Raw genomic sequence first — 57,671 nt, 5'->3', positions numbered from 1 at the left:
GCTTAAAGTCTTGAACTTAGAACAGGAGAGAGGCTCTACTTAAACTCAAACTTACCCTTCATGATTGCCCAGTGACCAGGGAATGAACATAGGAAAGAGTAATCGCCACCTGCTGTCATTTTCTCTGTACTGAAAGTGATTGAGGTTGATTCGCCACCGCCGATTACACGAGTGAAGGCGTAAACGCGGCTGTCGTCAGGTTTTACGTAGTTGTTGTCGATACCTGCTGACATACCATCGATGCCCACTGCTTGTAGCGACGCAGTGTCTGTAATCACGACGTTGTGACCCATTGATTGTGCTGGCATAGAGCCAGTATGGTTTAGCGTCAGCTTCACTTCTTTACAGCTCGCTGGAACGCTTAATGTGTCAGTTGAAAACTTCATTTGATCACTAGCATCAATCGATACTTCACACTCAGACGCTTGGGCAGTAAAACTCGCACCGATAAGAGCGACGGTGGTTGCGATTAATCGTAAAGACATACGTTGTTCTCCATTATTGTTTTGGGGGAGGTTTTTCCTTAAGAACGATCGATACGTATTATCTTCGAAAGTTGATCATAGAAATGTGCTACAGCCAGAATTATAAGCAACTCATTGCCTTATATTTGTTAGCAAATAAGATTTTTTGAGTATGTATAAGTTTCTGTTGAGTTGAACTCGTTAAATTCCGACTCAACGGCTAAAAATCCGAGCGGTGAGCGCTCGGATCGGTGGTTGCACAATTTCATTAATTATTAGGGTAACCCGGGAATTGAGTCTTGAAGTCGGCTCTAGAAGGGAAGTACTTCTCCAAGAACTTAACCATTTCAGGATCAAGAATCTCTAATTCGCTGTATTTAGAAGCCTTATACTCTTGAGACGTGTGACCTTTCGGATTGATGTCGTAGTAAGCGTAAAGCGCATAAGCAAGGTACTCTTGGTCGTACGACTCCGCATCTAGGTCGGCTTCAACGATGTTTGCGTCTTTAAGATTTGGATAGTAAGTGCCATTGCGAATTGCTGCTGCGTTTAATTCATCCAACTCTTTCTGCATAGTTGCCCAAACTGATGTTGGTTTGCTTACAGCAACTTTCATCACACCATAGTCGTGAACAAAATGAAGGATTTCTTCAAATGCCGCATCGCGACCAGTTAGGTTAGGTTTGGTCTCTTCACTCGTCGACTCAGTTGTTTCGGTCGCAAATAGATCTTGGAAGCGGTAGTTGCCTTCCAACTCATCCATGTGTGCGTCTAAACGTTCATCCCAAGACTCATCATAGAAGAAAGCCATCGACGCTTTGCTTTGATAAACCGCCTCTGCAATCTCTTTATCCATGTTATCTAGGAAGAAGCTCATAACCGCTTTCACATGAGCCACTTTTGATTCGGTGTGCATCTTAGACTTGTCTTCAATGATTAGCGGGATCTGGTAGCCATGAGCGTTAATACAAGTTTTTTGAAGGATGCCAATATCGCTCAATGCTTTAGATGTCGGTTCAATCGCTGTGCAGTTGGTATGTGAGATCTTGGTATAGCCAGTTTCTGTATTCTCCGCAGAGTACGGCAAGAATTGAACACCATTACTTAGAGTTTCGCCCAATCGTACGTATAAGTTCATCGGTCTCATTGAATCGAGGTCAAACATCACACCCATATTGGCTTCAACGAAATCTTGGTTGATCAGAATATTCGATTGCTGCTTCCATAGCGTCACGTTTTTCGCGTCTTGTTCAACAGAGGATAGAGCTAACTTTTCAGGTACTGAGGTGCTGTTAAAGTTCTCGTAATACAGATTGAAATGAGTCAGTTGGTACTCTTCACCTTTATCTGTTTTGACTGTGACATTGAATGACACATCGGCATCACTCATCGTTTTGTAGTTTCGCTCTGGTATGCCATGAACTTGAGCAAATGTGCCTGTGGTGTTGGTTTTCTCGGCATACTGCGTGATATCGATATTGAAGTCTTTATTACTGTTCAATTGGAATGAACTGACAGCCAGTTGTAAGGTGTAATCTTTTCCAAGCTTAGCGATTGCGACTGGGTCACGAGCGTCAATTTGCTTTGAAGGTGCTGGAGTTGGTGTGTTCTTGTTACTTTCTTCGCTGCCACAAGCTGTGAGCAACATCGGGATTAGAAGCGTTGATAAAGCAGAAGCGTATTTCATGATTCATTGTCGTTATTGATAGGGATGAAATTAAACTCTACAAGAATTTATAGTCGCCTTCGGTAAGGGGTTGTAATGACAATGTAATGAAAGGTCAGCAAAGGTGGCTAGGACTAGGAATAGTTGCTTGTTGGTAGGCTGGCTACTAAACAAGCAACGGAGTGGATTATGGATGTTCTTATTCGGATTGACTTTGAACTATGCGAGCATGGCTGAGTATGTGTCTTACGATAGCTTCCAAACCTTGGCTACGACTAGGGCTTAACTGAGATTGCAAATCCAGTTGAGTAAACCATGCTTTGATGTCGAATTTCAGAATACCACCGACGGTTTGGTTGTTGTATGCAATGACAACGAGAGCCAGTAAACTTTTGACTAGTGATGAGTCACTGGTCGCCTGAATTGACATTTTACCTTGTTGATCAACAGTAAGATCCAGCCACACGTTACTTTGGCATCCGGCAATAAGGTATTCATCGTCTAACTTGGCTATGGGGAACGCCTGTAGCCTTTCTCCTAACTCGATAAGGTAGACATAACGCTCTTCCCAGTCGGCGCATCGGTCAAAGTTTCGTTTAAGTTTGTCAGGGGTCATACATTACCTTAATAATTGGCTAATTCGCTTTAATGCTTGGCATAGCATGTCTACATCTTTTGGCCCGGTATACATGCCTACAGACGCTCTACAAACCGAATTCTGGCCAAGGCGCTTAATCAGCGGCATTGCACAGTGATGGCCGGTACGAATCGCAATGCCATATCTATCTAGGAAAGATCCAACATCGAATGAGTGCTGATTTTTCATATTGAACGCCAACAGACCGGTTCGATTTTCATCGTCGCCATAAAGCTCTATCTCAGGGAGCTGCTTAATGCTATCAACCAGATAGTACATAATGCTTTTCTCGTAGGCTGAGATCTCTTTAAAACCAATCGCTTCTAGATAGTCTATTGCGGCCCCTAAACCTAAAATCCCCGCGATATTTGGCGTACCCGCTTCGAACTTCCAAGGTGCTTGACCAAAAGAAGTACCCAGAGGCAGTGTTACTTGATCGATCATCGCACCACCACCTTCCCAAGGGACCATTGTGTCCAGGTGTTCCTTTTTCGCATAAAGGACACCGATTCCCGTAGGGCCATATAGTTTATGGCCAGAGAACGCGTAGAAATCGCAACCTAGATCGGCCACATTGACTTCTTGGTGCATGACAGCCTGCGCACCATCGACCAACACTGGTACTTTTGCTTTGTGCGCCGCTTTAACAATGGTCTTAATCGGATTGACTCGTCCTAAAACATTGGAAACATGGCTGATCGCAAGCAGCTTGGTTTTGTTGTTCATTAAAGAGACAAGGTCATTCAAATTCAGATAACCATTCTCCGCCATCGGCCAAACTCGAATGGTGATATCGTAAATCTCGGAGAGCAGTTGCCAAGGAACAAGGTTGGCGTGGTGCTCCATTTCGGTCACGATAATCTCGTCACCCGGTTTTAACCTTGGTCGTAAATAGCTATTGGCAACTAGATTGATGGCTTCGGTTGTGCCTTTGGTAAAAACAATATTCTCGCGTGATCTTGCTGAAATAAAGTGGCTAACTTTTTCTCTGACCAGCTCCATCTCTTCGGTCGCTTTAGAGCTTAAAAAATGGACACCGCGGTGAACGCTGGCGTAATCATGCTGGTAGAACTGTGTCATGCGATCAATAACGACCTGAGGCGTTTGAGCCGTCGCAGCGCTATCTAAGTAGACGAGGGGTTTGTCGTAAACTTGAGTTTTTAAGGCAGGGAAGTCACTAAACCAAGGACTTGCTGTGACGATAGAGTCAATCATGTTCGCTCCCTTTGTTAAGTGACGCGTTGATTTTGTCTATCGCGTATTGTTTTAGTGCTGGATGTTTAATTCTTTCGGCAACTTCAATCGCAAAGGCTGACGTAATCATATGTTCGGCGCGTTGTTTTGGGATGCCTCTTGCGCGTAAGTAATTGATCTGATTTGGGTCAACCTGTCCGGTGGTAGCACCGTGACTGCACTTTACGTCGTCGGCATAGATCTCTAATTTAGGCTTGGAATTGACTTGAGCATGATCACCTAGAATAAGACTGTGAGTATCCATTTGCCCGTCTGTTTTTTGCGCCACAGGATCAACGTAAATCATTCCATCAAATATCGATTTAGATTGGTCACGAGCGATGATTTTATGATTCTGTTCACTTAAACAGTGTGGCGCATTGTGTTTGAGATAGGTGCGAGTATCGAAAACCTCTTCAGATTGAGGCAGTGATACGCTATCCATAGACACAAAGCCTTGTTCCCCGGCGAGTACACTGCTGACTTGATGGCGGATAAGTTGCCCTGAGTAGAGTAGGCAGCAAGAGTGGGCGCTTGCATGCGCGTTGATCGTTATATCATTGTGTCCAAAGTGGTGTTGTGTGGGGGACTCTTCGATTATCTTTGTGTGGTAGTAATGGGCACCGCAACCAATATGTTGAGTTAATCGAGATAATGTCACTCCACTACCAGCGCCTTCAGAGACGTGGTGTTCGATGACGTTGATTTCCGAATGAGCAGCCACTTCAATGTGGTTTCTGTAGCTCGACACATCTCCTTGCTTACTTGAATTTACATGCAGCAGGTATATCGGCTTTGAAACCTGCGTGTTAGCTTCCACTTCGATTAACACGCCACACGAAGCTGTGGCATCCGTAATGTAAGTAAAAGCATCTGGCTTTATCGAACGTGATAACTCGTCGGTTTCGATGGGTGACAGTGCACTTATTGGCGTCACGCGAACTTTGGGGATCCAGTCTGAGTATCTTGCAGAGAAGTATCCGTCAACGAAAACGAGTCGATAAGCGTCAATATCTAAACTGAATTCATTGTATGGCGTGTTCGCTGCAGGTTGTTCAGGAGCACTAATCATTTCAAGTGCTTTCAGTCGGTCGAGCGGTGTGTATTTCCAGTCTTCATGCTTAGAAGAGGGGAGCTCAACATCAAGCAATTTCAACCACTGCTTATTCTGCCACTCATTTGGTTGAACAAGGGTTTGAAATGAATCAAGCAATGAGAGCTTATTCTTCATCAATGATCCACCCATAACCTTTCTCCTCTAACTCGTGAGCTAACGTATGGTCACCAGATTTTACGATTTTTCCCTTATACAGCACATGGACGAAATCGGGCTTGATGTAGTTAAGGATGCGTTGGTAGTGCGTAACCAGAATAAAGGCACGTTGCTTATTCTGTAATGCGTTCACGCCTTCTGATACCGCCTTGAGCGCATCAATATCTAGACCTGAATCGGTCTCGTCGAGTATGCAAAGATCGGGAGAAAGCACTGCCATTTGCAAGATATCGTTGCGCTTTTTCTCACCACCTGAAAATCCCTCATTAACGGAACGCTGCAAGAGGTGTGGCGGCATCTTCAATAATTGAGCTTTTTCTTCGAGCAGGTCTTCAAAGTCAAATCGGTCGATAGGTTCTAGACCACGATATTCGCGAATCTCGTTGAGGGCAGTATTGAGAAACAGCTTGTTGCTCACACCAGGAATTTCGACGGGGTATTGGAAAGCCAAAAATACGCCTTCACCCGCTCTCTCTTCTGGATCGAGCTCAGTGAGATCTTGCCCTTTGAAAATAATCTCGCCGCTGTCGACTTCGTAATCGTCTTTTCCTGCTAGTGTCGCCGAGAGTGTACTTTTTCCTGAACCATTTGGGCCCATGATGGCATGAACTTCACCGGGTTTAACGGTTAGGTTAATGCCCTTTAGAATAGCGCTTTCTTCAACGATAACGTGCAAGTCTTTGATTTATAACATGTTTATCCCACACTATGCTCGAGGCTGATTGATAAGAGCTTCTGAGCTTCAACAGCGAATTCGAGTGGTAATTCTGAAAATACGTCTTTACAAAAGCCATTCACAATCATTGAAATAGCGTTGTCTTCACTGATGCCTCGTTGGACACAGTAAAAGAGTTGGTCTTCGCCGATTCGAGATGTTGTGGCTTCATGTTCAACATGAGCGGATGGATTTTTGACTTCGATATATGGGAAGGTGTGCGCGCCGCATTGATCGCCAATTAACATCGAATCACACTGGGTAAAGTTTCTCGCACCTTCAGCGTTAGAAGTCACTTTAACTAGTCCTCGGTAGCTGTTTTGGCTTTTGCCTGCAGAGATCCCTTTTGAGATGATCGTAGAGCGCGTATGTTTCCCGATATGGACCATCTTGGTTCCGGTATCTGCCTGTTGAACGCCATTGGTTAAAGCAACAGAGAAAAACTCGCCGACTGAGTAATCGCCCTTTAAAATGACGCTCGGGTATTTCCAAGTGATTGCAGAACCTGTTTCGGACTGAGTCCAAGACATCTTGCTGTGGTCACCTTCACAAACGGCTCGTTTGGTTACAAAGTTAAGAATCCCGCCTTTGGAATCTTCTTCGCCGGAGAACCAGTTTTGGACGGTGGAGTATTTCACTTCGGCGTTTTTATGAATGATCACCTCTACCACGGCTGCGTGAAGTTGGTAGCTGTCTCGCATGGGAGCGGAGCAGCCTTCAATGTAACTCACGTAGGAATCTTCATCGGCGACAAGAATGGTGCGTTCGAATTGGCCTGTTTTGGCTTGATTGATTCTAAAGTAGGTCGAGAGTTCTCGAGGGCACCTGACACCTTTGGGGATGTACACAAAGGTCCCGTCAGAAGCGACCGCGGCGTTTAAGGCTGCAAAGAAATTGTCTTTAGGAGGGACAACGGTGCCCAAATATTGTTGAACAAGGTCTGGGTATTCTTGAATAGCTTCACTGAATGAACAGAAGATAATCCCCAGCTCTTGAAGTTCTTTTCGGTATGTGGTGGTAACAGAAACCGAATCAAAAATAGCGTCTACAGCAACTTCAGATCCTTCTCTTACTGGGACACCAAGCGCTTCAAATGCTGTTTCTACTTCTTCGGTTAAGAACTCATTTGACCCATCGTCACTGTTGTCGTTACTAGCATCATCGCAACTTGAGCAGCTCGGCGCTGAATAGTAACTGTAATCTTGGTAATTGAGCTCAGGGTAGTCGGCTTTGAGCCAATGTGGCTCCTCCATTTCTAACCATTGTTGGAACGCATTCAGGCGAAACTCCAACATCCATTCAGGTTCGTTGCGCTTTGCGGAAATCGCTCTGACAACCTGTTCATTGATCCCTTTTGATAAAGTATCTGAAGACAGCTCTGTGTAGAAACCTTCACGGTAGTGAGTACTTTGCAGCATCTCTTCAACTTCAGGCTGCGTTTCAACTGCACACATGCTTAAACTCCAAAACTCTCACCACATCCACAAAGGTTTTTTACTTTGGGATTGTTGTATACAAAATTGCTATTTAGCCCTTGACGTACAAAGTCAATTTCAGTGCCATCGACCATAGGCATTGCTTGGAGGGCGACAAAAAAAACAACGTTATGAGACTCATATTTAATGTCGCCTTCTGATGGTTGTTCGATAAGGGTTACAACGTAGGCAAACCCCGTACAGCCAGAGGATTTCACTGTCAGGTGGAAGTGCTGTTTCTCACCCGCTAGTTGAGTGATTCTGTTGGCGGCATTTTCACTCAAAGTGACGCCTTGCCACTGCATGTCATGTATTGATATTTCGTTAGAACCAGAACTCGGAATACTCACCTTACTGCCTCATAGTTGATTACTGCGATCAAATGATATTGATTATCATTTTCATATCAACCATGCATTTTTTATGGTTTTTGGTGTGCAGATCAATATATTGACAAAATTAAATCTACAAATACTATATGTGCCACGCTATATTTGATAATGGTTATCATTAAGATTTAAGTGAGGTTGTACTATATGGATATCGTCGTCTACTCGAAACCACAATGTGTTCAATGCACTGCGACAGTGAAGGCATTACAGAGCAAAGGTATAGAGCATACCGTTGTTGATCTAACGCTGGATGAAGTTGCGATGGAGAGGGTTCAATCACTGGGTTATCGACAGGCCCCAGTGGTGGTGGCCAATGGTCGTCACTGGTCGGGTTTTCGACCTGACATGATCAGCGCTTTGGGACAATGATCGTTTACTACTCGAGTGCCTCTGGCAATACCAAAAGATTTGTAGAGCAGCTGGGAATGTCAGCAATTCGGCTTCCTATTGAGGATGGTGACGGGCTACCCGAGATTGAACAGCCATTCGTGCTCATATGCCCAACATATGCTGACGGAGAAGGGCGGGGAGCCGTGCCTAAGTCTGTTATACGCATATTGAATAATCCGAAAAATCGCGCATTGATTAAAGGCGTGATCGCGTCGGGAAATCGAAACTTTGGGGCGTTGTTTGCTAGTGGTGGTGCGATTGTCGCTGAAAAGTGCAATGTACCACTCTTGTACCGTTTCGAACTATCAGGAACCCAGAACGATGTTGAAATCGTTCGTGACGGGTTAAAACAATTTTGGAAACATCATGGATAACCACTTCGAGAATGAGTCTCTTGACTACCATGCTCTAAATGCGATGTTGAATCTGCTCGATGATCAAGGGGCGATTCAATTTGAGGCAGATAAGCAAGCTGCTCGCCAATTTTTCTTACAACATGTGAATCAAAATACGGTCTTTTTCCATAACTTGGATGAGAAAATAGACTATCTCCTGAGAGAAGGTTACTACGAGTCGGAAGTTATCGAACAGTATGACCGCAGTTTTCTTCATCAGATTTGGCAGCAAGCTTATCAAATCAAATTTCGCTTCCGTACCTTCTTAGGTGCCTACAAGTTTTTCACTTCCTACGCACTGAAGACACGAGATGGTAAGAGATACCTTGAGCGGTTCGAAGACCGAGTTGTGATGACGGCACTCTTATTGGCACGAGGTGATTGTCACTTTGCTCTTGCACTAATGGAGGAAATCATCCATCAGCGTTTCCAACCGGCTACGCCAACCTTTATCAACGCTGGCAAGAAGAGTCGTGGTGAATTGATCTCATGCTTTTTGCTCAGAATTGAAGACAACATGGAGAGTATTGGCCGCGCAATAAACTCTTCGTTGCAGTTGTCGCGTCGCGGTGGCGGTGTCGCGCTTCTTCTTAGCAATTTAAGAGAGCAGGGCGCGCCAATTAAGGGAATTCTTAACCAAAGTTCGGGTGTTGTGCCGGTGATGAAGCTACTCGAAGATAGCTTCTCTTACGCAAACCAGTTAGGTGCAAGGCAGGGAGCAGGTGCTGTTTACCTAAATGTTCATCATCCCGATATCATGCAGTTTCTCGATACAAAAAGAGAAAATGCCGATGAGAAAATTCGAATTAAGACATTAAGTCTTGGAGTGGTAATTCCAGATATTACGCTGGAGTTAGCCAAGCAAAACAAGGATATGTACCTGTTTTCCCCTCATGATGTTGAGCGTGTTTACGGTGTGCCTTTCTCTGAGATCAGCGTTACCGAGAAGTATCATGAAATGGTGGATGACCCAAGAATTCGGAAAGGGAAGATCAACGCGCGAGGGCTTTTCCAAACATTGGCAGAGATCCAATTTGAGTCTGGCTACCCATATATCATGTTTGAAGATACGGTGAATCAAGCCAACCCTATTGAGGGTCGCATCAACATGTCCAACTTATGCTCGGAGATTCTTCAAGTGAACGAGGCGTCGAGCTTCGATGATGACTTGAACTACAACCATACTGGGCGAGATATCTCATGCAACCTAGGTTCGATTAATATCGCTAAAGCCTTGGATGGTGGGCAGCTATCGCAAACCGTAGAGACGGCAATTCGAGCCTTGAATGCTGTGTCAGAGATGAGTGCCATCAATAGCGTGCCGTCCATTCGAAAAGGGAATGATGAAGGCCACGCGATTGGTTTAGGCCAAATGAACCTGCACGGATTCTTAGCACGTGAGCGAATTCATTACGACTCCCCTGAGGCGATTGATTTCACTGGCAGCTATTTTGCCTGCATCTTGTACCACTGCCTCGTTGCGTCCAACAAACTCGCTCAAGAGAAAAAGAGCGTGTTTAAGGGGTTTGAAAACTCCACTTACAGTGACGGCTCATTCTTTAGTAAGTATCTAGAACAAGATTTCTCTCCAAAGTCAGAAGTCGTCAAAGCGCTATTTGAACGCTTAGATATACGTATACCGACAGTTTCCGAGTGGGAGGAGCTGAAACAAACGGTGATGAGCTCTGGCCTTTACAACCGAAATCTACAGGCGATTCCACCTACAGGCTCGATCAGTTACATCAATGACTCTACGGCGTCTATACATCCTGTGACCGCCAAAGTTGAGATTCGAAAAGAGGGTAAGATTGGTCGCGTTTACTTCCCTGCGCCTTTTTTGAACAATGAAAATCTGGAGTACTTCCGTGATGCGTATGCCATTGGCCCTGAAACGATTATTGATGTGTATGCCGCAGCGACAGAGCATGTCGACCAAGGCTTGTCACTAACCCTGTTCTTTGATGATGAAGTGACGACACGAGACATCAATAAAGCTCAGATCTACGCATGGAAAAAGAAAATTAAAACGCTTTACTACATCCGTATGCGACAGAAAGCGCTTGAAGGCACGCAAGTCGAAGGTTGTGTGTCTTGCTCACTGTAAATAAGGGATAAACTCAATGAAACAGATGGAATCAGGTCCAGTACGAGCAATTAACTGGAACCGTATGATAGATGACAAAGACCTAGAGATTTGGAATCGTCTAACGGTGAATTTTTGGCTTCCAGAAAAGGTGCCATTGTCGAATGATATTCAGACATGGAAGCAGTTGACCGAAGATGAGCAAACATTAACGATTCGAGTGTTTACCGGGCTGACCTTGCTCGACACAATTCAAAACTCTGTGGGAGCTCCGGCTTTGATGGAGGATGCTCGAACGCCACACGAAGAAGCAGTGTTGACCAATATCGCTTTCATGGAAGCAGTGCATGCTCGTAGTTACTCTTCGGTGTTTTCAACCTTGTGTACCACGCCACAAATTGACGAAGCATTTCGATGGGCGGAAGAAAACCCGTTACTCCAGAAGAAGGCTCAGTTGATTCTAGAAGATTACTTATCAACGGGCGACCCGCTTAAGAAAAAGGTAGCGAGCGTATTTCTTGAAAGCTTCATGTTCTACTCAGGTTTCTACTTGCCGATGCATTGGTCGAGCCGAGCGAAACTGACTAATACGGCGGACTTAATCCGTCTTATTATCCGAGACGAAGCCATCCACGGTTATTACATTGGATACAAATTTCAGCTCGCTTTTCAGGAGCTGGATGAAGTTGAGCAGGCGAGAGTAAAGGATGAAGCGTATTCGCTAATGTTCTCTTTGTATGAAATTGAAACGCAATACACAGAGTCGCTTTATGACCAAGTAGGTCTAACAGAGGATGTTAAACACTTCTTACACTACAACGCCAATAAAGCATTGATGAATTTAGGCTTTGAAGCACTCTTCCCCGATGAATTATGTCAGGTCAATCCGGCAATCATGGCAGCACTTTCGCCAAATGCGGATGAAAACCATGACTTCTTCTCAGGTTCTGGTTCCTCCTATGTGATAGGCAAAGCCGTTGCGACCGAAGATGACGATTGGGACTTCTAATACAAAAAAGCCCGAGCATAATTTGCTCGGGCTTGATGTATTCGTCTCTGTGAAATGAGGCTTAAATGGCCTGACGAAGCTGGAAGTAACGGCCTTCATCAGATAGCAGGCTGCTATGAGAGCCTTGCTCTACAATCTCACCTTGCTCAATCAAGACGATTGAATCCATCTTCTCAAGGCCGATTAGACGGTGAGTAATGAAGATAACCGTCTTGCCTTCGAAGTGCTCTTCAAACAGCGCCATGATGCTTTTCTCTGTCTGTTTGTCTAGGCCTTCAGTTGGCTCATCAAGCAGTAGGATAGGGGCGTCATGAAGAATCGCACGTGCAATACCAATACGGCGCTTCTCACCACCAGAAAGCTGACGACCACCGTCACCTAGCCATGCATCAAGTGCGTTGTCATCCAATAATTTCTCTAGGCCAACCTTAGTCAGAATGCTTTGCAGCTCTTCATCGGTGGCTTGTGGCTTAGCAATCAGCAGGTTGTCACGTAGAGAGCCATTTAGGATATCAACACGTTGGCTAACCACACTGATGGACTCACGAAGCTGACTTTCATTCCACTGAGTTAAATCGATGCCCGCAATAGAAATAACACCCTGTTTTGGATCCCAGTAACGAGTCAGCAATTGGATAAGCGTGGATTTACCAGAACCTGTTTGACCAACAATCGCGACCTTGTTGTTCGCTGGAATCGATAGGTCGACTGAGTTCAATACAGAGCGCTCAGAGTCAGGGTAGTGGAAAGAGACAGCATTGAACTGAATATCAAGAGGTTGGTCGATATCAAGTTTGTTCTCGTTAAACTGTACCTCTGGCTCAGATAGGATGACCTCATTCAAGCGACGTGCCGATGTGAGAGTTTGTCCTAAATGCTGGAACGCACCTGCGATAGGCATAAGCAGTTCAAAGCTCGCCATTGTTGCGAACGCCATCAATGCGATCAGTGGATCTGGTGCGTTGCCACCAACACCATCAGCCGCTAGCCAAAGCATCAACACTAAAGTTAAACCGTTGAACAGCATCAATGCTGCCGATGCCATGCCTGTTAGGTTTGCATTGACGAACTGGTTCGCCATCAGCTTTTGTTGCGTGTTTAGAATCGCGTTGCGGTAGCGCTCTTCAGCACCAAACAGTGTTAGTTCGCTGTAGCCTTCAATCCAATCCAGTGTAGTAACACGTAGCTCTGCTTTATTCTGGGTTAGCTCGCCACCGTTGCGTTGACCCAGCTTGTAGAACAATACCGGCCAGATGATCAACATGATCAATAGGATAGAGCCTAAGATTAAGCCTAGAGAGCTATCAAACCACATCAAAAATGCTGTTAGGAAGAAGATACCCAACACACCCACAGTGACCGGGCTTACCAGTCGTAGGTAGACATGGTCCATCGCATCCACATCAGCAACCAAGCGGTTAAGCAGGTCAGCATCACGCAGGTTTGAAATACGACCTGGGATAAGCGGTGCCAGCTTTTTGAAGAAGAAGATACGTAGGTCAGTTAACAGCTTGAAGGTCGCGTTGTGGCTCACTACACGCTCACCCCAACGGCCAGCGGTACGGCTCATTGCAAGACCGCGCACGCCACCACCTGGCAACATGTAGTTAAAGGTTTCACGAGCGATCGTTAGGCCAGCAACCGCAGAAGCAGAAATGAACCAACCAGACAGGGTCAACAAACCGATAGAGGCAGCTAAGGTTAAGAAGGCTAGTAGCATGCCCAAAGACAGCCCAAACCAATGTTTCTTATACAGTTTCAGGTAAGGCAGTAAATCACGCATCTAAATTACCCTCATTATCTTGTTGAGCCAAATTCGCGTTTAGCATCTCTTCAAATAGACCGCCAGACTGAGACAGCTCATTGAAGTTGCCTTGTTCGACGAGCGTACCGTCGCGCAAAACTAGGATGTTGTCTACCGATTGCAGCGGCGCAAGTTGGTGCGTCACGAGTAGGGCAGTGTTGTTTTGGATGCGGTTGTTGATGCATTGCATGACTAGCTTTTCACTGCGCGTATCTAGGCTGGCAGTTGGTTCATCCAGCAACCAGAATTGACCATTTTGAATCATCGCTCGAGCAAGCGCCAAACGTTGCGATTGACCGACAGACAGGCCGCCTGAGCGATCTGAGATCATGTAATCCAGTCCGTGCTCTTGAACAAACTCATCTGCGAAAGATTGCTCTAGGGCTTGTTGAACAGTTTGATCACTGATGTCTTGCTTACCTAGCGTGACATTGTCACGGATTGTGCCGTGCAGTAGCAGTGGGTTTTGACCAACCCAGCTGATCGCTTTACGCCAAGACGCAAGATCAAGCTCCCTTAACTCAACACCATTGATTTTCAAGCTTCCTTCATATGGCATGAAACCAAGAATGGCATTGATCAAACTCGTTTTACCCGCACCACTTGGGCCGACAAGGGCAGTAGATTGCTGAGTATTAAGCGCAAAGCTGATAGGGCCAACTAACTGAACACCCTCTGGGCTCAACACTTTAAGGTCTTGAGCTTCAATGGATATTCCAGCGTCGCTGTTTAGCTGTGTATCACCCGATTTTACTTTATTGATGTCTGTTTCTAGGAACTCAACAATGCTCTCTGCAGCACCTACCGCTTGTTGCTTCGCGTGGTAGAAGGTACCCAGATCGCGCAGAGGTTGGTAAAACTCAGGCGCAAGAATCAAAATAAATAGACCGGCGAACAGAGTCACCCCAGCACCGTAGTGACCGAAGTTCAGCTCACCGATGTAAGTGAAACCGAAGTAAACCGCGGTCATCGCGATAGAAAGCGACGTGAAGAATTCTAGAACCGCAGAAGATAGGAAAGCGATCTTTAAGACATCCATAGTGCGAGTACGGAAGACTTCCGATGCACCGTGCAGCACTTCGGTTTCCGCAGACGTGCGGTCAAACAAGCGAATCGTCGTCATTGATTGTAGACGGTCGTAGAAGTGACCAGACAGTCGTTGCAGCGCCTTAAAGTTCTTGCGGTTGGCATCGGCTGCCTTCATACCCACCAACGCCATAAAGATTGGAACCAGCGGCGCAGTGATAAGGAAGATAAGACCGGCTGCCCAGTTCACTGGGAAAACCACCACCAAGATAACAAACGGAATCATCACCGAAAGAGACATCTGAGGCAGGTAACGCGAGAAGAAGTCTTGCATGTCTTCGACTTGCTCTAGAAGCAGCGTTGCCCATGTTCCTGCTGGTTTGCCCTTGATGTAGGCTGGGCCAAGCTCTCGAAGCTTATCTATAATCAGCTGACGGATATAAACACGAACTTGCTCACCACAACGGTAACCGGCGATCTCTCGCCCCCAAGTACAACCAGCTCGACCAACCACCGACAGAGCCAGACCAACAAAATGGCCGACTAGCTCAGATTTATCGACATGTTCGATAATCAGTTGATGAAGAATAGAGGCGAGAAGGGCAGCTTGAGCCACCAAGAACACGCTTGAAAGTACGCCAAGGCCAATAGCAATCATGAGCCAGCGCTTTGCGAGGCCGCTTTGTTGCTTAAGCCATTTATTCAAGCTGCGTTGTTTTTTCTTATCCATTATGAAGGCTTAATGATAATTATTATTCGGTTGAGGGCGGCTAGTATACAAAAGAAAACCCCGTGGATATACCACGGGGTTCTAGGGAATTATAACAAAGTGTATTTAAACTCAGTATTTAGCGTGCCAAGAGGCAAAACTGGAAACTGAGGTTTTACTTATCGGTCAGTCCGTCTAGGAAACGTTCCGCATCAAGTGCCGCCATACAACCTGTACCTGCTGATGTGATCGCTTGACGGTAGTTGTGGTCCATTACGTCGCCCGCAGCAAATACACCTTCGATACTGGTTTGCGTTGCGTTACCTTCTAGGCCAGATTGTACGATGATGTAATCGTCCTTCATTTCTAGTTGGCCTTTGAAGATGCCCGTATTTGGCTGGTGGCCGATAGCGATAAACGCGCCCATTACATCGATATCTTCTGTCTTATCAGACTGAGTATCTTTAATGCGAACGCCTGTAACGCCCATATCGTCACCAAGAACTTCGTCTAGCGTGCGGTCTGTGTGAAGTACGATGTTACCGTTCTCAACTTTGTCCATTAAACGCTTAACCAAGATCTTCTCAGCGCGGAATGTGTCACGACGGTGAATTAGGTGAACTTCAGACGCGATGTTTGAAAGGTAAAGTGCTTCTTCAACGGCTGTGTTACCGCCACCAACTACGGCAACTTTCTGGTTGCGGTAGAAGAAACCATCACATGTAGCACACGCTGATACACCACGGCCTTTGAATGCTTCTTCAGATTCAAGACCTAGGTACTTCGCTGAAGCACCCGTCGAGATGATCAATGCATCACAGGTGTACTCACCTGAATCACCTTTGAGTGTGAAAGGACGCTTCGATAGATCAACTTCGTTAATGTGGTCGAATAGGATTTCAGTTTCAAATCGCTCGGCGTGCTCTTTCATACGCTCCATAAGACCCGGACCTGTTAGGCCTTCTGCATCGCCAGGCCAGTTTTCAACTTCAGTGGTTGTTGTTAATTGACCACCTTGCTGCATACCGGTAACAAGAACTGGGTTTAGGTTAGCACGAGCTGCGTAAACAGCAGCAGTGTAGCCGGCAGGGCCAGAACCAAGAATCAATAAATTACAATGCTTTACGTCGCTCATGAGGACTCCGAGGTTGAATTCGTTTTTATTTATAATCGCTGATGATTGTATGGAAAATATGAGGGCAATTAAAGTTTTAACAAGGGCGCAAATGTAATTAATCGTTATAGGTTAGAACTTAACCGAGACAAACGTTCTCGTGGCTGAGAGAACAGCGGTCGGTGTGCTAGGCGGGCTGACATTATGTGAGCCAAACCAAGGCTTGTTACAGTGCTTCAAAAACGATTGGGGAGTCCGCATGTTTGAGTGCTCAGAAAACTAGAAAGAGTATTTTACGTTTGTTATGCCTAAATCTCACTCAACTCGTTACGCATTTGTTTTAAGAGTAAATCAGTTTTTTCCTGAATACATTTTCCTAACCTATTAGCTTCTACTTGATACTCTTTGGCTTTATCGTTTTCTTCGTTGATAACTATACTAATAAACCCTTTCATGAACGTATTAGCGTGTTCCATGGCTTCAGTTGTAAGTTGTTCTATTGATTCAAAGGTCACAAGCATTTCATCTGTTGCTATCAACTTTAGACGGTTTGATTCAAATTTTAATTTCAGTAGGTCCGCTTGCCCCTCGCGCATGAAAGCTGCAATCTGTAGAGTGAACCAAGCAACAACTTCTCTTTGGTCGTCCTCATTATTTGATGCAATGGCAGTCATGTACCTTTTTAAGTATTCATCAAATATTGGCTGCATTCGTTCTGGTAATTCAACCTTTGCCTTTCTTCCGAAAGCATCTAACTCAGTAACATAATTACTATACTCTCTCGCTTTGAGGTCAAACACTTTTAGCCGTCTATCTGCCTGATACCTCAAGTCTTGTTCTACTTTCTTAAGATTTTTGTCATGAGTTTGTTTATTGAAGTACATGAATACGCCCCAAAGCGCATTCACAACTCCGAAAAGCCATGCAAAATACTCTGGATTCTCTTGGATGACGTTATAGATTGATTCCATAATTCCTCTTTAGGTATGGCGCAGCGTTACGCCGCTTTTTTGATTACTTTAGCCAAAGTTTCACAGGAAAACCCTACTATAAAACCTAATAAAATAGCTTCAGATAATTGGTAAAACGCTATAGCTCTTTGAAGATTTAAGTCAAGCTCTTCACTTTGGGAAAAAGCAATATGTAATACTAAATGACAGGAAAAAAAGGATACGAGTATTGCAATCGCTAAAAAGATTTCTTGCAATATGAACATGGTTTTCTGATAAATTTTTATACATGAAGACCACTCTCTTTTTCTTTGAATCGACCAAACTAAGAATAAAATAGCACCAAAAAAAACTGAGCAGCTCAGTATTACGGGATGCCTAAAAACAGAATAAAAATATGATAAAAGTACTATGAGCAACAGGCTAATCACAGATAATAGAGTTTCCGACTTCAGTTGCAGTTCACTGACGCTGTCATATTTATGTTTATTTATACGATAGATTAAAGATTTTAAGTACCGGTGAAATAGATCTGAGATTATACGAGTGGAGGGATACGCCAAAATTGACGAAATAGACAAAAAAAACACCAACTTCATAACGTATTCAAAGTCAGAACCGGTAAGTAGACTAATGCCAAGTATACTTGACATCAAACTTGAATAAATAACAGTTAGACCAACAAAAACACAAAGTAACACGCATTGCATTTGAAATGTAAACTTCTTGTCCATTCGTCCTAATCCTGTACTGTGAATTACAGCTTACTAAAAATATTAGATGTCAACGATACGTTTTTTTATCAAAAATAACAGCAACTTAATCGGTAAAGGTTACTGTCCCTCCCAAAATATAAAATTCTTATGTAAAGCATAAATTGATGTGCCAATCGGTGACTCAGGTATGCATAATTAGTTGAGGGTTAATAGAAAAACACTTCTATAGTAGATACATGAATATATTTTTGTATGGCTCTATGCCTTTAGTACAGAGAGGTATAGCCAATTAGTAAATTTGGTCACAGAGTAGGATTTGAAAAAGTGAGTCAGATTAAGCTTTGTTGGAGTACGTGTTGAATCAGTCGCAATAAGGAAAGAGGCACAAACGTGTTTAGAAGTAACCCCCGGCGTTCGTGAACCCATTCTACTCGTCTTGAAATTGCGCTTATTGTTGTGGTCAGAATTCAAAAATGCTTGAGATTGAGAAAGCGAACAATCCCCAAAGCAAGTAAATGTGACCTTGGGGTGGCCGAGTTCCCCCCGAACTCGACCTGTTCCAGACGCGCAAGCAAAGGCGTTTGGATACTTTACAGTTGATAAATTAACCAATGTGCTATCACTGTGTAAATGGTTAATAGCTGTTGCTTCATTAGGTGTGTCGCATTTCAGTCTGTAACCGTTTTTGTTGGCAATCATTATCATGTTTGTCTATTTCTGCTCATCCAAATTCCTCATCCATTCCCTTCAAAACACAACGCTGCGCAGAAAATTAGAGAATAGCGTGCCAAATTAAACATTGCCTTTTTAATTAAAAATAGTGAATAAAACTAGCCAGTGAAGTGTGCTGAATTTTAAAGGTGCCCAACTTTTGAACTGGTTTTAATCACTGGTTTTCGAATTCAAGTTGGAATTAAGTTTTAAATTTATCTCTACAGCAGAATAAATGGTTGTTTAAAGTTGATTTAACCAGATCTTCACGTATCATTTATGTAAACAAAAGGTTAAATAAAATAAGTAAAGTGGACATTCATTAAGGAGTCGATGATGTTACATGCTCACGAAAACACCCTACATATAACGCATCTCAGCAACCATGCGGTTGAAGAGCTGTCACCTTCATTTGAAAAGCTACCAAGTACTGAACACGCGGATGGTAAGTTCCGATTGAGAAGATACTCAGTGATTCGTTTTTGCGGTGGTCAGGTTGTGGAGCAGGACAAGCACAATTTTGTTCAATCAGAAGACATCAATCACTTTCAAGGCGATGTGGTACGTCAATTTGAACCAGTAGAAGCGAATACTCTCCAAAGCGAAGGTATGCAGGAGATGTGTGAGCTGTTCATTGAGACAAACGGCTTAGCAGACGGACAAGAGATCGAGATTCACCAAATTCGTATCTCAGCAATCTACGACGAGACGCAAGTTGCTCCAGAAGGCGTGCACCAAGATGGTTTTGATCATATTGCCTTGATTGGTATGAATCGCCATAACATTGTCGGCGGTGAGATCATGCTTTACCAAGACTTTCATGAAGCGCCATTCTTCAGAAAAGTGCTGGAAGATGGTGAAGTTGCAATGCTTGCAGACAGCAAACTTTGGCACAACGCCCAGCCAATCCGAACGATTGACCACGGCGAAGTGGGTCATATGGATGTATTTGTACTGACAGCAAAGGATGAGCGCAATGTCCTTCACTCTTAATGATGTTCGCCAGCAGTTTAGCGCGTTAAGCCAATATCATAATGGCAAGCCTGTTACTTTTTTTGATGGGCCCGGTGGTTCGCAAGTCCCTGAAAATGTCCTTGCCTCAATGACTGAGTATCTTGGCCATTTTAATTCAAATCTAGGTGGACACTACTTTTCGAGCCAGAAAACGACAGGGCTAATGCAGCAGGCGAGAGAGTCAGTTCAAGCATTACTGAATGCAGAGTCTTCTGGCAACATCGTGTTTGGCGCCAATATGACCTCGCTGACTTTCCAATTAAGCCGAGCAATTAGCCGAGATTGGAATGAGGGCGATGAAATCATTGTCACAGCACTCGATCACTACTCAAATGTATCAAGCTGGCAGCAAGCAGCAGAAGACAAAGGCGTTGTTGTTCATCAAGTTCGAGTAGATGAAGCAGACTGCAGCCTAGACATGGCACATTTCGAATCTCTATTGAGTGATAAGACTCGATTGGTCGCGGTGACATTTGCATCAAACACGACAGGTTCGATTGTTGATGTAGAGAAAGTTGTAGAGCTAGCACACAGTAAAGGTGCGCAGGTTTACGTTGATGCGGTTCACTATGCACCTCATCACTTGATTGACGTACAGAAGCTTAACTGTGACTTTTTGGCTTGTTCTGCCTACAAGTTTTTTGGCCCTCACGTTGGTATTGCTTATGTTGCTCCGCAGTGGCTTCACACATTAAAGCCTTACAAGGTTGAGCCTGCGACGAATATTGGCCCGGGACGTTTTGAAACGGGTACTCAGAGCTTTGAAGGTTTGGCTGGTGTGATTGCGGCGGTTGACTACCTTGCGCAGTGCGGCGATCCGGCTGAGGGATTAAGAACGCGTTTGGAGCAGAGCTATCAGTTATACAACCGACATGAAAGCCAACTGAGCGAGTATTTCTTGCAGAGATTAAACGAGCTGAGTGGTGTTCGCCTTTACGGTAGAACAACCCATGACTCGAACTTGCGTACGCCGACGTTTGCCATCACGTTCGATGACCACTCAACAGAGTCGATAGCTAAAGCGCTAGGCGAGCACAATATCTGTGTTTGGAATGGCCACTTTTACGCACTTGGCTTAGTGAAGCAGCTAGGTATTGAAGAGACAGGCGTGGTTCGCATCGGCTGTATGCACTACAACTCAACTGAAGAGATCGACTTACTGTTCAATGTGTTGGAAGGCATTCTTCGCAAAGACTAATCCCGAATCACAATCAAACGAAAAGAGCGCACTCAAAATAGTGCGCTCTTTGTTTTTTATCCTTTCGAATTGAGATTTTGAGCCATCGCTTTAGCTACTCGCTCAAAGGTTGCGAGCTCATCACTATCAATGCCTATCTTCATCTTCTCAAACATCTCGCTATCAACCTCACTTAGCTGATCGACAATGGCTTTACCGCGCTCGGTGATAGCCAAACATTGACTGCGCTTGTCTTCGGGGTTGGGTTCTTTAACGATCAATTCTTGTTTAATTAGGGCACTGAGAAGGCGAGTCACTTGCGCCTTATCTCGGTCCAAAAAGTTCGCGATATCAACAGCAGTACACTGCGGCTTCTTGGTGATGATCTTTAATACACGCACGTGCATAGGTGCAATATCGAGATCCAACGCCTCTATCTTTTCATGCACATTTCTTTTTACGGCATGTACCAATTTAAACAGGCTATCCAGTGATTTACCTTCAGACATAAAAACGCCTTAGTCAAACTAGTTGACATTATCAATCAAATTAAACTATGGTTGACATTATCAACTTAATTCAAAGCTAATTCAAGACTGGAGAAGAGAATGACTGTACAAGCTGTGATGAATGAATCAGTAATCGAGCCACAGAAAACGCCGCTTATCCAAAAAGTCTTGGTTATGTTGGGCATGGTTAGCCTGATGGGTGGCACGATCACCGGAACAATGACGTACCTTAACCTAGGTTTTACGGAGACTTTCTTTGCCGATTGGGCAACTAACTTTTTTACAGCGCTGTTTACCGTGATTCCGTTAGGTTTCACCATGATGGCGTTGTTAACGAAAGGTGCACAGAAGCTGCTGCCGAATATGGCCGCTAAAGCGAGAGATGCACTTGTTGGCATCATTATGGCGTTAGTGATGGAGTCAGGGATGGCGTTAACCAGCGCCTATCACAGTGTTGGTTTAGACAACCGCGCTGATTTTGTAGATGCATGGATGAGTGGCGTACTTGGGGCACTTCCTGTTGCACTGGTACTGATGATTACCGTGTCGATGACGATTAAGCCAAAGGTAGAGAAGTTCCTAAAGAGCTAATCAACATCATCGTGATTTCTAACTTTATTAACGACCAACTTAAATGCATTAGAGGCCAAAAAATGATTCCTACAATTCGCAAAGACAAACAGTACCGTATCACTATTGAAGAAGTCGGTACTGAACAAGCAAGAACCCTAGAGTTTGATTATCAAGATCGCGAAGACCTGTTCAACGTCGTTGATAACTTGAAGAAGGGCAGTGGCCTAGAACCAGAAACCGCGACGAAAGTGGCCGTGGCTCTGCGTTTATTGGGACCTGTGATGATGAAAGACCGCAAACATCCTCTGTTTGTTGATTTCATGCCTCACTTTAAGAATTTCATGCAAAACCTGAAAAGCACGGTTAAACAAGCCGTGAAGGGATAATTATTTTGCTTGTTTGAAGGTGAGTCTGCTCTCAGAGTCTATAGTAAGAAGCATTAGGCACAGTCTTAATAGTTCAGATGAGATTTAAACAGACTTACCTCGTTCAGGGAGCGATTTATGAGCCAATACCTTCAAACGAATAAACAAAATGCAATCAACTTCTATGAGATGGCGTATCGAGGAAAGCCTCGTGAAGCAGTAGATCTCTATGTTGGCGATGAATACATCCAACATAACCCGCTGGTGGGGGATGGACCACAGCCCTTCATCGATTACTTTGAGCGCATGCAGTTAGAGTACCCAGATAAAGATATCACCTTTGTTCGTGCGGTGGCAGAAGGTAATTTGGTTGCGCTGCATACTCATCAAACATGGCCGGATAATGTCGAGTATGTGACGATGGACTTCTTCCGTTTTGATGACAACGGCAAGATTGTTGAACATTGGGATGCGCTTCAGGAGATCCCGGAAGGGACGGCGAATGGCAACACCATGTATTAGTGACCTGAAAACAGAAAACGCCCAGTGATTGTTGTCACTGGGCGTTTATTTTTATTTGGAATATTACTCAGCAGACACTTCTACTTCGTAAGAGCCAAATTTACGAATGTTGATAACGCCTGTATCAAGAATCAGATATTGGCCTTTAATGCCTTGCAGTACGCCAGTCACCTCAGGATTCTTATCGAAGTTGTGAGAAGTGATTTTCACGGGGTGCTGTTCAACTGGATAGCTCAGTGGTGTGATGTTCTCGCTTAGGATCTCAATCGCATCATCACCATATTTTGCTTTGATCTCTTGGATTTTATCTTCCACAAGAGGCAGTAACTCTTTCGCGCGTTCAACCAATTCGATGTCATCGCCATCGCCTTTAAGCAGCGTACGCCAGTTGGTTTTATCTGCGATGTGCTTCGCTAGCTCAACTTCAATCAGACCTGAGATCTGACGGGTTTTCACTTTCAAGATTGGTAGGCCTTGAGTCGCACCTTGGTCAATCCAACGAGTTGGGATCTGAGTATGACGCGTAATACCTACCTTCAGGCTTGATGTATTCGACAGATACACGAAGTGATCAACCATGCAGTTCTCTTCACCCCATTGCGGCTCACGACAGGTTCCTTCATCGTAGTGACAAGTCTCTGGCTTCATGATGCACATGTCGCAGCTTGCTAGCTTCTTCATACAAACAAAGCAGTGGCCTTGAGAGTAACTCTTCTTGGTTTTCTTACCGCAAGAGCAGCAAAAGATATTGCCTGTGTGAGTGAGGTTAATGGTTTTGCCAATCAGAGGGTTCAGTTCTACGAACTCTTCGCCGACGGGCAGACGATACGTAACCGTACCATCAAGAGAAGCACTCATTTTTTTGAGTGTTCCTTTCGCTAATAAAGACATGACATTACTCGTGCATTTTTGATTATATTTTGCGATCTAGCCGTAGCCATTGCCGCATTGATTATCCAGTCAGTATACCAAATAGAGGTGGGCTAGGTACGTAATATTGATGATTGATAAGGCGTTCGAACTTTTATTAAGCAGACTCTAAATTAGAGTATGACATTTTGAAAACCCATGTTATAACGTCGAAAGTTGAGAAATGCCTAACTGGCATGGTTCTCAGAGTGTGGTTTGTCTAGAGCGCCTTAGTGCGTCAGAAATTGGAAACAAAAGCAGTGAAGTGGATACATAAGGTCGTCATATTCTTGATTGTGGCGACTTTGGCGATTGTTCAGTTATATCAAGTCAGCGGTAACCGCGTTGTCACGGCCATAACGCCGGACAAGTTTGAATTTATCGCGACCAGCGACCGTGTCGATAATGGCATTAGCACCTCCATTTTGAGTGTTAAAGACGACCAATACGTGCTGGATTGTGAACTCATTAAGTCTGACTACCCTTGGCCTTATTGTGGGCTGTCTATCAAAGTGAATCCTGATCCAAGTGTTGGGGTTGATTTATCTCAGTATCACACCTTCCAAGTCAATATCGACTATCACACCAGTGAAGCATCGAGTGGTCGACTCAGAACATACCTTCGCAATTACAACCCAGCGTATTCGACGCCTGATGATGAATATTCCTATAAATACAATGGGATGGAATTTCAACCTGGTGTTGATGGCGGCGTGATTGAAATCCCAATCGCGAACCTTCAAGTGATGACGTGGTGGTTAGCAGACAACGACATTGCCATGGAGCACTCAGCGCCAGAGTTTTCGAACGTTAACTTAGTCGAGTTCGCAACCGGATCGGGTGCTAAGTTAGGTAGGCACCAGATCGTTATCAAGAGCATCGAATTTGAAGGCTCTTATATCAGTGCAGAAAGTCTGTTTCTTATCTTGCTGTTTATCTGGGTGGGCACTGGCATCATTTTCTTGCTCTCGGAACTGCACAGCTCTCGCAAGCGAATGGTGATTGCAGAAAAACGCCACGCCCATTTAAAAAACGTCAATAAATCGCTGCGTGAGCAGAACTTTGAATTCTCAGAGTTGGCCAATCGCGATGAGCTCACTGGAACCCTCAATCGCCACGCGGTTCGTGACTGGCTTAAAGTTCAATCTCAAGATGTGAAGCAGGGGCATGGTCTGTTCAGCATGCTCTATTTTGATATCGACCATTTCAAAATGGTGAATGATGAGTATGGTCACCAGATGGGGGATCATATCCTGCGTGAGTTCTCTATGGTGGTGGGTAGCTTAATCAGCCCGTCGGATAAACTGGTACGCTGGGGTGGGGAAGAGTTCATTGTATTTTGCCCTGAAACTCCCCTTAGTGAAGCGCAAATCAAGGCTGAGAAAATTCGTACTATCGTTGCTCAGCACCTGTGGATTCATGGTGACCCATTAACTTGTAGTATTGGCGTTGCTCAAATGAAGCAAGAGCGAGTCACTGAAACTATCGCCAGAGCGGATGAGGCGTTATATCAAGCTAAGCATTCTGGGCGTAACCAAGTGGTGGTAAGTCAGTAAGAAAAAAAAAGGTGGCGCATTTGGCCACCGAAGGGAAAAGTATGCCTGTGTATTGTTGTTAGTAGGTGCCAGGCCATGATTACACTCTTGATTGTTTAAACGGGTTGCTAGGGGGAATCGCAACCCGCTGTGTGGAGCAATGAGTGTTGATTACCAGAAAATCCAAGCGAACAGTGTCAGTGCCATAATACATACGATGTTTAGCACCATACCGATACGCATCATCTCGTTCTGCTTGATGTGACCAGAGCCAAATACGATAGCGTTTGGTGGTGTCGCAACAGGCAGCATGAAGGCACATGATGCCGCTACCGCGATAAGTGCAGACAAGATAACCGGAGACATGCCCAGAGCTTCGGCAATGGTTGCGAATACAGGAACCAGTAGCGCAGCACTTGCGGTATTACTTGCAAACTCAGTTAGGAATACCACGAAAGCAACCACAGCTAGAATCGTCAGTAGCACGCCAGCCTGCTCTAGGAAACCGCTTAGTGAGTGAGCTAGGAAAACACTGGTGCCAGTCGCTTTCAGAATGTTACTTAGACAGATACCGCCACCGAATAGAATCAATACGCCCCAGTCTGTTGTTTTCTCAACGTCTTTCCACTCTACAGCGCGAGATGCACCAAGTAGGACGATAGCGCCAATCGCAACCAAGCTATCGAACTTCGAGAAGCCACCGATCATTGCGTTGATTGGTTTGCCGAAAATCCACAGAGTTACTGTTAGCAAGAAGATCGACAGTGTGATTTTTTTGCTGTTGGTCCATTCAACCGGCTTATGGTCTAGCTCGAAGGTATGGTTCAGCTTAGGCTTAGTCATCGCATATAAGATAACCATCGCAATTGGTAGAAGAATAAGAGAGATAGGAAGACCTAGCGCCATCCATTCTGTAAAGCTCAGGCCAACTTCTGCTGCTGCGATTGCGTTCGGTGGGCTACCTACTAGCGTTGCGATACCACCAATTGAAGCACAGTAAGCGATACCAAGTAGAACGAATACATAAGTATTGCGGTCTTCACGTTGGTCGACTTTGTTCATCACACCCAAAACCAGAGGCAGCATCATAGCTGTGGTTGCGGTGTTAGAGATCCACATTGATAGACCAGCACTCACACCGAATAGCATGAATATCGCCACCGACATCTTACCTTTAGCAATCAAAAGCACCTTATCGGCGATCGCCTTGTCGAGCTCCTGCTTGTTCAATGCTGCCGCTAATGCAAATCCACCTAGGAAAAGAAAGATAATTGGGTTGGAGAAGTTTGCAAGTGCAGCCGAAGTGTTAAAGACACCAAACACAACCGCGAGCAACGGTACCAGTAATGCAGTGATACTGACGTGAATCGCCTCTGTTAGCCAAAGTACAGCCACAAAGATCAAAATACTTAGACCTGTGTTGACCTGCGATTCGAAGGGAAGGGTATTTATCAGAGTAGCAAACAACAAAAAATTCCCGATAAGAATCATGCTGTTGCGTGTGAACAACCAGTGTTTCAGTGTAGTAACAAGTGCCGTCATAGGGCGCTCCTTTTGTTTCACCTCAGTTATTAGCTGCGCCTATTTTTTTTATGGCGCTTATTGTATTTGAGGTGTTTGACTTGATGTAGGGTCAGACTTTGTTGACAGAATGTTACTCAAGTTAATAAAGGAGTGTTGGTGTGTTTTAGGCTTGGTATAGCAAAGTGTGAGGCGACAAATCCAAAATGTGTAGTTTTCTACACATCGGTTTCAGGATTAGTTGTTTCAGGGGTTGCGCTTGGTTGAATAGGCTCTTTCGGGCCCAAGAATTTCGGCGCTGTTCCTATGATGTAAAGGTCGAGAAATGCTTTGGTTCGTGCAAAAACTTCACGCAGTCGAATGGTAAAACCAGAGTGGTTGGTTGGGCCGGAAACCGCTAAACACTGCGCGTGAATATCATAGGAGCTTGCAATGAACAGCGCGCGCTCACAGTGAAACTTCTGCGTGATGATCAGAAAGTTATCGGTATCGAAAATCTTTTTAGCGCGCACGATGGAATCAAGTGTGCGAAAACCCGCGTAATCAAGGTTGATGCGGTTTTCTGGAACGCCTGCCTTAAGAAGATCGCGCTTCATGGTCCAAGGTTCGTTGTAAGAGCGGTGCGCGTTGTCACCACTTAATAAGAATTGGTTAATCGTGCCTTGGTTGTATAAGTCGATGGCAGCATCAATGCGGTGCTTGTAGTATTCGTTGAGGGTTCGACCCAGATACTTACTTGTTCCCAGAACGACGGCGACCTCACGCTGTGGCACATCCTCAATCTGAGTAATGATACGACCTTTCGCCTGCCAAGATACCCAGTAATCGATACCAATAACGGCTGCCGCCCCAATCAAAACGATGATAAACAGAGAGAATAGGGTGGTTTGTATCTTTTTGCTCGCCTTCTTAGAAAGTGCAATCAAATTTGAAGAACTGAATTTCACTCGAGGTAGGGTCCTTGCGCCTGAGCATCATTAACGAATAGTCGATAGTAACAAAAATATCTTATAAAAATGAACGATTAACTGATGTCAAAATGAAAAAAGCCCCTGCAAGGCAGAGGCTTTAGAGACAATCTTAAATCTCGCTTAGAAAGCAGTACGCTTATAGCGACGGTAAACCGGTTGCCAGAAGTGCTGGTCAATCGCTTGTTGTAGTGCTTCTTCAGTGATCTCTAGAGCAACACCTTGCTCGATCGCTTTCTTACCAACGGCAAAGGCAATCTTCTTCGATACGGTGTGAATCTCTTCCAATGGTGGAAGCAGAGCACCCGAACCGTTGATCGCCAGTGGAGAACAAGTCGCTAGTGCACGACTTGATTCCATCAGCATTTCATCAGTGATGCGAGAAGCGTTAACCGCTAGAACACCAAGGCCAATACCTGGGAAGATGTAGCTGTTGTTACACTGTGCGATTGGGTAAGTTGTGCCTTTATGGATCACTGGCTCAAACGGGCTACCTGTTGCGACAAGTGCTTGACCTTCTGTCCAACGGATGATGTCGTTTGGCGTTGCTTCAACACGGCTTGTTGGGTTAGACAGTGGGAACACGATAGGGCGTTCACAGTGCTGGTGCATCTCTTGGATAACTTCTTTGCTGAATAGACCCGGCGCACCAGAAACACCAACCAGTACCGTTGGCTTCGCGTTGCGAACAACGTCTAGAAGAGAGAAGCCTGTACCGTCGCTTTCCCAGCTTGCAGTGTTCTTGTTGGTTTGAACAAGACGCTGTTGGAAGTCCAGTAGGTTTTGCATGCCTTCTTGCAGTAGGCCCCAACGGTCTACCATGTAAACTTGAGAGCGAGCTTGCTCATCGCTGATACCCTCAGACACCATCTGCGCGATGATCGCTTCTGCGATACCACAACCTGCAGAACCTGCACCAAGGAAAGTAACGCGTTGATCTGACAGTTTGCTACCCGCTGCTTTACATGCCGCCAGTAGTGAACCAACAGTTACCGCTGCTGTACCTTGAATGTCATCGTTGAAACAACAGATACGGTTTTTGTAGCGCTCAAGTAGTGGCATTGCGTTCTTCTGAGCGAAATCCTCAAACTGAACAAGTGCATCTGGCCAGCGACGTTGAACCGCTTGAATAAACTCTTCCACAAATGCGTCGTAATCTGCACCTGTGATACGAGGGTGACGCCAACCCATGTACATTGGATCAGCTAGACGTTGTGGGTTGTTTGTACCGACATCAAGAACGATAGGTAGCATGTAAGCCGGGCTGATGCCGCCACACGCTGTGTATAGAGAAAGCTTACCAATTGGAATACCCATACCACCGATACCTTGGTCTCCCAAACCAAGAATACGCTCACCGTCCGTTACCACGATTACTTTTACGTTGTGGTTGGTCGCATTGTTCAGTAGGTCATCGATACGATCACGGTTCGGGTAAGAGATAAACAGACCACGACCACGACGGTAGATGTTAGAGAAGTTTTCACATGCTGCACCTACAGTTGGTGTGTAGATGATTGGCATCATTTCAGAGATGTGGTTTTGAACTAAACGATAGAAGAGGGTTTCGTTTGTGTCTTGGATGTTGCGCAGGTAAATGTGCTTATCCATGTCGTTTTCGAAGTTGCAGTACTGCTTGTAAGCACGCTCAACTTGCTCTTGAATCGTTTCTGTATTTTCAGGCAAAAGGCCTTCTAAGTTAAAAGAAGAACGCTCTTCGGCGGTGAATGCACTGCCTTTATTTAGAAGAGGGGTACTTAGTAGCGCAGGGCCTGAATATGGGATGTACAGAGGACGTTTGTCGTTGTTCATTGGAAGCCTAATATGGGAGAAAGAAAAACGGAAAAATGATAACGGTTTAGTTATTCAATTGTAAACTGTTTATCCCTTATATAACCAAACAAAATGACGATCTCACTGCTTTGCCACACTTCTCGAATATCGAGTCGAGATTTAGGTATACTTAGCTCACATTTTTTATCTATTGACGTCTTTTATGTCTCTACTCCCCATCGATTCTCATGAGCATGCACTTCATGAACTGCTCCCTTCACACCACCTTGTTGTCGAGGCCGAAACTGGTTCAGGTAAATCGACACGGCTACCGATTTGGGCAGCCCAGCATGGTCGAGTTTTAGTGATTGAACCAAGGCGTATTGCCTGTACATCGTTGGCGGAATTTTTGGCCGCTTCTTCAGGAAAACCTCTAGGTGAAGAGATAGGTTATGCGATCAAGCTTGAAGCCAAATACAACGAATCAACCCAAGTTGTGTTTGTGACGCCGGGTGTCGCACTGCGTTGGCTGGTGGAAGATGGGTTAAAAGCGTTCGATGTGATTGTGGTGGATGAGTTCCATGAGCGTCGTTGGGACATCGACTTGCTGGTTGCGATTCTAAAACAGCGTAATCAGCACCGATTGATTGTTACATCCGCGACCATCGAAGGTGCAAAGCTGGCTCATTACCTAGAGGCTAAACGCATAAGCTGTGAAGGGCGGAATTTTCGTGTCTCGATTGAGCATCGAGCGCTCGATTCTCGCCATCTGCCAGACAGTCGTAATCTAGAGAGGCGCATCGTTGACGAAGTGAAGCAGCAGCTCAGTCAGTGTGCGGGTGATATTCTTGTGTTTCTGCCCGGTAAGAAAGAGATCATACAAACGGCTCAGGCCCTTAACATTATTGATGACATTCAAGTCTGCCCGTTGTATGCCTCTGTATCTGACGCTGAGCGCAGTCGTGCTCTGTCAGATGTTCATCTCGACACGCCAGACCGACAAACAAAAGTGATATTAGCGACCAACGTTGCAGAGACCTCGTTAACCATTCCTAATATAGCGGTGGTGATTGATTCTGGTTTGGAGCGCCGCACCGTTCAACGCAATGGCAGAACGACTCTGACACTAAAAGCGATTTCTCGTGCCAGCGCTAAGCAGCGCGCAGGTCGATCTGGTCGTGTAATGGACGGTACGTGTATTCGTCTGTTTGGTGAGCATGCCGCTCTTGAACTTGTGACGCCACCAGAGCTGCAGCGTGAAGAGTTAACTGAGCCAATGTTAGCGGCGGCTTGCTGCAACGCGAGCTTGGAAATACTGCCATTTCTCGATGACATTCCAGAAAAGTCATTGCATAAAGCCAAGCAAACACTGCTTTTGATGGAAGCTATCGACGCTGAAGGCGCAGTGACTGAACATGGTCAGCGCATGTATCCGTTGCCGATTGACGCACTGCATGCCGATATCGTGACGCGCATTAAAACTAAAGCGCTCAAAGAGGCGATGATCGATCTTACTGCAGCGCTTTCTGTACCCGCTCGTTTGTTTCAACTGCCGAACAACCCAGAACATCTCGATGCCTTGTTTAAAGAGGAAAAAGAGGGCTGCGATGTTGCATTGCTGATTGGTGTGGTTAGAGGCCGTTCTTACCCACACTTAAAAATAGATGAGCAAGCCTTGTTGGAGGCGCGAGGTTTGGCTGAGCAGATGCGCGAGCTGTTTGAGCTGCCTCAGTTAGAAGTCGCTTCTCGTTATAATCGAGCTGATTTGTTAAAAGAGATCATTCGATTGCACCCAGAGTTAGCATTTGTTCGCCGAACCAAGCGTCGTGAGGCATTCGCCAATGGTGAGCTTGAAGTCATGCTGGGCAGGGAAAATCGAGTGCCAGACAACAGTGAAGCGATGCTGGTATTGGATATCTATAGCTTACCCGGAAGAGGGGTAAAGCAGACACTCAACTTAGCAACAACTGTCGCACCTATCTCCCTTCAATGGCTGGTGGAGCAAGAGCTAGGGGAGTGGGTTCAAGGTGAAACCGTTGTCGAGGAGCAAGCAGACAAGACCGAGCAGGTGTATACCTCGATGTCGTTGATCTATGCAGGGCGCGTAATTGAAACCAAACTGATCGAGGCGCAAGGTCAACTCTCACTTAAACCCGTCATCGACATGGTGGTAAGCGAGCAGTACTTGCAAGGGTTCGCGAAACAGAGAACTCAAGAGATCAAGCATTGGCAGTTGTATGTGCGAATGGGACTGAGTGAAAGTCATGAGTACTCACAACAAATCGAAGCGCTTAACTTTGTTGATTGGTTTGCTGCCCAGTTAGAAGAGTTGGGTGTAAGCCAAGTAGATGAGTTAGAGGTGTTCGACGCGGAAGACATTCCGTTTGATGGTATTCCGTATTGGGAATATGAAGAATTTGCAGAAAAATACCCATTCCATTTATTATTGGCCGATCTCCAACTCGATGTTGAATACCTTCCTCAAAGAAAGCTTGTGTATGTCCATTACTCGAGCGGTGGACGTAAAACACCACCTAAGCGTTGGGAACTGCCAGTTTGGTCTGGTTGGCGTATTCAGTACAAGAAAGCGAGTCGTGTGTTGGATGTGAAATAATTGGAATTACTTCAATTTGTAAAATATTAATCAAATAGGCGCATATATGAGTTTTCAGTTCGTCTTTTGTTACAAAATTGATTTTTATATGCCTTTTTAACCAATCAAAAGGTCATAAAAGACCATTCTTCTATATCCTATTGCTATATAGAAAAAGTTGGTGGATATTAAGAGTATATTGTGTTGCCAATGTGTCGGGGGACATCATGGATAAACAAAAAGAGACCTGTGTAGAATTTGATTACACAAACTTTCTTGGCGCGTCATGCGATAAAAAATGGACTTTTCTAGAAGCACTCACCACATTTGCCCCTGTGTTCGGTACAGTTTGGAAAGATAGCATTAAAGATCTATCGACTCCGGAAGATCGTTTATGGGAAAAGGCACTCAAATCGCTCTCTACGCGAAAGAGTGACGAATCGAATATCGTGGTATTACTTAAGTTGGCAAAGTTGGAAGGTATCAATGAACTGAAAGTTGTGATGCCATATTCGTTGGAAGATGAACAGATCGAGTACATCGAATCACGAAGCCACCTAGTGATCACCGGAAGTTCGGCTGAGGAGTTCACGATAAAGTTATAGACGGTGAGGCGTTATTCCGGCGCCAAGCCTGATAACAATAAAGGGCCGCTTATCTACTTCATTAACTCAGTTACTTGAGTAATAAAGTGATAAGCGGCCCTTTAAGTAACAGACCTTATTGATAGAAAGGAGTGTTAGTCGATTAGGTTGTACTCAGCGCGTAGGATGTCGACGATCTCTTGTTTTGGATTCTCGCTCAGTTCAATCTTGCTACCTGTGATCTTTTCAGCAATATCAAGGTAGGTGCGAGACAGAGACATTAGCGCATCAAGCGGCAGTTCGTTATCGCGAGCCAATGCTTCACGTTCAGGCATACGCTCTTTGTTAAGTAGAATATCGGCATCTGGGAAGTGGTTTAACAAGAACTGGCGGAAGCCTTCTTTCGAGTTCTCGACGATGTTGCCTTTGTCGTACTCTTGAGTATCCCAAATACGTGATGAATCTGGCGTGCCGACTTCATCCATGTAGATGAGTTTTTCGTTGCCTTGAGCGTCGTTTACGTAGCCGAACTCAAATTTAGTATCAACGAAGGTTTGATCAACCTTGCTCAACGCTTCGCTAATCACGCCAAAGCCTTCTTTCAGCAGTTTCTCGTAATGAGCAATGTCGCTCTCTTTAGTGAAGTTGAACGCTGCAAAGTTTTGCTCAATGTTTTCACGAGTGATGTTCACGTCATCTGCTTCAGGAACACCCGGAATACCTTTTAGAATCCCTTTGGTTGATGGCGTGATCAGCAGCTCTGGAAGCTTTTTGTCTTTTTCTAGACCTTCCGGCATCTCAATACCACAGAACTCGCGCTCGCCATTGGCATAGGCACGCCACATGGAGCCAGTAATGTACTGACGACAAATCGCTTCAATCATCACAGGGCGAGCCTTTTGGACAATCCAAACGAATGGGTGAGGGATGTCTAGGATGTGGCTGTCAGCCAGCCCGTTATCTTTGAATAGTTTGAACCAGTGGTTAGAGATAGCATTAAGAGCAGCGCCTTTACCTGGAACACCTTTCAAGCCACCTTCGCCATGCCAAATACAGTCAAAAGCAGAGATACGGTCACTGATAACCATGATTGCTAACGGCGCGTCGGGTGCGACATCGTAGCCTTTCTCTTTGATTAGTCTTTGACTATCTTCTTCGGTTAACCAGTAAACTGAGCGTACCTTGCCACTGTGGACAGGTTTATCAGTACGGATTGGTAGATCATCATTTACGGCTAGAACTTGATCAGCGAGGCTCATTTAGACATTCCTATCTTTTATCAAACGTCATACAGAGAAGTGCGTAACACACTCGATTAGGTGGGCATTATACCCAATCTAAATTCTGCTTCCAGAGAAAAAGCAAACGTTTGCCTATTTCTTTGGGATTCCGTTTTTCTTTCCGCCTAGCGAGCTCTTTATAACAAATAAAAACCCCGCTCAATGCTGCGCTAGATTTAGGCAGAAAAGAGCGGGGTAGGCAGTGTTCGATTAGTGGATGTGCTTGTTAGTGAACATTCTCTTTAATGAACATGTTCTTTAATGAACAAGCTCTTTAGTGAATATAGTTACTTGCGCTGTTATCGATAAAAAAGACTTCGCATTGGTGATGATTAGCAAGAGCACGTAAATACTGCTGACCAAAAGAGTCAATCTGATTGCTCGCGACAATCGCACTGGCATTGCGTGAACGAATCGCTTTCTCTACGGTTTCCATCTCGTTCATTTGGCGAGAAGGTTTCATGTGAATGATGCGCTCACAACAAATATTGTACTGAGAGAGCTCTTTCGCAGATGGACGCGGGGTTTGCGCTGTAAACAGCAGCCACTGTTCTTGGTTGGACAGCAAAGCCATACGTGTAAGCAACGTCGCCTGGTGATTGGTTTGATTAGAGCTGTGCGGCAGACGCGATGCTGCAGAAAATGCGCATTGAACTAGCGGGCTAGAGTGTTGTGCTTTTGCGTGAGCTTGAATCATTTTGCTGTCCTTATATACATGCTGTATGTGTATACAGTAGTTTTGATGATGCATAAGATCAAGCATTTTTTTGAGGGAATAATAACCAAAAAATCGCTACTTCATTCTAAATTAGATCTAAGTTATTGTTTGTAATCGCTTTATTAAATTAGTTTGAAAAGTAATAAATTCTCACAAACAAGAAAATTTGAGAGCTAAACCACTGTTCATATACAGCTGTATACAGTGGTTTTAGGAAAGTACTGTATAGAAACAGTGTCAAAGGGATACATCTATAAGTGGAAGAAAGAAGAAAGAAGAAAGAAGAAAGAAGAAAAAGGAAGATTTGCAGCTTACTGGAGGGAGCGTGATGAACGTAGCGAGTATAGTTTTCTAGAGCGATCAAAAAAGCGCCTCAATTGGCGCTTTTTTTACTTCCGTGTTGCGGTGACTATCTTCTTGTCGCCTCGGAGAGTTTTGCTCTCATTTCCATTTCGCCGATGTTGAACTGGCGAACATCCATGGTGGCAATATCATTGCACTTTTCACATGAATAATGGGACTTACCATCTAGGTAGTCGTGCTTTTTTACTAGGCTTGGCTTTTTACACCAATCGCATACGCCTTCTTTTGTGAACATATCCTCTCCTCACCTGTATCGTCAGGTGTATTTTCGGCGCCGATTATGACACAACTAGGACTAAAAAGTTAATTGTTTGTTACCTGTTTTTGAGAGGGAGATCGTTTGCTAACTCAATAAATTCGGGTTTCCGTGTTCTAGGTCGTACCTACCTCATTTCAAATTTTACGATTTAGTAACATTTTGTAAGATTGTTTTCAGTGCAGCATTCAGTCGCTTCATCTCTTCATCACTGCCTTGACCATCTGGGTGATAAATTTTAGAGAGCTGTTTATAGCGTATTTTGATCTTTTTTTGCTCAGGGATACTTGAGGTTTTGTATCCAAAAACGGCGCAAGCTAATTGAAGGTTGTTATTACTCTTGCTGCTTTGCCTCTTTTTGAGCTCCTTGTAGAGCGTCGCGATCTGGTGTTTTTGTTGTGAGAGCTGGATATCTTTGAGTTTGATCTGTTCACGATGGACGTCATCTAGGCTGGTTTTTCGATTGCCCTTCCGCAGCTTTATAACTAGAAAACCCGTTAACCCAAGTAACAGTGTAATGATGCTTGCTAGGCTCAGGGTGAGGGTCTGTGATGATTGATTTTGTTGGTTGACGTATGTCGAGGGCGGCGTCATTGGTGCTGTAGACACAGGTGTCGTGTTAACAGGCTGAGAATCGTCTGAACCGCCATATTGCTCATCAAGCGCTTTAAACGACGACACTTGTTCAGAGCGGCGCTTATTAAACTGTGCTTGCAAGACGCGCTCATAGGCTTGTTGAGCTTGCGTCAGTTCAGAGCTAGCAAGGCGATACCATATCTCTGCTTGATCCAAAGCGTCGAATGAATCGGATGCCGACTCATACAATTTCCCCAAACTGTAGGCTGCTTGATGATTGCCCGTGATGGCTAACTGGGTATACCACTGTGCGGCTGCATTGATGTCTTTTTTGGTGCCTTGTCCGATGGCAAGCATATCGGCAGTCTGTAACTGCGCTTGCGGGTGGCCTTCTTCAGCCGCTTGAGAAAACCAGTAGAATGCTTCCTCATCATTTTTAACAGCGTCTTCGGTCAAATAAACTTGGGCTAGACGATATTCGTCTGCTGGATCACCTTGGCTCGCTTTCTGTTGAAGCTGAGTGAGTTCTTGCGGCGTTGTATTGGCAAAAGAAAGGGGGCTAATCAAAGTGAAGAAAAGGGGGATTAAAGTGAGCTTTGGTATCATAGGTCCATCTTTCTTGTTCTGTCTCTATAAAAAAGCCCAGCGAGTGGCTGGGCTTCATCGAGATTATTTCAATGGTAGAATTTGAATCTCTACACGACGGTTACACGCTCGACCTTGAGAGGTACCGTTGTCACAAATTGGGTAGCGTTCACCGTTACCACGAGCAATAGCACGGCCTGCTGCAACATCCTGTGAAATCAGGAATGCACGAACAGATTCGGCACGACGCTCAGATAGGATCTGGTTCGTCGACTCGCTGCCTGTGCTGTCTGTGTGACCATCGATCACTAGGCTTGTGTCTGGGTATTCAACCAAGATACGCGCTACACCACGCAGTGTGTTGTGAATGCTTGATTCTAGAGCGTAAGAGCCAGACTCAAAGCCAATGCCGTTCTCTAGACGAAGCAGCAGTTGGTTTTCGCCAACACGCTCAACTTGAACACCAGAGTTAAGCAGTTCTTGGCGAAGTGCTGCTTCTTGTTGGTCGAAGTAGTAACCAATACCACCACCGACCGCTGCACCACCTGCAGCACCGATCAGTGCACGCTTACGGCGATCTTTCGAGTCGTCACCGGTTGCTGCACCTGCTACGGCACCAGCAATAGCGCCGATTAGAGCACCTTGTGTTGCAGAGTTTGTTTCAGATTCACCTGTTGTTGCGTTTTGACGCTGTGTTGCCTGACAGCCAGTTAGAGCGATTGTTAGCGCAAGTGCTAGTGTGATTTTTTTCAACGTGTTGTCTCCATGTTGTACTGCAGCCATATCCGTAGTGTCCATGGCAAACATATTGTTCTGTATATCCGTCGAAGGAAATATTTACCAGCGATTTACTATTGAGTAAAGCGAGTATTAGGATTTAGTAATGCGTTTTGCCGCTTGAGCTCCGCCAACAGGCCGGTTCACCGATAGTTTACGACCCTTTTTCAAGCCAACTTCGTAGTCTGCGGTGAGGTTTTTCATCGCCTCTTTGAGTTGCTGTTTAAAGGTTTCGCGGTCGATGTTCTTAAACTCTTTATCAATGTAGTTATTGATTTTGTTGTTTGACTCATCGTCGGGCGTGATGGTTGGCAGTTTCTCAAGAGCGCCTTCAACCCAGCCAGAAACAAACGAGTTTACTCGACGAGTCACTTCCAGCGAGCTGGTACCAGAGCCTGCAAAGCTGTTACGGAATTGACCTGTATGCTCGTTCATTTCGCGATAGATGATGTCAAAAGCAAAAGCCGCGAAGATAGCGCGATCGGCTTCTCCGATGAACTCGGCACGCTTTAGGCCTTTATGGTTCAACAAAACCGCTTCTACACCGAATTTGGTATTAATACCGCGAATAACGCGCAGCAGAGTAGAGCTGATATTAGCGGGCAGTAGATGTGTGGACTGAGTTTTCCCCATCTTGATGAATTCAATATCGTCCTTCTCAAGGCCGTATTTAAGCATCAAGTTATGCGCCATTTTGATCGCGTTAGCAGCTTCGTTAACGTTGGCTGAGTTTCCAAGCTCTAAACACTTGGCAATTTTTTTGAGGGCTCTTTTCTTATCCATCGACTGACTTAATCATTACCGCAATTTTTTAAAAGTCCGACATTTTACCCGTTTTAGTGGCTAACAGAAAGTAAAAGTGATGTCAGTAAGCGATGTTGGTGATGAGTAGGTAGGGCGAGAAAAGAAAAACACCATCAAATGATTGATGGTGTTTTGGGATTTGAAAACGAGAATTCGTTTAGATGCCTAGCTCGTCAAGAAGGTCTGCAGCGGCGTCGTTATCAGACGGCTTATTATTGTCTGATTTTTCTTCGTTCATTTTCTTCTGAGTCGCTTCTAGGATGCTATCTGGGCACTCGTCCTCAGAAATCTCAAACTCTTCAAGCTGAATGAACTCTGTTTTGTCCATAGCAAGCTCTAGGTAGAAGATGTTGTTCTTCTCAGTAGAGAACGTAACACGGCGTGCCTGTGGGCGATCTAAGTTCGTGTCGACTGACAGGTTAACTTGCTTGTTCAGTGCTAGCATTTTTGGTTGGTTTTGCGTGATGTTTGTCTGCAGCTCTTTGCGAACTTTGTTGGTGAAATCACCCACTAATTGGTTCATCAACTCACCCAGTACATCACCGACTTCATCTGAGGTGTGCAGTACTGCCAGTTCGTCTTCAGGCATGCCCATGTTGCGCATGTAGTTTGTGTAGATCTCTAGTGCCGCTTTCGACGTGAAGTTGATAACAACTAGACCAGAAAAACCACCGTCAAAAAGAACAAAACAACCAAAGTCAGGTTTAAGGCTGGTTTTACTGATCTTTTGGACCATTGCTGAGTATTGAACTGAAGAGGCAGTTGCAGAAGTCAGTACGCTTGATACCGATTGGCATAGTTTTAGAAGAATGTCTTCTGTTGTGACTGTCTTATTTTTTCTCATTATATTGTGCTCATGGGTATCTTTAACAAAACGATATCCAGTATGTTACTACTGAAAGAATAGAAAAGTGACTATTATTGCATTCTTGCATTGAGATTCTCTTTTGATCACCTTTTTATATGAACTTATTAGTAGTAAAGTGACGAAATTCAAAGAAAATTATTAAAATTCTAACTTAACCCAATGCTGATAGGATCAGCGAAGTAGGGGCAGGAAGCAAATGTTACCAAGACTTCAACTCAATGCTGATGTCGATCCAGTTGTTGTTCGCTTTTTAGAAGAGTTAAAAGCGGCCGGTTTTACTGGTGACATCGAATCTCATTACGCAAGCCGTTTGGCCGTCGCAACCGATAACAGTGTTTATCAACAGTTGCCGCAAGCGGTGGTACTCCCTAAAACAACCCACGATGTCTCTCTAGTCGGAAAAATCAGTGCGAAATCCACGTATGAAAGGGTAACTTTTTCCCCTCGTGGTGGCGGTACTGGTACTAACGGTCAATCCCTGACTAAAGGGGTCGTCGTCGACCTTTCTCGTTACATGAATCAAGTTATTGAGATGAACGAAAAAGAGGGCTGGGTTCGTGTTCAAGCTGGTATCGTAAAAGATCAGCTTAACGATGCGGTTCGTCCATATGGTTACTTTTTCTCTCCTGATCTCTCTACCAGTAACCGCGCTACGCTAGGCGGCATGATTAACACGGATGCTTCAGGTCAAGGCTCGTTGAAATATGGCAAAACTTCCGACCATGTTCTTTCACTGCAAGCGGTGTTTGCTGATGGCTCGGTTTTGGAGTCAGACCTTTCTAATGGGTTACCTAACGTTGGTGAGTTCGCTCATAAGGCGTTAGAGGTCACTGAGTCTGTTTGTCGTGAAAAACGTGCGCAAATCTTAGAGAAATTCCCACCATTAAACCGCTTTCTTACGGGGTACGACCTGAAAAATGCACTAGACGATGAAAACGATCGTTTTGATATCACTCGTGTGCTTTGTGGTGCAGAAGGCTCATTGGCTTTTATTACTGAGGCGAAGCTCAACCTCACGCCAATCCCTAAAGCTCGCACCTTAGTTAACGTTAAGTACAACTCGTTCGATTCGGCGCTACGTAACGCTCCCTTTATGGTTGAAGCGAAAGCACTATCGGTAGAAACTGTTGATTCGCGTGTTCTGAACTTGGCGAAGCAAGACATTGTTTGGCATACAGTAAGCGATTTGCTTACCGACGTGCCGAACAAAGAGATGCTTGGCATTAACATGGTTGAGTTTGCCGGCCAAGACGAAGCAGAGGTTGAAGCGCAAGTGAACGCTTTAACTGAGCGCTTGAACCAAATGCTAGAAGCTGAAGAGGCGGGTATTATCGGTTTCCAAGTGTGCAGTGACCTAGCAAGCATTGGCCGTATTTACAACATGCGTAAGAAAGCCGTTGGACTTCTTGGCGCTGCCAAAGGTCGTGCAAAGCCGGTTGCTTTTGCTGAAGATACCTGTGTTCCACCTGAAAACTTGGCTGACTTCATTGTTGAGTTCCGCGAACTGCTTGATGCTAAGTCTCTCAATTACGGTATGTTTGGTCACGTCGATGCCGGTGTTCTTCACGTCCGTCCAGCTCTTGATCTGTGCGATCCAAAGCAAGAAGCCTTAATGCATGAAATCTCAGACGAGGTTGTTAAGCTGGTGGCTAAATATGGCGGCTTGATGTGGGGTGAGCACGGTAAGGGTTTCCGCTCTGAATATGGCCCAGACTTCTTTGGTCAGGAGCTATTCACTGAGCTTCGTCGCGTAAAAGCAGCATTTGATCCGCACAATAAGATGAACCCGGGTAAGATCTGTACGCCGCTTGATAGTGATGCAGAGCTAGTAAAAGTCACTGACACCAAACGTGGCTATTACGACCGTCAAATTGATGTGCAGGTGCGCGACAGCTTTAAACAAGCGATGGAATGTAACGGTAACGGCTTATGTTTTAACTACGACACCAGCTCGCCAATGTGTCCTTCGATGAAAGTTACCGCTGATCGTCGTCACTCTCCGAAAGGCCGTGCAGGTTTAGTGCGTGAATGGTTGCGTCAGTTGACTGAGCAAGGTGTTGATATCCTCGATCTAGAGCAACAAGCACTAAATGATTCAACGCCTGTGAAAACTATGATTGAGCGCGTTCGTAACTCACTTAACAAGCGTCACGAATACGACTTCTCTCATGAAGTGCACGAAGCGATGAATGGCTGTCTTGCTTGTAAAGCGTGTGCGAGTCAGTGTCCGATTAAAGTTGACGTTCCGAGCTTCCGCTCTCGCTTCTTAAATATCTACTACTCTCGTTATCAACGTCCGGCGAAAGACTACTTGGTGGCGAACATTGAAACCATGTTGCCGCTGATGGCGAAAGCGCCAAAAGTTGTCAATGCGGCTCTGTCTCAGAAGTGGGTGCAAAGTGCGACAGCGAAAACGGTGGGTTATGTTGATGCACCGTTGATGTCAGTGCCTACTCTAGATAAGCGATTGGCAGGAAAACAGCTCAAGGCTTTTGACTTGCAGTACCTAGAGGGGCTGTCAAAGGAGCAGAAACAACAGCACGTTCTGATTGTTCAAGACCCATTTACCAGTTACTACGATGCAGAAGTGGTTGAAGACTTTGTCTCGTTACTTATCAAGCTCGGTAAGACGCCGGTTGTGTTGCCATTCAAACCAAATGGTAAGGCTCAGCATATTAAGGGCTTTTTGAGTCGATTTGCTAAGAACGCCAAATCAACGGCTGATTTTCTATCGCTGATCGCTGATATTGGTATTCCGCTAGTGGGTGTCGATCCTGCTTTGGTACTTTGTTACCGTGATGAATATCTAGAAGTACTCGGTAACAAACGTGGTGACTTCGATGTTCTTACTGTGCATGAGTGGATGCTGCCACGTCTTGAGGATTTTGCTACTCGTGAGTCTAGTCAAGAGATGTGGTATCTCTTCGCTCACTGTACCGAAAAGACCAAGATGCCAAACGCTGAGAAAGAGTGGGGCGCAATATTCGCTCACTTCGGTGCCGGTTTAACAACAGTGCCTGTTGGTTGTTGTGGTATGGCGGGTACCTTTGGTCATGAAGTAGACAAGCTACAAATGTCGAAAGATATCTATGGATTGAGTTGGAAGCCACAAATTCAAGATCTTCCTAAAGATCGATGCCTCGCAACAGGGTACTCTTGTAGGAGTCAGGTTAAGCGTTTCGAGGGAGAGAAACTTGCTCACCCACTGCAAGCGCTTGAAAGATTGATATAAATGATGAAGCCCAGCAATGACTGGGCTTTTTAATATCTCAATGTCGCATAAGGAAGGCTATGAAGTTCTTGGAATTAAAAGTACCACCGCTCGCGCTGTTTGTTGTAATTCTATTGTTGTCGTACTGGCTAGCGAATAGCCTGACATTTGCTTCGTTTCCTGTTCCTTACCATCAACTCGTATCCGTACTGGGAGTAGTTGTCAGTGGTGTAATTGGTGTTTCTGCGGTTTGGGAGTTCAAAAAACGCAAAACAACAGTAAATCCAATCAAAGTCGACACTGCCTCTCTAGTGGTCGATTCAGGCATCTTTGGCTACAGCAGAAATCCAATGTATCTCGCGCTCTTCATTCTGCTTTTTTGTTTCGGATACTACCTTCAAAATCTATTCAGCCTATCACTCAGCTTTCTATTTGTGATCTATATGAACCGCTTTCAAATCCTTCCTGAAGAGCAAGCTTTGGAATCGCTATTCGGTGCCGAATACGTTGATTACAAACAGAAAGTTCGTCGATGGGTTTAATTTTCATACTGATGTAAATGATAATTGTTTTCATAATAATATGTACGTCACAAAAATACAAAACTCATGTTTCATATGTTTAATTTATAAATTAGCCTGCGCCGACTATTAGAAGTAATAAAGGCTAGGTACAAATATGAAACAGACTAAGTTGCTATCCGCTGTTATTGGATTGGCATGTTTGTCTTCGACGCCAGCGATCGCTGATGTCTCTTCTCGAATCATTAATGGTGAGGTAGCTGACGCAAGTAGCTGGCCTTTTATGGCTGCACTCGTAACCAAAAACCTGGATGCTTATAAAAGCCAGTTTTGTGGTGCAAGCTACATTGGTGAGCGCTATGTGCTAACTGCAGCACACTGTGTGGAAGATGAAAACGCAGAAGATGTAGAAGTAGTCATCGGCGTATCAGATCTATCTTCCAATGAAGTGCAAGATCATCGTTATGGCGTGAAGAATATTTATATTCATGCTCAATATGGCCAAGTTGGGATGAGCAATGATATTGCTATCATTGAGCTAACCGAGATTCCCCAAGAAAAAGCTGTTTCTCTGGCAGATAGTCACCTACGTTGGAATTTAAATGACGGTCAAAACCTCACGGTGATGGGGTGGGGTGATCAGGACACATCGAGTAACTTCGCCAATAGTAACCATCTCTATCAAGTGGATGTACCGCTCGTTAATCAAGAAGTCTGTAAAAGCATTGATCGTTCCATCAACCCAAACTACGAAAAAATTGGTGATGACGCATTTTGTGCCGGCTTTGTGAATGGTGGTAAAGACTCTTGCCAAGGGGATAGCGGTGGTCCGATTGTTGTTGAGACAAATGGCACCTTTGAACAACTTGGCGTTGTCAGTTGGGGTGAGGGTTGTGCTCAGGCAAACGCTTATGGTGTCTATGCGAACGTAGGTCACTTTGAGTCATGGGTTGCTGATATGACAAGAGGCTTTAGTTATCGCTCTCGTGAGCACCTACACATGCGTCCTGTTGGTCAATTAAGTCATACGTTCAAGTTTGATAACTTTAGCGATCAGACAATTGTCTTTTCAGGTGTTAATCCGGTGAGCGGTTCTCAAATTACGAGTAATGGCTGTAACAGCCTGGAGATTGGTGCAAGCTGTGAAATCCAAATCACAAAGAACTTAGCGACCGTAGGCTATTCTTCTTTTGGTATCGAGTTTAATACTGACTTACCAGGATCTGAAACGGTAACCAATCTTGTGGAGGTTAATGCGGGAAATCCTGTTAATCAACAAACAGCGAACCTTATTTCCATCCCTTACGATGAGATAGTGAGTAACAGAACTTGGAAAGTAGAAGGCAATGAAATTGTTTCCCCATTCCTGTTCAATTCTCAAGTTGCTCGTTTAGGTATTAATGGTATCCCTAAGGGGAGCGTTACACTTGATTTAAATATTTCGACAGAAGAGAGATATGACGAAGTAGTTATTTTGACAAATGGGAAGCTTGCTTACTTTAACTCTGGCATTGTGTCTGGGACAGTATCGGTACCTATGGTTCGCGAAACGGGAAATAGCTTAGAAATTCTCTATGTAAAAGATAATTCTCAATCAGCAGGAAACGATGAAATTAGATTTAGCAACCTAAGGCACAGTAGCGACGTTGTTGGCTCTAACTTGAGTGGAAATAACGTCGCTAAGTCAGGTAGCGGCGGTGGCGGCGGTTCACTAGGTTGGCACTGGCTTCTACTATTGGCAGGTGCTGGCTTGATGAGAAAGCGCCACTAATTTCCCAGTGTTTTGATTTAAAGAGCTTCGTATTGTGAAGCTCTTTTTGTTTAAACCTTATACTTCGATCATTAAGTTGCAGACATCAAAAAGCCCAGCTTACTTCAGGCTGGGCTTTATAATTTTTGCTATCGCTTAATTTTTTACGACCGCTATGTGCTAAAGAGCTGTTTGAGTCATTAAGCGGCTGCAGCGAACTGTGCTAGAAACATATCTTTGCGCTCGTTAAAGCGGTTTACTAGGTCGTCCACTGATGCTTGGTCGTATGGCTTAAGGCCGCTTGCAACCATGCGCTTCACGCCTTTACCTACAATTTCACCGTCTTCTTTGAAATCGAAGTTAAGGGTTACGACACCACGCTTACCTTCAACATCGAATGTCGCGCCAGAGAATGCCACTTCTGGGTGAGTCAGGTCTAGGCGAGAGAATTCAACTTCCATGCTTTCATAGATGACCAGTGGTCGCTGGCAGTTGATCATCATTTGTTGCTCTTCCATAAGAGGAACCATGATGTGCGGGAAGTTCATGCCAGAGAACTGAACGTAGTTAGTCACGACATGCTCGATGAATGCTTGATCTTGGCTTGTTTCACCTTCACATGTCATGTGTAGGTACTCTTTGCCTTTCTCATCAACAACAGCACTCTCTTTATCGCACTTGTTTTCTACATCTAATGCAATGCCATCGCTTACCATGCCTGAAAAATCAAAACGCATCTTTTGGCTGATGCCTTGCTTTTGCAGTAGAACCGCAAACAATAGGTCGCCAGGTACACAGAAGCGCTTGTTGTCTTCATCGTGAATTGGGTTGAAATCACCAGCAACCTTTTTTGCAAAGTGGCTAGCTTGTTCACGAGTGAATTGAAATTTGTTTTCTTCAGTAGAAACGTATGGTGTTAGAAACATAATACCGCTATTCATTATCAAAACTGCGGCGATTATAACGGACTAATTCGAATCTAATGGTCTATCCAGTTAGTGACTGTGTTCATATGCTACGGAATGGTAACGCGGTTGTTATGTGATCTTGGTTTAGTTATTTGTGATGTGAATGGTAGGAGGGGTTTGGGAAGGTGAACTACTGTATGGCGATACCTGCACTCCATTTCTGAGCGATGAAGTGCAGGTTGATCGATTAAGTAGAGATATTCTCAACTTAGGATATTGCTAACTAAAAGCTACACAGAATACCGTCAGGCATCAGATGATTGTGCACGGATAGCTTAAGCAGCAAGTTCGCTTGTTCGATGTCTGGCGAAAAGTAACGGTCTTTGTCATAGAAGCTGACTTTCTCTCGCAGGATCTGTTTCGCTTCTTCGACTTTAGCTGAGGACTTGTTTGGTGCTCGGAAATCAAGCCCTTGCGCTGCTGATAAATATTCAACCGCAAGAATGCCACGGGTGTTTTCGGCCATGTCACGTAAGCGTCGACCTGCGAACGTTGCCATTGATACGTGGTCCTCTTGGTTTGCAGACGTTGGTAAGCTATCAACTGACGCAGGGTGAGCAAGCGTTTTGTTTTCACTCGCTAGCGCTGCAGAAGTTACCTGAGCAATCATAAAGCCTGAGTTTACACCACCGTTATCGACCAAGAATGGTGGCAGTTTGCTCAGTGCGCTATCGATAAGCAGAGCCATGCGGCGCTCTGACAAGCTACCGATTTCAGCAATAGCCAGCGCTAAATTATCTGCTGCCATTGCCACAGGTTCTGCGTGGAAGTTACCACCAGAAATGATGTCGCCATCGTCAGCGAAAACCAGCGGGTTATCAGACACAGAGTTTGCTTCAATCTTTAGGATCTCTGCCGCGTTTCTGATCTGTTGTAAACACGCGCCCATCACTTGAGGCTGACAACGCAGTGAATATGGGTCTTGAACCTTTTCACAACAGGTATGAGACTCACCAATTTCACTCGTTTGATCGAGTAGATGACGGTAAGCCAGTGCGGCGTCCATTTGTCCACGATGGCCACGAACACGGTGGATTCGAGGGTCGAATGGTCTGCGACTGCCAAGCGCTGCTTCAACAGACATCGCTCCACATACAGTTGCTGAAGCGAATAGATCTTCTGCCGCAAACAAACCTTCTAGCGCGAATGCTGTAGACGCTTGTGTGCCGTTCAGTAGCGCTAAACCTTCTTTTGGCGCGAGGGTAATTGGCTCAAGTCCTGCAATTTGCATTGCTTCTAAGCCGGTAATGATCTTGCCATTGTGACGTGCTTGACCTTCACCCAGTAGAACCGTACTCATATGTGCTAATGGTGCTAAATCACCCGAAGCGCCAACCGAGCCTTTCTGTGGTACACAAGGATATACTTGCGCATTCACTAGGTCGATCAGTGCATTGATGACTTTAAGACGAATACCCGAATAGCCACGAGATAGGCTGTTGATCTTCAGTACCATCATTAGACGAACGGTCTCGTCAGACATGAACTTGCCGATACCTGCCGCATGAGACAGCACGATACTTTTCTGCAGTACTTCTAAATCTTCAGGGGCGATTTTGGTGTTTGCGAGTAAGCCAAAGCCAGTGTTGATGCCGTAAACTGTACGATCTTCGGCGATCACTTGCTCAACGACTTGAGTGCTTGCCTCTATATCAGGAACCGCTTCCGGATCCAGTGATAGGTTCACAGGGCTGCGGCTGATTTTACGAAGCTCGGATAGGCCAAGTTGCCCCGGTTTTAGTAATAGGTTCAACATATCTTCTCTCACTCCTAAAGCTTACGTAGTTCAGCGTTTAACATCGGTAGGTCCAGTTTTTGGTCTTTCGCGCACTGCTTAGCAATGTCGTAACCTGCATCGGCGTGTCGCATTACGCCGGTTGCTGGGTCGTTGTGTAGCACGCGAGCGATACGACGAGACGCATCATCACTACCATCACAACAGATCACCATACCTGAGTGCTGCGAGAAGCCCATACCAACACCGCCACCGTGGTGTAGAGAAACCCACGTTGCGCCGCCAGCTGTGTTCAACAGTGCATTGAGTAGCGGCCAATCTGATACAGCATCAGAGCCATCCATCATGCTTTCTGTTTCACGGTTAGGGCTGGCTACTGAGCCAGAATCTAGGTGGTCACGACCAATAACGACTGGTGCTTTTAGTTCGCCATTTTTAACCATTTCGTTGAACGCTTGACCTAAACGTTCACGGTCTTTCAATCCAACCCAACAGATACGAGCAGGCAAACCTTGGAACTGAATGCGCTCACGAGCCATATCTAGCCAGTTGTGAAGGTGTGGGTTATCAGGAATCAGCTCTTTTACTTTCTGATCGGTTTTGTAGATATCTTCTGGATCACCAGACAGTGCAGCCCAACGGAATGGACCAATACCTTCACAGAATAAAGGTCGAATGTATTGTGGAACAAAACCCGGGAAATCGAATGCGTTTTCTACGCCTTCTTCCAGTGCCATTTGACGGATGTTGTTACCATAGTCCACAGTTGCTGCGCCTCGTGCTTGTAGATCTAGCATCGCTTGCACTTGGATTGCCATTGACTGCTTCGCTGCTTTGACTACTTTCGCTTCATCGGCTAAGCGCTCTTCCGCTGCTTTCTCCATTGACCAACCTTGAGGTAGGTAGCCATTGAGAGGGTCGTGAGCGGAGGTTTGGTCTGTTACTGCATCCGGTGTGATGTTGCGTTCTACAAGCTCAGGGAATACATCCGCTGCGTTACCAAGTAGGCCAACAGACACGGGTGTTTCAGATTCTGTAATGATCGCCATCGCTTCATCTAGGCTGGTAGCTTTCTTGTCGACATAGCCAGTGCGTAGGCGGTAATCAATACGAGATTCATCACACTCAACTGCGATCATAGAGAAACCTGCCATGGTTGCCGCTAGAGGTTGAGCGCCTCCCATGCCACCAAGACCGCCTGTTAGGATCCAGCGTCCTTTTGCATCACCATTGAAGTGCTGCTTAGCCATTGCAACGAAGGTTTCGTAAGTACCTTGAACAATGCCTTGTGAGCCGATGTAGATCCAGCTACCTGCGGTCATTTGGCCGTACATCATCAAACCTTGTTTATCGAGTTCGTTAAAGTGCTCCCAGTTCGCCCAGTGAGGAACTATGTTTGAGTTTGCAATCAATACTCGTGGTGCGTCTTTGTGAGTTGGGAAAACGCCTACGGGTTTGCCTGATTGTACCAATAGGGTTTGGTCGTCTTCTAGGCGCTCTAGTACTTCAACAATAGTATCGAAGCATTTCCAGTCGCGAGCAGCGCGACCAATACCACCGTATACAACCAGTGAGTGAGGGTGCTCAGCGACATCTGGGGCTAGGTTGTTCATTAACATACGTAGTGGCGCTTCTGTCAGCCAAGACTTAGTACGCAGTGTCGTACCATGCGGAGCGCGAATCTCACGTGAGGTATCTAGGCGAGGGTCGCTATTGTGATGTTCCGTCATGTTGGATTTCCTTATGTTCACGTTATCTTTTGTTTTTATTAAAGTTATGCGTTTGCCATAGCGTTGGCGATATCCCAACATAAGCGCGCAGCGAGCCGAGCGGTTTGTTGGTCTATGTCGTAATTTGGGTTGTACTCGGCAATGTCAGCGAGTAGCAATTTATCTGGGTGTTGAAGTACTAGTTCGAGTAACGGGGCAAGAATGTCGTAGCTCACTCCACGAGCTGCAGGTGCGCTAACCCCGGGTGCTGTTGCTGCTGGGAACACATCAAGATCTATGGTGAGATACAGGTAGTCACATTGCTTGATGAATTCAGAGAGCTTTTCTAGGTTACCGACTAAATTCGGGTAAGTGATCTGGTGATCGTTCAAATACCAAACATTGAGTGCGTCTGCTTTTTTAAACAGAGCTTGCGTATTGCTAGCCGCACTGACACCCAAGCAAGCGTAATGAAATGGCCAACCTTTAGTTTGGCACCATTGATGAATCTGATTAAATGGCGTACCTGAGCTTGGTTTGACGTCAGCAATCTCGCTTTCATGTTCACGCAAATCGAAATGCGCATCGAAATTGATGATGCCGATACGAGGTGATGGACCTTGTGATATATGATCAAGATGGTTTGCTAACCCTTGAAATGATGCCCAAGCGATCTCATGTCCACCTCCCAGCACTATGGTGCGTGTTTTATTTAGGGCTTTCGTCACCACCTCTGCACATTGCGTCTGTGCGCTAGTGAGATCATCACCTTCACAGGTCACATTTCCGAGATCGTAAACATTGGCTTGGTTATGCCATGCCATATTCGCGAGTGCTTGGCGAATGAGGTTTGGTGATTGCTTAGCACCTACGCGTCCTTTGTTGCGTGCGACGCCAGCATCAGTCTCAAAACCGATAAGCGCAACGCTTCGTTCAGAGGGTATGTTCAAGCAATCAACGACCTGCGTGATGTGGTGAACTCGTTTGCCATCTGCACCATCTTCTAGGTCATCACGACCTGTCCAATTATGATTGTGTTGGGTCAGGTTAGAGGCTGTCATGGCATAGCTCTCCTGCAACAATACGTTTTGATAAACGTGGTACACCGACCTGATAACTCAGATCCGCTGGATGTTCGATGTTCCAAATTGCGAAATCCGCATCGTAACCTTGTGCAATTTTCCCAAGAGAGCCTGCTTTGCCAATAGCTTGCGCTGCTTGACAGGTAACGCCTCTCAATGACTCTTCTGGAGTCAAACCAAAGAGAGTACAGCCCATGTTCATCATCAGTGTGAGATCAGCAAAGGGTGAAGTTCCCGGGTTTAAGTCGGTCGCGAGCGCCATCGGCACTTTGTGTTCCCGTAGAAGTTCGATAGGCGGTAGCTGAGTCTCTTTTAAAAAGTAGAAAGCCCCTGGTAGCAGCGTTGCAACGGTATTGTTTTCGCTCAGTGCTTTTACACCTGCAAGATCGAGATATTCAATGTGGTCGACGGAGGTTGCTCCAAGTTTTGCGGCTAAAGCGCTGCCACCCATATTGGAGAGTTGCTCTGTGTGACCTTTGATGGACAAGCCATGCTTTATGCCCGCTTGAAAGATGCGCTCGGTTTGTTCCAAGGTGAAGCCAATCGATTCGCAAAACACATCCACCGAATCTGCAAGTTTTTCCGCAGCGACTTGTGGAATGATGGTGTCGCAGATGAGATCGACATACTGATCGGCGTTGTCTTTAAACTCAGGTGGAACGGTATGTGCCGCTAAAAGTGTGGTTGTGATGCGTACACGGCGGTGATTTTCGAGTGCCTTTGCGGCTCTGAGCATTTTTAACTCGTCTTCGAGTGTCAAACCATAGCCCGACTTAACCTCAACGGTGGTAACGCCACTGCTTAGCAGACCATCGAGTCGTGGTAGCGCCAATTCAATCAGCTCTTCTTCACTTGCGGCACGTGTTGCTCGAACCGTTGATAAGATCCCGCCGCCTTGTGCTGCAATATCAGTGTAGGCCGCTCCGTTTAGTCGCATTTCAAACTCGTTAGCGCGATTTCCTGCATAAACCAGATGAGTGTGGCTATCGATGAAACCCGGAGTGACAAGTTTGCCTGAACAGTCGATGACTTGGTGACTTGAATTAGATACTTGTTCAGCAAAGGCGTTCGCGTCTGATGAGGCGATCTCAGCAATTTTGCCATCAATGACTAACACATCTTGAGGCTCAGATGGGATGTAGCCCAAAGGACTTGGTTCCATCGAGCTAACGCGTGTGTTTTTAAGGATCAAGCTTGCCACCATTTCGATCATTAACCTTGTTTGTTTAAATGTATATACAAATAAATAGGCTAAAGTACTTAACTAATCAAGTTGATGTTGCAAATTTGTGATCGATAAGCAGGATGATGTGCTTTAATTGAGTAGTATCTTGGAGCTTAATTTGTATTTAGAACCAGGGTGATACAGCAGGGCAAAGCTAACCAAGCGCTCTTCGCTCCATGTGCGACGATTGAGCAATAGGCATGGTTCGTTGGCTTTCATTTCTAGGCTCTCTTGAACTCTAGGCTCCGGCACAATGGCCTCAACGGTGTGTTCAATCGCACTGAGAGGGCAATTATTAGATAGGTATTCATTGGGTGTAGAGTGCGTAAAGTCTTGTTCGAGGTAATTAGGAACAATGTCTGAATTGACCCATCGACATTCCAATTGCGTTGGTGTGTTGTCAGAAAAATGGATGATTTCACTATAGAAAACAGCAGTATTGATCATCACCCCTAACTGCATCGCTGTTTTTTCATCGGCGTTTATCTTCAAGTGCTTAATGACTTTACTACGGTGGGTTTGTCCTCGCTCACGTATCTCTTGAGCAATGTTATTGATGTCTAGTAGAGGGGATTGAGCTTTTTCTGACGGTTCACAAACAAACGTGCCAACGCGCGGCTTACGAGCTAATTTCCCCTCGCTCACTAGATCTCTAATCGCTTTATTTACTGTCATTCGGCTAACGTTAAACTGCTTTGTCAGCTCTAACTCTGTGGTGATTCTGTGCCCGGGAGGCCAGTGACCCATAGCGATCTTGTCATCAATAAACTGCTTGATCTGTAAATATAACGGCGCGTTCGACATACTGGTACCTCAATTGACTATACAAATAGAGTACCTGATCTACACATGATTACAATATTTACACGAAATGTGTGGTGTAATAACTCATCCATGGGGCAAATTACTTGCTAATCATGTGTAACTACAGCAAATTTGTTGTCAGATGGTCTAAGTCTTTCAAAAAGATAATTCTAAAAAGGGAAAGTATGTTTAAGAAACTTAAAGCGTCACTGGGTATTGGTGCTGCGAAGGTCGATACCGTTTTGGATAATATTGAAGTGTTTCAAGGTGGTGAGTTGTCTGGCAACGTCCACATTTTGGGTGGTGATGTTGAACAGCAGATTGATCTGATTAACTTGGTATTGAATACCGAAGTGAAAGTAGAAACTGAGGACAGCACCAGTTATGAGACGTTTTCATTAGGCCGTATTCAAGCTGTAGAGCCGTTCACCATTCAACCGGGTGAAACTAAGCAGGTTCCGTTTCGCTTAAAACTGAATGATGAAACACCAATCACGGCACTTAACGCGAAAATGAATCAGTGCCATGTGTGGGTGGAAACTAATCTAGATATTGGTTTCGCTATCGACCCGAAAGATCGTGATTTCATTACCGTTAAGCCACTACCAACGGTGGCTAAAATCATTCAAGGTGTTGAAGAATCAGGCATGGCAATGGTAAAAGCTGACGTCGAGAAAGGCTACCTAAAAGGAAATACATTCTCATCTGTTTCGGGTTGCTATCAAGAGATAGAATTTAGAAGCGGTGGCTTTATCAATAACAAAGAGATTGAGCTTTCATTTATCGTAAATGGCAACACGGTTCACTGCTTAGCTGAAATCGATCGTTCATTAAGCTTCCGCGGCGATCAATACATCTCATTTAGCCTGCCAATCAATGCGTCTGATAGCGATATCCGTGCAGCTGTTTCTCGTATCATGAGCTCTTAACTGACGAAAGCGTATTAACTGAGCATCATCAAAGCTTAAGTATCATCAAAACTTAGGCACCATCAAAATGAGCCGTGTTCAATCACGGCTTTTTTGTGTCCAGTTCTTTGAGTACGGACATTTAAGAGGTTACTTACTCGCTGTTTTTAATCCGGTAACGGTAAGCGATCTGGAAACCCACATCGGTCGAATTGTCCATATTAACGATGTTTTCAATAATAGAGAGTTCAATGGCACCGAGAGGCGATTTATAACGATAACCAAAAAGGATCTCGTTGGCCGCTTCTGAAAACTCTGTGTTGCCATTTTCTGCACCTTCATACCATCGATACTCCAAATGCAGTTCATGATTGGTTATTAGTTCTAAGCGATAACCTGCCATAAATGAGAGTAGGGTGCTTTTGTGCGGGAAATCATTTTCTCTCTCGTAGTCGGACTGATGACTGATGGCGAATGAGGTATAGATACTTTGCTGCGTAAAAGCATAGCTGTAATTAACTTGAGCGCTTTGCTCAAAACTTTCCCCTTTAAAAATCCCATTGTTTACGTTGTTCTTATATAGGGCGACACCTAGGGACAAACCATGCGATTGGGTATTGATGAATTGGTACTGGCTATAAAGCGTAAAGGCGCTGGTCAGGGTGTCCCCAGAGAAATCGGAAATGTTGACACCATGTTGAGGAGCATAGATATCGAACTCATGTTTATCTTTTTGGTCGCGGCCTGCTTGGTCAATACTGAAGAAGTCATGGAAGTCGATGATTAAACTATCAAGGTGGTTATTGCCTGCATATAGCCATCGATAATTGAGCTCAAGCTGCCAATCTTCGTGTATTTGCCAACGCAGTCCAGTGTGGAGTTGATTCTGATAATAATCGAGATGGTAGTCATCAGAGTTTGCCCAAATACTCGCGGCAGTAAAACTGGCGAATAGCTCTATTTCTTGCTCATACATGGGAAAGCCTGAGCGCAAAGTGGGCGTATGTCGGGCGGAGTGCATAGGAGATTGCGAATAGCTCAGTAATGGCCCGTAATCATCGTTGGCAAAGCTCGGTAAGGCACAAAATAGAGAAACAAAGCTTAGCGTTTGAATTATGACTCTGTTGTTCATTCCCACCCCCAAGGTTAACTAGCGATAGTAAGTTAAGCGTAGTGGTAAAAGAGCGATTTAACATCTTATTAACTTTGGTTTTTTTGTTTGAATTTTTGGTTTTTCATGCTTAGTCGGAGTGGACGGTAAAAAGCGGTCATTGTTATTTAATATTAATTCGTTACAATGCTTGCTCACTTTTTAAAGGGGCATCTGTATTTGTTTCTTGAAAAGTGAATTTTACTTACTCATATATCCCCAACCAATTCTGATTGGTTGACCGACATATATTAAACATTTTCATGTGTTGCTTGGTGTGCAACACCACTGTAAAGGACAAATAATGCCAATTATTACTCTTCCTGACGGCAGTCAGCGTCAATTTGACAACCCTGTATCAACTCTAGATGTTGCCCTATCAATCGGTCCTGGTCTTGCGAAAGCAACCATCGCTGGTCGTGTAGATGGCGAACGCGTTGATGCTTGCGACCTAATCGAGAACGATGCAAGCCTAGAAATCATCACCGCTAAAGATGAAGTAGATGGTCTTGAAATCGTACGTCACTCTTGTGCTCACCTTCTTGGTCACGCTGTTAAGCAGCTATTCCCAGAAGCAAAAATGGCGATCGGTCCAACGATCGACAACGGCTTCTACTACGACATCGACCTAGAGCACTCTCTAACGCAAGAAGATCTTGAGAAGATTGAAAAGCGTATGAAAGAGCTGGCAAAGACCAAATACCAGGTTGTTAAGAAGAAAGTTAGCTGGCAGGAAGCGCGTGATGCTTTCGAAGCACGCGGCGAAACATACAAAATGGAAATCCTTGACGAGAACGTTTCTAAAGACGACCGTCCAGGCCTATACCACCATGAAGAATACATCGATATGTGTCGTGGTCCACACGTACCACATATGGGTTTCTGTCAGCACTTCACGCTACTAAACGTAGCTGGTGCTTACTGGCGTGGTAACAGTGACAACAAGATGCTTCAACGTATCTACGGCACTGCATTCCATGACAAGAAAGCGCTTAAAGCTCACCTAGTTCGTCTAGAAGAAGCAGCTAAGCGTGACCACCGTAAAATCGGTAAAGCATTGGATCTATTCCACATGCAGCAAGAAGCACCTGGCATGGTGTTCTGGCACCACAACGGTTGGACTATCTTCCGTGAGCTAGAAGTATTCATTCGTCAAAAACTGAACGAATACGAGTACCAAGAAGTAAAAGGTCCTCTAATGATGGACCGTGTTCTTTGGGAACGTTCTGGTCACTGGGATAAGTACGCAGAAGCGATGTTCACGACTTCTTCAGAGAACCGTGAGTACGCTATCAAGCCAATGAACTGTCCAGGTCACGTACAGATCTTCAACCAAGGTCTGAAATCTTACCGTGATTTACCGCTACGTATGGCTGAGTTCGGCTCATGTCACCGTAACGAGCCATCAGGTGCACTTCACGGCATCATGCGTGTTCGTGGCTTCACTCAAGATGATGCACACGTATTCTGTACTGAAGACCAAGTTCAACAAGAAGTTAAAGCTTGTATTGAAATGGTTTACGACACTTACACAACTTTCGGTTTCGAAAACATTGTTGTTAAGCTGTCTACTCGTCCAGAGCAACGCGTAGGTTCTGACGAAATGTGGGACCGTGCTGAGGCTGACCTTAAGCAAGCACTAGAAGCAATGGAAATCGCATACGAGATTCAAGAAGGCGAGGGTGCATTCTACGGACCTAAGATTGAATTTACTTTGCATGATTGTTTGGACCGTGCATGGCAATGTGGTACAGTGCAGCTCGATTTTGCATTACCAGAGCGTCTAGGTGCAACTTACGTTGGTGAAGATAACGAGCGTCACACGCCAGTTATGATTCACCGCGCGATTTTAGGTTCACTAGAGCGCTTCATCGGTATTCTTATTGAAGAATACGCTGGCTTCTTCCCAACGTGGTTGGCGCCAGAACAAGCAGTTGTAATGGGTATTACTGACAAACAGTCTGAATACGTACAAGAAATTACGAAAAAACTGCAAAAAAGTGGATTTAGAGTCAAAGCAGACTTGAGAAATGAGAAGATAGGCTTTAAAATCCGCGAACACACTTTGAAACGTGTACCGTTCATGCTCGTATGTGGTGACCAAGAAATGGAAGCCGGCGAAATTGCAGTACGTACACGTAAAGGCAAAGACCTAGGCAAGTTTAAAGTGGATGACTTTATTTCTTACATCCAAGCCGAGGTTTCTAGCCGTAAGCTCAATCTGGAGGAATAAGCTATTAAAGGCGGAAGACGTGGCCAACAACCGGCCAAACAAAACCAGCATCGTTTAAACGGTGAAATTCGTGGCGTTCGTGAAGTTCGTCTAACAGGCGCTGACGGCGAAGCCGTTGGTATCGTTTCTATCCAAGAAGCGCTTGATGCAGCTGTAGAAGCTGGTATGGATCTTGTAGAGATCAGCCCTAACGCCGAGCCGCCAGTTTGTCGTGTGATGGACTACGGTAAGTTCCTCTTCGAGAAGAGCAAAGCTGCGAAAGAGCAGAAGAAAAAGCAAAAGCAGATTCAGATTAAGGAAGTAAAATTCCGTCCTGGAACTGATATTGGAGACTATCAGGTAAAACTACGCAACCTGACGCGTTTCCTAGAAGACGGCAACAAAGTGAAGGTAACAATTCGCTTCCGTGGCCGCGAAATGGCTCACCAAGACATCGGTGTCGACGTTTTGAATCGTCTGAAAGAAGATACAGTAGATTTAGCTGTTGTAGAATCTTTCCCGACTCGAATCGAAGGTCGCCAGATGATCATGGTATTGGCCCCTAAAAAGAAGTAATTAACGGCTTTGCAAGTAATTGAACCCTGCAGCCTTCGGTTGCGGGGTTTTATTCGCCCTAATTACTATGTTATTAACAACTCAACAATGCGGAGTTATTCATCATGCCTAAGATGAAAACCAACAAAGGTGCTGCTAAGCGTTTCCAGAAAACTGCTGGTGGTATTAAGTTTAAGCACGCTGGTAAACGTCACATCCTGACTAAGCGTACTACTAAGAACAAGCGTCAACTACGTCCAAATGCAATCCTTCCTAAGTGTGAAGTGGCTGCAGTTGCTCGTATGATGCCATACGCTTAATTCTTTTTAGTTTAATAATCGTTTAGTTTAGGAGAAGCATAATGCCTCGCGTAAAACGTGGTGTACAAGCTCGTGCACGTCATAAGAAAGTTCTAAAACAAGCTAAAGGTTACTACGGTGCACGTTCTCGTGTTTACCGCGTAGCTTTCCAAGCAGTTACTAAAGCTGGTCAATACGCTTACCGTGACCGTCGCAACAAGAAACGTCAATTCCGTCAACTATGGATTGCACGTATCAACGCTGCATCTCGTCAGAATGGTCTATCTTACAGCCGTTTCATCAACGGTCTTAAGAAAGCATCTATCGAGATCGACCGTAAGATCCTTGCTGACATCGCGGTATTCGACAAAGCTGCATTCGCAGTTCTAGTTGAAAAAGCAAAAGCTGCTCTTTAATTAGAGTTTGCATTTAGGATTAAGAGAAGGAGAGCTTAGGCTCTCCTTTTTTATTGCCTGTAATTTGGCTTTGTCATATTCTCTCGCATCTCGC

At 45.0% G+C, this 57,671-nt stretch carries 52 protein-coding genes; 20 read left to right on the top strand and 32 right to left on the bottom strand.

From position 1 onward, the window contains the following. Positions 1-35: 35 nt before the first annotated feature. From azu to KI655_RS22700, 8 genes are all read right to left on the bottom strand, one after another. The gene (gene azu / locus KI655_RS22735) at positions 36-485 is read right to left on the bottom strand and encodes an azurin (RefSeq protein ID WP_285408916.1); all 450 of its coding nucleotides are present in this window, start codon (positions 483-485) and stop codon (positions 36-38) included. 247 nt (positions 486-732) lie between these two features. Continuing rightward, positions 733-2,151, bottom strand: coding sequence for a hypothetical protein (locus KI655_RS22730; RefSeq protein WP_285408914.1), 1,419 nt, complete (start codon positions 2,149-2,151; stop codon positions 733-735). 178 nt (positions 2,152-2,329) lie between these two features. Further along, positions 2,330-2,746, bottom strand: a complete 417-nt coding sequence (locus tag KI655_RS22725) for a SufE family protein (protein WP_285408912.1) — start codon at positions 2,744-2,746, stop codon at positions 2,330-2,332. Positions 2,747-2,749: 3 nt separating this feature from the next. Then, positions 2,750-3,982, bottom strand: coding sequence for a cysteine desulfurase (locus tag KI655_RS22720; protein WP_285408910.1), 1,233 nt, complete (start codon positions 3,980-3,982; stop codon positions 2,750-2,752). Continuing rightward, positions 3,975-5,231 carry a Fe-S cluster assembly protein SufD gene (gene sufD, locus KI655_RS22715; RefSeq protein WP_285408908.1) on the bottom strand — a complete coding sequence of 419 codons (1,257 nt, stop codon included), beginning with the start codon at positions 5,229-5,231 and terminating at the stop codon, positions 3,975-3,977. The genes KI655_RS22720 and sufD overlap by 8 nt, the downstream gene beginning before the upstream one ends. After that, a complete protein-coding gene (gene sufC / locus KI655_RS22710) occupies positions 5,221-5,958 on the bottom strand; it encodes a Fe-S cluster assembly ATPase SufC (RefSeq protein ID WP_285408989.1) in 738 nt (245 codons plus the stop codon). The genes sufD and sufC overlap by 11 nt, the downstream gene beginning before the upstream one ends. A gap of 11 nt (positions 5,959-5,969) precedes the next feature. Continuing rightward, complete coding sequence (sufB, locus tag KI655_RS22705; RefSeq protein WP_285408907.1) at positions 5,970-7,442, bottom strand: Fe-S cluster assembly protein SufB; 1,473 nt, start codon at positions 7,440-7,442, stop codon at positions 5,970-5,972. Between the two features lie 2 nt (positions 7,443-7,444). After that, on the bottom strand, positions 7,445-7,813 hold the full coding sequence (locus KI655_RS22700) for an iron-sulfur cluster assembly accessory protein (protein ID WP_373417305.1): 369 nt from the start codon (positions 7,811-7,813) through the stop codon (positions 7,445-7,447). A gap of 186 nt (positions 7,814-7,999) precedes the next feature. Here KI655_RS22700 and nrdH point away from each other — a divergent pair, with 186 nt between their 5' ends. From nrdH to nrdF, 4 genes are read left to right on the top strand one after another with little or no spacing between them, the layout of a single operon-like run. Next, a complete protein-coding gene (gene nrdH / locus KI655_RS22695; protein WP_150894961.1) occupies positions 8,000-8,224 on the top strand; it encodes a glutaredoxin-like protein NrdH in 225 nt (74 codons plus the stop codon). Next, positions 8,221-8,619, top strand: a complete 399-nt coding sequence (gene nrdI, locus KI655_RS22690) for a class Ib ribonucleoside-diphosphate reductase assembly flavoprotein NrdI (protein WP_285408903.1) — start codon at positions 8,221-8,223, stop codon at positions 8,617-8,619. The genes nrdH and nrdI overlap by 4 nt, the downstream gene beginning before the upstream one ends. Continuing rightward, positions 8,612-10,744: a class 1b ribonucleoside-diphosphate reductase subunit alpha gene (gene nrdE / locus KI655_RS22685; RefSeq protein WP_285408901.1), complete on the top strand. Its 2,133-nt coding sequence runs from the start codon at positions 8,612-8,614 to the stop codon at positions 10,742-10,744. The genes nrdI and nrdE overlap by 8 nt, the downstream gene beginning before the upstream one ends. A 16-nt stretch (positions 10,745-10,760) precedes the next feature. Then, a complete protein-coding gene (gene nrdF / locus KI655_RS22680; protein WP_152468561.1) occupies positions 10,761-11,732 on the top strand; it encodes a class 1b ribonucleoside-diphosphate reductase subunit beta in 972 nt (323 codons plus the stop codon). 61 nt (positions 11,733-11,793) lie between these two features. On the opposite strand, the gene cydC is transcribed toward nrdF, so the two are convergent. From cydC to KI655_RS22655, 5 genes are all read right to left on the bottom strand, one after another. Then, complete coding sequence (cydC, locus tag KI655_RS22675; protein ID WP_285408899.1) at positions 11,794-13,515, bottom strand: cysteine/glutathione ABC transporter ATP-binding protein/permease CydC; 1,722 nt, start codon at positions 13,513-13,515, stop codon at positions 11,794-11,796. After that, on the bottom strand, positions 13,508-15,292 hold the full coding sequence (gene cydD, locus KI655_RS22670) for a cysteine/glutathione ABC transporter permease/ATP-binding protein CydD (RefSeq protein ID WP_285408897.1): 1,785 nt from the start codon (positions 15,290-15,292) through the stop codon (positions 13,508-13,510). Before cydD ends, cydC begins: the two co-directional genes overlap by 8 nt. 154 nt (positions 15,293-15,446) lie before the next feature. Beyond that, on the bottom strand, positions 15,447-16,406 hold the full coding sequence (gene trxB / locus KI655_RS22665) for a thioredoxin-disulfide reductase (protein WP_032549248.1): 960 nt from the start codon (positions 16,404-16,406) through the stop codon (positions 15,447-15,449). Between the two features lie 287 nt (positions 16,407-16,693). Beyond that, complete coding sequence (locus KI655_RS22660; protein WP_285408894.1) at positions 16,694-17,356, bottom strand: hypothetical protein; 663 nt, start codon at positions 17,354-17,356, stop codon at positions 16,694-16,696. A gap of 26 nt (positions 17,357-17,382) precedes the next feature. Further along, entirely contained in the window at positions 17,383-18,069 is a 687-nt protein-coding gene (locus tag KI655_RS22655) for a hypothetical protein (protein WP_285408892.1), read from the bottom strand. Between the two features lie 1,029 nt (positions 18,070-19,098). Between KI655_RS22655 and KI655_RS22650 the strand changes: the two genes are divergently transcribed. After that, complete coding sequence (locus KI655_RS22650) at positions 19,099-19,755, top strand: 2OG-Fe dioxygenase family protein (RefSeq protein ID WP_285408890.1); 657 nt, start codon at positions 19,099-19,101, stop codon at positions 19,753-19,755. Next, a complete protein-coding gene (locus tag KI655_RS22645) occupies positions 19,739-20,974 on the top strand; it encodes a cysteine desulfurase-like protein (protein ID WP_285408888.1) in 1,236 nt (411 codons plus the stop codon). The genes KI655_RS22650 and KI655_RS22645 overlap by 17 nt, the downstream gene beginning before the upstream one ends. Positions 20,975-21,030: 56 nt before the next feature. On the opposite strand, the gene KI655_RS22640 is transcribed toward KI655_RS22645, so the two are convergent. Beyond that, the gene (locus KI655_RS22640; protein WP_285408886.1) at positions 21,031-21,462 is read right to left on the bottom strand and encodes a MarR family winged helix-turn-helix transcriptional regulator; all 432 of its coding nucleotides are present in this window, start codon (positions 21,460-21,462) and stop codon (positions 21,031-21,033) included. Between the two features lie 99 nt (positions 21,463-21,561). Between KI655_RS22640 and KI655_RS22635 the strand changes: the two genes are divergently transcribed. The 3 genes from KI655_RS22635 to KI655_RS22625 all read left to right on the top strand — a co-directional run bounded on the left by KI655_RS22635 (position 21,562) and on the right by KI655_RS22625 (position 22,922). After that, positions 21,562-22,053, top strand: a complete 492-nt coding sequence (locus tag KI655_RS22635) for a DUF2798 domain-containing protein (RefSeq protein ID WP_285408884.1) — start codon at positions 21,562-21,564, stop codon at positions 22,051-22,053. Positions 22,054-22,115: 62 nt separating this feature from the next. Further along, positions 22,116-22,421 carry a DUF3861 domain-containing protein gene (locus KI655_RS22630; RefSeq protein ID WP_285408882.1) on the top strand — a complete coding sequence of 102 codons (306 nt, stop codon included), beginning with the start codon at positions 22,116-22,118 and terminating at the stop codon, positions 22,419-22,421. 117 nt (positions 22,422-22,538) lie between these two features. Then, positions 22,539-22,922: a nuclear transport factor 2 family protein gene (locus KI655_RS22625; RefSeq protein WP_285408880.1), complete on the top strand. Its 384-nt coding sequence runs from the start codon at positions 22,539-22,541 to the stop codon at positions 22,920-22,922. 63 nt (positions 22,923-22,985) lie between these two features. On the opposite strand, the gene KI655_RS22620 is transcribed toward KI655_RS22625, so the two are convergent. Further along, on the bottom strand, positions 22,986-23,813 hold the full coding sequence (locus tag KI655_RS22620) for a DUF2797 domain-containing protein (protein WP_285408878.1): 828 nt from the start codon (positions 23,811-23,813) through the stop codon (positions 22,986-22,988). Positions 23,814-24,091: 278 nt separating this feature from the next. Here KI655_RS22620 and KI655_RS22615 point away from each other — a divergent pair, with 278 nt between their 5' ends. Next, on the top strand, positions 24,092-25,387 hold the full coding sequence (locus KI655_RS22615; RefSeq protein ID WP_285408876.1) for a GGDEF domain-containing protein: 1,296 nt from the start codon (positions 24,092-24,094) through the stop codon (positions 25,385-25,387). Positions 25,388-25,537: 150 nt separating this feature from the next. Here the strand turns inward: KI655_RS22615 and KI655_RS22610 are convergent, their stop codons facing one another. The 3 genes from KI655_RS22610 to KI655_RS22600 form a co-directional block, all read right to left on the bottom strand. Continuing rightward, positions 25,538-26,908, bottom strand: a complete 1,371-nt coding sequence (locus KI655_RS22610; protein ID WP_285408874.1) for a DASS family sodium-coupled anion symporter — start codon at positions 26,906-26,908, stop codon at positions 25,538-25,540. A 197-nt stretch (positions 26,909-27,105) separates the two neighbouring features. Continuing rightward, positions 27,106-27,834, bottom strand: coding sequence for an ElyC/SanA/YdcF family protein (locus KI655_RS22605; RefSeq protein ID WP_285408872.1), 729 nt, complete (start codon positions 27,832-27,834; stop codon positions 27,106-27,108). A 144-nt stretch (positions 27,835-27,978) separates the two neighbouring features. Next, a complete protein-coding gene (locus KI655_RS22600) occupies positions 27,979-29,667 on the bottom strand; it encodes an NAD-dependent malic enzyme (protein ID WP_285408870.1) in 1,689 nt (562 codons plus the stop codon). Between the two features lie 184 nt (positions 29,668-29,851). Here KI655_RS22600 and KI655_RS22595 point away from each other — a divergent pair, with 184 nt between their 5' ends. Then, positions 29,852-32,242 carry a helicase-related protein gene (locus KI655_RS22595; RefSeq protein WP_285408868.1) on the top strand — a complete coding sequence of 797 codons (2,391 nt, stop codon included), beginning with the start codon at positions 29,852-29,854 and terminating at the stop codon, positions 32,240-32,242. 206 nt (positions 32,243-32,448) lie between these two features. Further along, on the top strand, positions 32,449-32,826 hold the full coding sequence (locus tag KI655_RS22590; RefSeq protein WP_032549231.1) for a hypothetical protein: 378 nt from the start codon (positions 32,449-32,451) through the stop codon (positions 32,824-32,826). A gap of 134 nt (positions 32,827-32,960) precedes the next feature. Here KI655_RS22590 and KI655_RS22585 read toward each other — a convergent pair whose 3' ends face one another. From KI655_RS22585 to KI655_RS22555, 7 genes are all read right to left on the bottom strand, one after another. Next, positions 32,961-34,064, bottom strand: coding sequence for a phosphoribosylaminoimidazolesuccinocarboxamide synthase (locus KI655_RS22585; RefSeq protein ID WP_285408866.1), 1,104 nt, complete (start codon positions 34,062-34,064; stop codon positions 32,961-32,963). A gap of 295 nt (positions 34,065-34,359) precedes the next feature. After that, positions 34,360-34,782: a SulA-like leucine-rich domain-containing protein gene (locus tag KI655_RS22580; protein WP_285408864.1), complete on the bottom strand. Its 423-nt coding sequence runs from the start codon at positions 34,780-34,782 to the stop codon at positions 34,360-34,362. Between the two features lie 430 nt (positions 34,783-35,212). After that, complete coding sequence (locus tag KI655_RS22575; protein ID WP_285408862.1) at positions 35,213-35,401, bottom strand: hypothetical protein; 189 nt, start codon at positions 35,399-35,401, stop codon at positions 35,213-35,215. A gap of 165 nt (positions 35,402-35,566) precedes the next feature. Then, entirely contained in the window at positions 35,567-36,604 is a 1,038-nt protein-coding gene (locus tag KI655_RS22570) for a tetratricopeptide repeat protein (protein WP_285408861.1), read from the bottom strand. 63 nt (positions 36,605-36,667) lie between these two features. Then, positions 36,668-37,336, bottom strand: a complete 669-nt coding sequence (locus KI655_RS22565; protein WP_285408987.1) for an OmpA family protein — start codon at positions 37,334-37,336, stop codon at positions 36,668-36,670. A 117-nt stretch (positions 37,337-37,453) separates the two neighbouring features. Beyond that, complete coding sequence (locus KI655_RS22560) at positions 37,454-38,143, bottom strand: DUF2786 domain-containing protein (protein ID WP_285408859.1); 690 nt, start codon at positions 38,141-38,143, stop codon at positions 37,454-37,456. 178 nt (positions 38,144-38,321) lie between these two features. Then, on the bottom strand, positions 38,322-39,008 hold the full coding sequence (locus tag KI655_RS22555) for a DUF3334 family protein (protein ID WP_285408858.1): 687 nt from the start codon (positions 39,006-39,008) through the stop codon (positions 38,322-38,324). A gap of 220 nt (positions 39,009-39,228) precedes the next feature. Between KI655_RS22555 and KI655_RS22550 the strand changes: the two genes are divergently transcribed. The 3 genes from KI655_RS22550 (at position 39,229) to KI655_RS22540 (ending at position 44,535) form a co-directional block, all read left to right on the top strand. Then, a complete protein-coding gene (locus tag KI655_RS22550) occupies positions 39,229-42,264 on the top strand; it encodes an FAD-binding and (Fe-S)-binding domain-containing protein (protein ID WP_285408856.1) in 3,036 nt (1,011 codons plus the stop codon). Positions 42,265-42,323: 59 nt separating this feature from the next. Further along, the gene (locus tag KI655_RS22545) at positions 42,324-42,785 is read left to right on the top strand and encodes an isoprenylcysteine carboxylmethyltransferase family protein (RefSeq protein WP_285408854.1); all 462 of its coding nucleotides are present in this window, start codon (positions 42,324-42,326) and stop codon (positions 42,783-42,785) included. A 136-nt stretch (positions 42,786-42,921) separates the two neighbouring features. Beyond that, positions 42,922-44,535, top strand: coding sequence for a trypsin-like serine protease (locus tag KI655_RS22540; protein ID WP_285408852.1), 1,614 nt, complete (start codon positions 42,922-42,924; stop codon positions 44,533-44,535). Between the two features lie 179 nt (positions 44,536-44,714). On the opposite strand, the gene KI655_RS22535 is transcribed toward KI655_RS22540, so the two are convergent. The 6 genes from KI655_RS22535 to hutC form a co-directional block, all read right to left on the bottom strand. Next, positions 44,715-45,440 (bottom strand): DUF3581 domain-containing protein, encoded by a 726-nt coding sequence (locus KI655_RS22535; RefSeq protein ID WP_285408850.1) that lies wholly within the window; start codon positions 45,438-45,440, stop codon positions 44,715-44,717. A 265-nt stretch (positions 45,441-45,705) separates the two neighbouring features. Continuing rightward, complete coding sequence (gene hutH, locus KI655_RS22530; protein ID WP_285408849.1) at positions 45,706-47,238, bottom strand: histidine ammonia-lyase; 1,533 nt, start codon at positions 47,236-47,238, stop codon at positions 45,706-45,708. Between the two features lie 14 nt (positions 47,239-47,252). After that, entirely contained in the window at positions 47,253-48,947 is a 1,695-nt protein-coding gene (gene hutU / locus KI655_RS22525; RefSeq protein ID WP_285408848.1) for a urocanate hydratase, read from the bottom strand. 44 nt (positions 48,948-48,991) lie between these two features. Beyond that, a complete protein-coding gene (gene hutG, locus KI655_RS22520; protein ID WP_285408847.1) occupies positions 48,992-49,987 on the bottom strand; it encodes a formimidoylglutamase in 996 nt (331 codons plus the stop codon). Continuing rightward, the gene (hutI, locus tag KI655_RS22515) at positions 49,974-51,212 is read right to left on the bottom strand and encodes an imidazolonepropionase (RefSeq protein WP_285408985.1); all 1,239 of its coding nucleotides are present in this window, start codon (positions 51,210-51,212) and stop codon (positions 49,974-49,976) included. Before hutI ends, hutG begins: the two co-directional genes overlap by 14 nt. Before the next feature lie 111 nt (positions 51,213-51,323). Further along, positions 51,324-52,037 (bottom strand): histidine utilization repressor, encoded by a 714-nt coding sequence (gene hutC / locus KI655_RS22510; RefSeq protein WP_285408845.1) that lies wholly within the window; start codon positions 52,035-52,037, stop codon positions 51,324-51,326. Positions 52,038-52,222: 185 nt separating this feature from the next. Here hutC and KI655_RS22505 point away from each other — a divergent pair, with 185 nt between their 5' ends. After that, positions 52,223-52,966, top strand: a complete 744-nt coding sequence (locus KI655_RS22505) for a sporulation protein (RefSeq protein ID WP_285408844.1) — start codon at positions 52,223-52,225, stop codon at positions 52,964-52,966. 133 nt (positions 52,967-53,099) lie between these two features. Here the strand turns inward: KI655_RS22505 and KI655_RS22500 are convergent, their stop codons facing one another. Beyond that, positions 53,100-54,077, bottom strand: a complete 978-nt coding sequence (locus KI655_RS22500) for a DUF3187 family protein (protein WP_285408842.1) — start codon at positions 54,075-54,077, stop codon at positions 53,100-53,102. A gap of 322 nt (positions 54,078-54,399) precedes the next feature. Between KI655_RS22500 and thrS the strand changes: the two genes are divergently transcribed. The 4 genes from thrS (at position 54,400) to rplT (ending at position 57,577) form a co-directional block, all read left to right on the top strand. Next, positions 54,400-56,328, top strand: a complete 1,929-nt coding sequence (thrS, locus tag KI655_RS22495; RefSeq protein WP_152468586.1) for a threonine--tRNA ligase — start codon at positions 54,400-54,402, stop codon at positions 56,326-56,328. A gap of 3 nt (positions 56,329-56,331) precedes the next feature. After that, on the top strand, positions 56,332-56,883 hold the full coding sequence (gene infC, locus KI655_RS22490; RefSeq protein WP_084181800.1) for a translation initiation factor IF-3: 552 nt from the start codon (positions 56,332-56,334) through the stop codon (positions 56,881-56,883). Between the two features lie 104 nt (positions 56,884-56,987). Continuing rightward, a complete protein-coding gene (gene rpmI, locus KI655_RS22485; protein WP_032549209.1) occupies positions 56,988-57,182 on the top strand; it encodes a 50S ribosomal protein L35 in 195 nt (64 codons plus the stop codon). Positions 57,183-57,223: 41 nt separating this feature from the next. Then, positions 57,224-57,577, top strand: coding sequence for a 50S ribosomal protein L20 (gene rplT / locus KI655_RS22480; RefSeq protein ID WP_004401084.1), 354 nt, complete (start codon positions 57,224-57,226; stop codon positions 57,575-57,577). The last annotated feature ends 94 nt before the right edge of the window (positions 57,578-57,671 follow it).

Source organism: Vibrio sp. D404a (assembly GCF_030248535.1).
GTDB lineage: Bacteria > Pseudomonadota > Gammaproteobacteria > Enterobacterales > Vibrionaceae > Vibrio.
This window is presented reverse-complemented; position numbering and strand designations above follow the sequence as displayed.

Bases quoted from the DNA above. Each gene is read 5' to 3' on its own strand.
- KI655_RS22650 (WP_285408890.1), top strand. From the start codon at position 19,099: ATGTTACATGCTCACGAAAACACCCTACATATAACGCATCTCAGCAAC.
- KI655_RS22580 (WP_285408864.1), bottom strand. From the start codon at position 34,782: ATGATTCAAGCTCACGCAAAAGCACAACACTCTAGCCCGCTAGTTCAA.
- KI655_RS22610 (WP_285408874.1), bottom strand. From the start codon at position 26,908: ATGACGGCACTTGTTACTACACTGAAACACTGGTTGTTCACACGCAAC.
- hutG (WP_285408847.1), bottom strand. From the start codon at position 49,987: ATGACAGCCTCTAACCTGACCCAACACAATCATAATTGGACAGGTCGT.
- KI655_RS22720 (WP_285408910.1), bottom strand. From the start codon at position 3,982: ATGATTGACTCTATCGTCACAGCAAGTCCTTGGTTTAGTGACTTCCCT.
- KI655_RS22535 (WP_285408850.1), bottom strand. From the start codon at position 45,440: ATGTTTCTAACACCATACGTTTCTACTGAAGAAAACAAATTTCAATTC.
- KI655_RS22550 (WP_285408856.1), top strand. From the start codon at position 39,229: ATGTTACCAAGACTTCAACTCAATGCTGATGTCGATCCAGTTGTTGTT.
- hutU (WP_285408848.1), bottom strand. From the start codon at position 48,947: ATGACGGAACATCACAATAGCGACCCTCGCCTAGATACCTCACGTGAG.
- thrS (WP_152468586.1), top strand. From the start codon at position 54,400: ATGCCAATTATTACTCTTCCTGACGGCAGTCAGCGTCAATTTGACAAC.
- hutC (WP_285408845.1), bottom strand. From the start codon at position 52,037: ATGTCGAACGCGCCGTTATATTTACAGATCAAGCAGTTTATTGATGAC.
- nrdH (WP_150894961.1), top strand. From the start codon at position 8,000: ATGGATATCGTCGTCTACTCGAAACCACAATGTGTTCAATGCACTGCG.
- trxB (WP_032549248.1), bottom strand. From the start codon at position 16,406: ATGAGCGACGTAAAGCATTGTAATTTATTGATTCTTGGTTCTGGCCCT.
- rpmI (WP_032549209.1), top strand. From the start codon at position 56,988: ATGCCTAAGATGAAAACCAACAAAGGTGCTGCTAAGCGTTTCCAGAAA.
- KI655_RS22655 (WP_285408892.1), bottom strand. From the start codon at position 18,069: ATGGACAAGAAGTTTACATTTCAAATGCAATGCGTGTTACTTTGTGTT.
- KI655_RS22595 (WP_285408868.1), top strand. From the start codon at position 29,852: ATGTCTCTACTCCCCATCGATTCTCATGAGCATGCACTTCATGAACTG.
- KI655_RS22660 (WP_285408894.1), bottom strand. From the start codon at position 17,356: ATGGAATCAATCTATAACGTCATCCAAGAGAATCCAGAGTATTTTGCA.
- nrdF (WP_152468561.1), top strand. From the start codon at position 10,761: ATGAAACAGATGGAATCAGGTCCAGTACGAGCAATTAACTGGAACCGT.
- KI655_RS22585 (WP_285408866.1), bottom strand. From the start codon at position 34,064: ATGAGCCTCGCTGATCAAGTTCTAGCCGTAAATGATGATCTACCAATC.
- sufD (WP_285408908.1), bottom strand. From the start codon at position 5,231: ATGAAGAATAAGCTCTCATTGCTTGATTCATTTCAAACCCTTGTTCAA.
- sufB (WP_285408907.1), bottom strand. From the start codon at position 7,442: ATGTGTGCAGTTGAAACGCAGCCTGAAGTTGAAGAGATGCTGCAAAGT.
- nrdI (WP_285408903.1), top strand. From the start codon at position 8,221: ATGATCGTTTACTACTCGAGTGCCTCTGGCAATACCAAAAGATTTGTA.
- KI655_RS22620 (WP_285408878.1), bottom strand. From the start codon at position 23,813: ATGTCTTTATTAGCGAAAGGAACACTCAAAAAAATGAGTGCTTCTCTT.
- KI655_RS22600 (WP_285408870.1), bottom strand. From the start codon at position 29,667: ATGAACAACGACAAACGTCCTCTGTACATCCCATATTCAGGCCCTGCG.
- KI655_RS22725 (WP_285408912.1), bottom strand. From the start codon at position 2,746: ATGACCCCTGACAAACTTAAACGAAACTTTGACCGATGCGCCGACTGG.
- nrdE (WP_285408901.1), top strand. From the start codon at position 8,612: ATGGATAACCACTTCGAGAATGAGTCTCTTGACTACCATGCTCTAAAT.
- KI655_RS22630 (WP_285408882.1), top strand. From the start codon at position 22,116: ATGATTCCTACAATTCGCAAAGACAAACAGTACCGTATCACTATTGAA.
- KI655_RS22540 (WP_285408852.1), top strand. From the start codon at position 42,922: ATGAAACAGACTAAGTTGCTATCCGCTGTTATTGGATTGGCATGTTTG.
- cydD (WP_285408897.1), bottom strand. From the start codon at position 15,292: ATGGATAAGAAAAAACAACGCAGCTTGAATAAATGGCTTAAGCAACAA.
- KI655_RS22560 (WP_285408859.1), bottom strand. From the start codon at position 38,143: ATGGATAAGAAAAGAGCCCTCAAAAAAATTGCCAAGTGTTTAGAGCTT.
- KI655_RS22640 (WP_285408886.1), bottom strand. From the start codon at position 21,462: ATGTCTGAAGGTAAATCACTGGATAGCCTGTTTAAATTGGTACATGCC.
- azu (WP_285408916.1), bottom strand. From the start codon at position 485: ATGTCTTTACGATTAATCGCAACCACCGTCGCTCTTATCGGTGCGAGT.
- KI655_RS22635 (WP_285408884.1), top strand. From the start codon at position 21,562: ATGACTGTACAAGCTGTGATGAATGAATCAGTAATCGAGCCACAGAAA.
- KI655_RS22645 (WP_285408888.1), top strand. From the start codon at position 19,739: ATGTCCTTCACTCTTAATGATGTTCGCCAGCAGTTTAGCGCGTTAAGC.
- KI655_RS22500 (WP_285408842.1), bottom strand. From the start codon at position 54,077: ATGAACAACAGAGTCATAATTCAAACGCTAAGCTTTGTTTCTCTATTT.
- KI655_RS22625 (WP_285408880.1), top strand. From the start codon at position 22,539: ATGAGCCAATACCTTCAAACGAATAAACAAAATGCAATCAACTTCTAT.
- KI655_RS22570 (WP_285408861.1), bottom strand. From the start codon at position 36,604: ATGATACCAAAGCTCACTTTAATCCCCCTTTTCTTCACTTTGATTAGC.
- KI655_RS22730 (WP_285408914.1), bottom strand. From the start codon at position 2,151: ATGAAATACGCTTCTGCTTTATCAACGCTTCTAATCCCGATGTTGCTC.
- KI655_RS22590 (WP_032549231.1), top strand. From the start codon at position 32,449: ATGGATAAACAAAAAGAGACCTGTGTAGAATTTGATTACACAAACTTT.
- KI655_RS22575 (WP_285408862.1), bottom strand. From the start codon at position 35,401: ATGTTCACAAAAGAAGGCGTATGCGATTGGTGTAAAAAGCCAAGCCTA.
- KI655_RS22555 (WP_285408858.1), bottom strand. From the start codon at position 39,008: ATGAGAAAAAATAAGACAGTCACAACAGAAGACATTCTTCTAAAACTA.
- hutH (WP_285408849.1), bottom strand. From the start codon at position 47,238: ATGTTGAACCTATTACTAAAACCGGGGCAACTTGGCCTATCCGAGCTT.
- KI655_RS22505 (WP_285408844.1), top strand. From the start codon at position 52,223: ATGTTTAAGAAACTTAAAGCGTCACTGGGTATTGGTGCTGCGAAGGTC.
- rplT (WP_004401084.1), top strand. From the start codon at position 57,224: ATGCCTCGCGTAAAACGTGGTGTACAAGCTCGTGCACGTCATAAGAAA.
- cydC (WP_285408899.1), bottom strand. From the start codon at position 13,515: ATGCGTGATTTACTGCCTTACCTGAAACTGTATAAGAAACATTGGTTT.
- KI655_RS22545 (WP_285408854.1), top strand. From the start codon at position 42,324: ATGAAGTTCTTGGAATTAAAAGTACCACCGCTCGCGCTGTTTGTTGTA.
- hutI (WP_285408985.1), bottom strand. From the start codon at position 51,212: ATGGTGGCAAGCTTGATCCTTAAAAACACACGCGTTAGCTCGATGGAA.